Origin of the sequence: Streptomyces sp. NPDC092952, from assembly GCF_044754785.1 — a bacterium.
Classification (GTDB): domain Bacteria; phylum Actinomycetota; class Actinomycetes; order Streptomycetales; family Streptomycetaceae; genus Streptomyces.
In genome coordinates, this window is record NZ_JBIVPT010000015.1 from 115,344 (window position 1) to 164,137 (window position 48,794).

38 protein-coding genes, 1 tRNA gene and 1 pseudogene (1 of these 40 only partly in view) are annotated in these 48,794 nt (G+C 71.6%); 16 read left to right on the forward strand and 24 right to left on the reverse strand.

The window, feature by feature from the left end; all coding sequences use genetic code 11:
- The 4 genes from ACIQGQ_RS28700 to miaA form a co-directional block, all read right to left on the reverse strand.
- Nucleotides 1-2,028, reverse strand: the 5' portion of a protein-coding gene (locus ACIQGQ_RS28700; RefSeq protein WP_402400835.1) for a RelA/SpoT family protein. It extends 117 nt beyond the left edge of the window; the window shows 2,028 of its 2,145 coding nt (coding positions 1-2,028); the start codon lies at nt 2,026-2,028; its stop codon lies off the left edge, out of view.
- Between the two features lie 189 nt (nt 2,029-2,217).
- On the reverse strand, nt 2,218-3,090 hold the full coding sequence (gene dapF / locus ACIQGQ_RS28705) for a diaminopimelate epimerase (RefSeq protein WP_402400837.1): 873 nt from the start codon (nt 3,088-3,090) through the stop codon (nt 2,218-2,220).
- Nucleotides 3,091-3,155: 65 nt separating this feature from the next.
- Complete coding sequence (locus ACIQGQ_RS28710) at nt 3,156-3,593, reverse strand: hypothetical protein (RefSeq protein ID WP_402400840.1); 438 nt, start codon at nt 3,591-3,593, stop codon at nt 3,156-3,158.
- 107 nt (nt 3,594-3,700) lie between these two features.
- Nucleotides 3,701-4,639 (reverse strand): tRNA (adenosine(37)-N6)-dimethylallyltransferase MiaA, encoded by a 939-nt coding sequence (gene miaA, locus ACIQGQ_RS28715; protein ID WP_402400843.1) that lies wholly within the window; start codon nt 4,637-4,639, stop codon nt 3,701-3,703.
- Between the two features lie 179 nt (nt 4,640-4,818).
- Here miaA and ACIQGQ_RS28720 point away from each other — a divergent pair, with 179 nt between their 5' ends.
- Nucleotides 4,819-5,055 (forward strand): antitoxin, encoded by a 237-nt coding sequence (locus ACIQGQ_RS28720; protein ID WP_402400846.1) that lies wholly within the window; start codon nt 4,819-4,821, stop codon nt 5,053-5,055.
- An 84-nt stretch (nt 5,056-5,139) separates the two neighbouring features.
- Here the strand turns inward: ACIQGQ_RS28720 and ACIQGQ_RS28725 are convergent, their stop codons facing one another.
- Together ACIQGQ_RS28725 and miaB are read right to left on the reverse strand one after the other, a co-directional pair.
- Nucleotides 5,140-5,853: a class III extradiol dioxygenase subunit B-like domain-containing protein gene (locus ACIQGQ_RS28725; protein WP_402400849.1), complete on the reverse strand. Its 714-nt coding sequence runs from the start codon at nt 5,851-5,853 to the stop codon at nt 5,140-5,142.
- 52 nt (nt 5,854-5,905) lie between these two features.
- Nucleotides 5,906-7,396, reverse strand: coding sequence for a tRNA (N6-isopentenyl adenosine(37)-C2)-methylthiotransferase MiaB (gene miaB / locus ACIQGQ_RS28730; protein WP_402400939.1), 1,491 nt, complete (start codon nt 7,394-7,396; stop codon nt 5,906-5,908).
- A 130-nt stretch (nt 7,397-7,526) separates the two neighbouring features.
- Here miaB and ACIQGQ_RS28735 point away from each other — a divergent pair, with 130 nt between their 5' ends.
- On the forward strand, nt 7,527-8,525 hold the full coding sequence (locus tag ACIQGQ_RS28735) for a TAXI family TRAP transporter solute-binding subunit (RefSeq protein WP_402400852.1): 999 nt from the start codon (nt 7,527-7,529) through the stop codon (nt 8,523-8,525).
- A gap of 6 nt (nt 8,526-8,531) precedes the next feature.
- Here the strand turns inward: ACIQGQ_RS28735 and ACIQGQ_RS28740 are convergent, their stop codons facing one another.
- Together ACIQGQ_RS28740 and ACIQGQ_RS28745 are read right to left on the reverse strand one after the other, a co-directional pair.
- Nucleotides 8,532-9,932 (reverse strand): ATP-binding protein, encoded by a 1,401-nt coding sequence (locus ACIQGQ_RS28740; RefSeq protein ID WP_402400855.1) that lies wholly within the window; start codon nt 9,930-9,932, stop codon nt 8,532-8,534.
- Nucleotides 9,933-9,947: 15 nt separating this feature from the next.
- Nucleotides 9,948-10,640, reverse strand: a complete 693-nt coding sequence (locus ACIQGQ_RS28745) for a response regulator transcription factor (RefSeq protein ID WP_402400858.1) — start codon at nt 10,638-10,640, stop codon at nt 9,948-9,950.
- Between the two features lie 360 nt (nt 10,641-11,000).
- Between ACIQGQ_RS28745 and ACIQGQ_RS28750 the strand changes: the two genes are divergently transcribed.
- From ACIQGQ_RS28750 to ACIQGQ_RS28790, 9 genes are all read left to right on the forward strand, one after another.
- Nucleotides 11,001-11,786, forward strand: a complete 786-nt coding sequence (locus ACIQGQ_RS28750) for an amino acid ABC transporter ATP-binding protein (protein ID WP_402400861.1) — start codon at nt 11,001-11,003, stop codon at nt 11,784-11,786.
- A gap of 68 nt (nt 11,787-11,854) precedes the next feature.
- Nucleotides 11,855-12,688, forward strand: coding sequence for a glutamate ABC transporter substrate-binding protein (locus tag ACIQGQ_RS28755; protein ID WP_402400863.1), 834 nt, complete (start codon nt 11,855-11,857; stop codon nt 12,686-12,688).
- Nucleotides 12,689-12,763: 75 nt separating this feature from the next.
- The gene (locus tag ACIQGQ_RS28760) at nt 12,764-13,429 is read left to right on the forward strand and encodes an amino acid ABC transporter permease (protein WP_352279553.1); all 666 of its coding nucleotides are present in this window, start codon (nt 12,764-12,766) and stop codon (nt 13,427-13,429) included.
- On the forward strand, nt 13,426-14,325 hold the full coding sequence (locus ACIQGQ_RS28765; RefSeq protein ID WP_402400867.1) for an amino acid ABC transporter permease: 900 nt from the start codon (nt 13,426-13,428) through the stop codon (nt 14,323-14,325). The genes ACIQGQ_RS28760 and ACIQGQ_RS28765 overlap by 4 nt, the downstream gene beginning before the upstream one ends.
- A gap of 212 nt (nt 14,326-14,537) precedes the next feature.
- Complete coding sequence (locus ACIQGQ_RS28770) at nt 14,538-16,151, forward strand: FAD-dependent monooxygenase (RefSeq protein WP_402400870.1); 1,614 nt, start codon at nt 14,538-14,540, stop codon at nt 16,149-16,151.
- A 47-nt stretch (nt 16,152-16,198) separates the two neighbouring features.
- Complete coding sequence (locus ACIQGQ_RS28775; RefSeq protein WP_309544753.1) at nt 16,199-16,270, forward strand: putative leader peptide; 72 nt, start codon at nt 16,199-16,201, stop codon at nt 16,268-16,270.
- 108 nt (nt 16,271-16,378) lie between these two features.
- Complete coding sequence (locus ACIQGQ_RS28780) at nt 16,379-17,008, forward strand: cysteine dioxygenase (protein ID WP_402400873.1); 630 nt, start codon at nt 16,379-16,381, stop codon at nt 17,006-17,008.
- Entirely contained in the window at nt 17,005-17,433 is a 429-nt protein-coding gene (locus ACIQGQ_RS28785) for a rhodanese-like domain-containing protein (protein ID WP_402400876.1), read from the forward strand. The genes ACIQGQ_RS28780 and ACIQGQ_RS28785 overlap by 4 nt, the downstream gene beginning before the upstream one ends.
- 395 nt (nt 17,434-17,828) lie before the next feature.
- A complete protein-coding gene (locus ACIQGQ_RS28790) occupies nt 17,829-18,485 on the forward strand; it encodes a hypothetical protein (protein WP_402400878.1) in 657 nt (218 codons plus the stop codon).
- A gap of 141 nt (nt 18,486-18,626) precedes the next feature.
- Here ACIQGQ_RS28790 and recX read toward each other — a convergent pair whose 3' ends face one another.
- The 4 genes from recX to ACIQGQ_RS28810 all read right to left on the reverse strand — a co-directional run bounded on the left by recX (nt 18,627) and on the right by ACIQGQ_RS28810 (nt 22,270).
- Entirely contained in the window at nt 18,627-19,328 is a 702-nt protein-coding gene (gene recX / locus ACIQGQ_RS28795; RefSeq protein WP_402400881.1) for a recombination regulator RecX, read from the reverse strand.
- A gap of 10 nt (nt 19,329-19,338) precedes the next feature.
- A complete protein-coding gene (recA, locus tag ACIQGQ_RS28800) occupies nt 19,339-20,457 on the reverse strand; it encodes a recombinase RecA (protein ID WP_402400884.1) in 1,119 nt (372 codons plus the stop codon).
- A gap of 253 nt (nt 20,458-20,710) precedes the next feature.
- A complete protein-coding gene (locus tag ACIQGQ_RS28805) occupies nt 20,711-21,892 on the reverse strand; it encodes an AI-2E family transporter (protein ID WP_402400887.1) in 1,182 nt (393 codons plus the stop codon).
- A 183-nt stretch (nt 21,893-22,075) separates the two neighbouring features.
- Nucleotides 22,076-22,270 (reverse strand): DUF3046 domain-containing protein, encoded by a 195-nt coding sequence (locus ACIQGQ_RS28810; protein ID WP_352279566.1) that lies wholly within the window; start codon nt 22,268-22,270, stop codon nt 22,076-22,078.
- A 79-nt stretch (nt 22,271-22,349) separates the two neighbouring features.
- Between ACIQGQ_RS28810 and ACIQGQ_RS28815 the strand changes: the two genes are divergently transcribed.
- Nucleotides 22,350-23,264: a hypothetical protein gene (locus ACIQGQ_RS28815; protein WP_402400890.1), complete on the forward strand. Its 915-nt coding sequence runs from the start codon at nt 22,350-22,352 to the stop codon at nt 23,262-23,264.
- A gap of 65 nt (nt 23,265-23,329) precedes the next feature.
- On the opposite strand, the gene ACIQGQ_RS28820 is transcribed toward ACIQGQ_RS28815, so the two are convergent.
- Nucleotides 23,330-23,635: an AzlD domain-containing protein gene (locus ACIQGQ_RS28820; protein ID WP_402400892.1), complete on the reverse strand. Its 306-nt coding sequence runs from the start codon at nt 23,633-23,635 to the stop codon at nt 23,330-23,332.
- Nucleotides 23,632-24,423, reverse strand: a complete 792-nt coding sequence (locus ACIQGQ_RS28825; protein ID WP_402400895.1) for an AzlC family ABC transporter permease — start codon at nt 24,421-24,423, stop codon at nt 23,632-23,634. Before ACIQGQ_RS28825 ends, ACIQGQ_RS28820 begins: the two co-directional genes overlap by 4 nt.
- A gap of 86 nt (nt 24,424-24,509) precedes the next feature.
- Between ACIQGQ_RS28825 and ACIQGQ_RS28830 the strand changes: the two genes are divergently transcribed.
- Genes ACIQGQ_RS28830 through ACIQGQ_RS28840 form a run of 3 tightly spaced genes read left to right on the forward strand, consistent with a single transcriptional unit; the run spans nt 24,510 to nt 30,867 of the window.
- Nucleotides 24,510-29,165 carry a DEAD/DEAH box helicase gene (locus ACIQGQ_RS28830; protein ID WP_402400898.1) on the forward strand — a complete coding sequence of 1,552 codons (4,656 nt, stop codon included), beginning with the start codon at nt 24,510-24,512 and terminating at the stop codon, nt 29,163-29,165.
- Between the two features lie 46 nt (nt 29,166-29,211).
- The gene (locus ACIQGQ_RS28835) at nt 29,212-30,012 is read left to right on the forward strand and encodes a DNA-formamidopyrimidine glycosylase family protein (RefSeq protein WP_402400901.1); all 801 of its coding nucleotides are present in this window, start codon (nt 29,212-29,214) and stop codon (nt 30,010-30,012) included.
- Between the two features lie 36 nt (nt 30,013-30,048).
- Nucleotides 30,049-30,867, forward strand: coding sequence for an SDR family NAD(P)-dependent oxidoreductase (locus ACIQGQ_RS28840; RefSeq protein WP_402400904.1), 819 nt, complete (start codon nt 30,049-30,051; stop codon nt 30,865-30,867).
- A gap of 127 nt (nt 30,868-30,994) precedes the next feature.
- Here ACIQGQ_RS28840 and ACIQGQ_RS28845 read toward each other — a convergent pair.
- The 9 genes and pseudogenes from ACIQGQ_RS28845 to ACIQGQ_RS28885 form a co-directional block, all read right to left on the reverse strand.
- Nucleotides 30,995-31,243: pseudogene (locus ACIQGQ_RS28845) on the reverse strand (hypothetical protein); the annotation flags it as partial.
- A gap of 363 nt (nt 31,244-31,606) precedes the next feature.
- Nucleotides 31,607-31,990 (reverse strand): helix-turn-helix transcriptional regulator, encoded by a 384-nt coding sequence (locus tag ACIQGQ_RS28850; RefSeq protein ID WP_366296848.1) that lies wholly within the window; start codon nt 31,988-31,990, stop codon nt 31,607-31,609.
- 109 nt (nt 31,991-32,099) lie between these two features.
- On the reverse strand, nt 32,100-32,609 hold the full coding sequence (locus tag ACIQGQ_RS28855) for a CinA family protein (protein WP_366296849.1): 510 nt from the start codon (nt 32,607-32,609) through the stop codon (nt 32,100-32,102).
- Nucleotides 32,606-33,289 carry a CDP-diacylglycerol--glycerol-3-phosphate 3-phosphatidyltransferase gene (pgsA, locus tag ACIQGQ_RS28860; protein ID WP_366296850.1) on the reverse strand — a complete coding sequence of 228 codons (684 nt, stop codon included), beginning with the start codon at nt 33,287-33,289 and terminating at the stop codon, nt 32,606-32,608. Before pgsA ends, ACIQGQ_RS28855 begins: the two co-directional genes overlap by 4 nt.
- Entirely contained in the window at nt 33,286-34,755 is a 1,470-nt protein-coding gene (gene rimO / locus ACIQGQ_RS28865) for a 30S ribosomal protein S12 methylthiotransferase RimO (RefSeq protein WP_402400909.1), read from the reverse strand. The genes pgsA and rimO overlap by 4 nt, the downstream gene beginning before the upstream one ends.
- A 146-nt stretch (nt 34,756-34,901) precedes the next feature.
- Nucleotides 34,902-35,702 (reverse strand): RodZ domain-containing protein, encoded by an 801-nt coding sequence (locus ACIQGQ_RS28870; protein WP_366296852.1) that lies wholly within the window; start codon nt 35,700-35,702, stop codon nt 34,902-34,904.
- A gap of 248 nt (nt 35,703-35,950) precedes the next feature.
- The gene (locus tag ACIQGQ_RS28875; RefSeq protein ID WP_402400912.1) at nt 35,951-38,737 is read right to left on the reverse strand and encodes a DNA translocase FtsK; all 2,787 of its coding nucleotides are present in this window, start codon (nt 38,735-38,737) and stop codon (nt 35,951-35,953) included.
- Nucleotides 38,738-38,966: 229 nt separating this feature from the next.
- On the reverse strand, nt 38,967-39,641 hold the full coding sequence (locus tag ACIQGQ_RS28880; protein WP_402400915.1) for a two-component system response regulator: 675 nt from the start codon (nt 39,639-39,641) through the stop codon (nt 38,967-38,969).
- Between the two features lie 244 nt (nt 39,642-39,885).
- The gene (locus tag ACIQGQ_RS28885) at nt 39,886-45,300 is read right to left on the reverse strand and encodes a HAMP domain-containing protein (protein WP_402400918.1); all 5,415 of its coding nucleotides are present in this window, start codon (nt 45,298-45,300) and stop codon (nt 39,886-39,888) included.
- 399 nt (nt 45,301-45,699) lie between these two features.
- On the opposite strand from ACIQGQ_RS28885, the gene ACIQGQ_RS28890 reads away from it, so the two are divergent.
- Nucleotides 45,700-48,345 carry a SpoIIE family protein phosphatase gene (locus tag ACIQGQ_RS28890; RefSeq protein ID WP_402400920.1) on the forward strand — a complete coding sequence of 882 codons (2,646 nt, stop codon included), beginning with the start codon at nt 45,700-45,702 and terminating at the stop codon, nt 48,343-48,345.
- A 63-nt stretch (nt 48,346-48,408) separates the two neighbouring features.
- Here ACIQGQ_RS28890 and ACIQGQ_RS28895 read toward each other — a convergent pair.
- Nucleotides 48,409-48,481 (reverse strand) — tRNA-Thr (locus ACIQGQ_RS28895).
- Between the last annotated feature and the right edge of the window lie 313 nt (nt 48,482-48,794).

Consider the following 48,794-nt stretch of genomic DNA (forward strand, 5'->3'; position numbering starts at 1 on the left):
GCGGACCCGCTGTTCGCTGGGGGGCTCCACGGTGGCGGAGACGATGGCCGCCCCGGCGGTGGCGATCGCCTCGGTGAGGTCGGCGAGCAGCCGGGGGCGGCCGAAGGACTCGGCGACCAGAGTGACCCGGCAGTCGGTGGCCTCGCCCCAGCTCACCCCGACCGGCGTCCGCCCGGCGGACCGCATGCGGGTGACGGCGGAGCAGGCCTGCCGGTGGACGGTGACCGCGCCGCCGTGCACGACGAAGCCGGTGACGGCGTCGGGGGGCGCGGGGGTGCAGCAGCCCGCGATCCGTACGGAGGCGTCCGGCCGGTCGGTCACGGTGGGCGCGGCACCGGCGGGCTCGGCGAACGCGGTGGTCCGGGCGTGGCCCGTCGGCTGTCCGGCGCCGGTCCGCTCGGGACGGGAGCCGTGCGGGGCGCGGGTGTCCTCGGGGTGGGTGTCCAGCCAGCCGCTGATGGCGATGCGGGCGGCGGGGGTGCGGGCGTGGTCGAGCCAGTCAGGCGAGGGGGCCGACGCGGCGTCCTCGGCGAGGAGCGGCTGCACGGTGTCGCCGTCGTGGAGCACGGTGCCGAGGGTGGCCAGCCGGCCGTTGACCCGGGCGCCGATGCAGTGGTGGGCGGCGTCGCCGTACTGGGCGTAGGCGGCGTCGACGCAGCTGGCTCCGGCGGGGAGCCCGAGCGTGCCGCCGTCGGTCCGGAAGACGGTGATCTCGCGGTCCTGGGCCAGGTCGGCGCGGAGCGTGGTCCAGAAGGTGTCGGGGTCGGGGGCGGACTGCTGCCATTCGAGGAGGCGGGAGAGCCAGCCGGGGCGGGTGGGGTCGGCGCGCTCCCCGTCGGCGGGTTCGGCCCCCTGGGAGGCGGGGGCGCCGTCGGAGGCGTACGGATTGCCGAGGGCGATGACGCCGGCCTCGGCGACCGTGTGCATGCGGTGGGTGCGGATGAGGATCTCGGCGACCGCTCCGTCCGGACCGACGACGGCGGTGTGCAGGGACTGGTACAGGTTGAACTTGGGGGCGGCGACGAAGTCCTTGAACTCGGAGATCACCGGGGTGAAGCAGGTGTGCAGCTCGCCGAGGACCGCGTAGCAGTCGGCGTCCTCCCCGACGAGGACCAGGAGCCGGCCGAAGTCGGTGCCGCGCAGTTCGCCGCGCTTGGCCCCGACCCGGTGCACGGAGACGAAGTGACGCGGACGGATGAGGACTTCGGCCGGAATACCGGCCTCGCGCAGCACCGCCGTGACGTTCTCCGAGATGGCGGTGAGCGGATCCTGACGGTCCGTCGCGGAGCCGTCCCCGTGGGCCGCGGCGGCGATCAGTTCGCGGGTCCGCTCGTACTCCTCGGGGTGGAGGATCGCGAAGACCAGGTCCTCCAGCTCGGTCTTGAGGGCCTGCACCCCGAGCCGTTCGGCCAACGGGATCAGTACGTCCCGGGTGACCTTGGCGATCCTTGCCTGTTTCTCGGGGCGCATCACGCCGAGGGTGCGCATGTTGTGCAGCCGGTCGGCGAGCTTGATCGACATGACCCGGACGTCGTCCCCGGTGGCGACCAGCATCTTGCGGAAGGTCTCCGGCTCGGCGGCCGCCCCGTAGTCGACCTTCTCCAGCTTGGTGACACCGTCGACGAGGTAGCGGACCTCGTCGCCGAACTGCTCCTGGACCTGATCGAGGGTCACCTCGGTGTCCTCGACGGTGTCGTGGAGGAGCGAGGCGGTGAGCGTCGTGGTCTCGGCGCCGAGCTGGGCGAGGATCAGCGTGACCGCGAGCGGGTGCGTGATGTACGGCTCGCCGCTCTTGCGCGTCTGGCCCCGGTGCGAGGACTCGGCGAGTACGTAGGCCCGGTGCAGGATCGAGAGGTCGGCGTCCGGGTGGTGGGCCCGGTGGGTCTCCGCCACATGGCCGATGGCGTCGGGCAGCCGGTCGCGGGAGGTGGAGCCGCGCAGTGCGACCCGGCCCAGCCTGCGCAGGTCGATCCGGGGGCGAGCCCGTCTGCGGATGGGAGCACCTGGGCTGGCGGCCTCTGCACTCATGGGGGGGGCACCTCCGGCGACGTCGACCGGCGGCGGGAGGGCGCGGTCGCGTCTCCGGGCCGGTGCTTGATGCTATCGAGCCCACCACGTGGCGGAGTCCCGCTCTCGCCCAGCGTGAAACGGATCACCCATTCGAGCGAAGATCCAAAGCCCGTTGTTTGGTCCGGACCGGGCTCCCGCGCCCATCGGTCAGCCGGTCAGTGCCTCGTACCAGGCGGGGTCGAGGTGCCCCTCGGCGACGATCTCGGCCGGTCCGGTCATCTCGATCTCTCCGTCCGGCAGCTCGGTGATCACGAGCGTGCCGCCGGGGAGGTCGACGGTGTACGTGGCCGGGGTGCCGGTCAGCGCGGGGTCGGCGCCGTCCCTGCGGGCCGCGGCGACGGCCACGGCGCAGGCGCCCGTGCCGCAGGAGCGGGTCTCGCCGGAGCCGCGCTCGTGGACCCGCATGGCGACGTGGCGCGGCCCGCGGTCCACCACGAACTCGATGTTCACGCCCTCGGGGTAGACCGCCGCGGGGCTGTAGGGCGGCACGGAGAGCAGGTCGCCGGCGTGGGCCAGGTCCTCGACGAAGGCGACCGCGTGGGGGTTGCCCATGTTCACGTTGCGGGCGGGCCAGCTGCGGCCGCCGAGGGTGACGGTGACCCCGTCCCCGGGCAGCAGCGCGCGCCCCATGGAGACCGTGATGGCGCCGTCCTTGGCGATGTGGACCCGCTTGACGCCGCCCCGGGTCGCCACGGCGAGGTCGCCCGCCCCGGTGTGTCCGGCGCGCTGGAGGTAGTGGGCGAAGACCCGTACCCCGTTGCCGCACATCTCGGCGATCGAGCCGTCGGCGTTGCGGTAGTCCATGAACCACTCGGCCTCGTCCGCCATGCCCCGCGCCTCGGGGTGCGCGGCGGACCGTACGACGTGCAGCACCCCGTCGCCGCCGATTCCGGCGCGGCGGTCGCAGAGCCGGGCGACCGCGGCGGCGGGCAGGTCGATCCCGTTGTCCGGGTCGGGGATGATCACGAAGTCGTTCTCGGTGCCGTGACCCTTGAGGAAGGCGATCTGCGAGGTGCTCACGGGAGCAACTGTACGGAACGGGGGCGGGTGCCGGCCTCCCGGCCCTCGGGAGGCCGGGGCGCAGGTCAGCGCAGTCGGGCCACGCGCCAGACCGCCAGCGCGACCAGCGTGCCGCAGACGACCACGTACAGGGCGACCACCCGCCAGTCGGACCGCTCGCCGGAGCCGCGCTGCGCCAGCCCCGGCCAGGTGTACCCCACCCGGCGGGCGGCCATCATGCCCCAGCCCGCGGCGCAGCAGCTGATCAGGAGGCCGAGCATGGCCACGACCGCGCCGCCGTCGCCGAACTCGAAGGCCAGCGGGAAGGCGAACATCAGCGAGCCCACCGCGGCGAGCATCACGATCGGGGCCAGCTGCCAGATGCGCAGCCGGCGCGCGGGCCGCAGCTCGACCTCGACCTCGGGGGCCACCTCGAGCTCGTCCGGCCCGTCGGGGCTCAGACCCGCCGCTCCGTGCAGCGCGTCCGGTACGTCCTGTTCAGTGTCGTGAGGGCCGGCCTCCATCGCCACGCGCCCTCCCAACTCGGACTCCACTGGTCGATCGATGCTCGATGATGGCACGCTCCGGGGCACCGAAATGACGGCCAGGGCTTCCCGATGCCATCACGTGATCAGGCTGTAACCGCTCGTTCGACCAACGCCAGCGCCCGGTCCGGGAGTTCCCCGCGGTCCTCGGCCCCGCCGCCCAGCCAGTGGACCCGCGGGTCGCGGCGGAACCACGAATCCTGTCGGCGGGCGAACCGCTTGGTGGCGCGGACGGTCTCGGTCCGCGCCTCGTCCTCGGTGCACTCCCCGGCCAGCGCGGCGAGCACCTGCTGGTAGCCCAGGGCCCGGGAGGCGGTCCGCCCCTCGCGCAGCCCGCGGGCCTCCAGGGCCCGCACCTCGGCCACGAGTCCGGCCTCCCACATCCGGTCGACCCTGAGGGTGATCCGTTCGTCGAGTTCGGGGCGGGCGACGTCGACGCCGATCTGGACGGTGTCGTAGACCGGTTCCTCGCCGGGGAGGTTGGCGGTGAAGGGTTTGCCGGTGATCTCGATGACTTCGAGGGCCCGGACGATGCGGCGGCCGTTGCTCGGCAGGATGGCGCGGCCCGCCCCGGGGTCGGCGGCGGCGAGGCGGGCGTGCAGGGCGCCGGGGCCGCGCTCGGCCAGTTCGGCCTCCAGGGCGGCCCGGATCCCCGGATCCGTACCGGGGAACTCCAGGGCGTCGATGGCGCCCTTCACGTAGAGGCCGGAGCCGCCGACCAGGACGGGGGTGCGGCCGGCGGCGAGCAGCCGGTCGATCTCGGTACGGGCCAGCCGCTGGTACTCGGCGACGCTGGCGGCCTCGGTGACGTCCCAGATGTCCAGCAGGTGGTGCGGGACGGAGCCGCGCTCGGCGGGGGTCAGCTTCGCGGTGCCGATGTCCATGCCCCGGTAGAGCTGCATGGAGTCGGCGTTGACGACCTCGCCGTCGAGCTGCTGGGCGAGGAAGACGCCCAGGTCGGACTTTCCGGCGGCCGTGGGGCCGACGACGGTGATGACCCGCGGGGCGGGAGCTGAGCTTGTCACCGCCACAGTCTCGCAAACCTCCGACCGCATCCCGAACGAGTGCGCTCCGGTCGCTCGTCCCCGCAGCCCCGGACAACGCGCTCACCTGCGCACACCAGTAGAATGCGGATACGTATGGGTGTTTTTTCACAGTTCCGGAGAAGCACCCGGTCACAGTCCCCCAGCAGAGAAGGTGCCCGATGGGCTTCCTGGACAATTTGAAGGCGAAGCTGGGCCCCGCCAAGGAAAAGGTCGGCGAACTCGCGCAGCAGCACGGGGGCAGGATCGACCAGGGGCTCGAGAAGGCCGCGCGGACGGTCGACGAGAAGACCAAGGGCAAGTACAGCGACAAGATCGAGTCCGGCGCGCAGAAGGCCAAGGACGCGGTCGAGCGCCTGGCCCACAAGAACGAGGGCGGCACCCCGCCCGCCTCCTGAGCCGAGGACCCGACAGGACCGGCGGACGGCCCGGCGGCGGTGGCCCGCCCGGCCGTCCGCCGGTGTGTTCCCCGCCCTCCGGGCTCAGGACCAGGCGGCGACCAGGTAGCCCACGCCGTACGGTGCCTCCTCGCGCAGCAGCCGTCCCGTGAGGCCGGCCCCCCGCGCCGCGCCCGCGAGCACCTGCCAGGGGGCCCGGCCCGCCGCCTTGAGTTCGTGCGCCAGGGCCGCGTCCAGTGCGATCAGCGCCTCGGGGTCGGCCGCGCCCAGCGCACGGGCGGCGGCCGCGTCGAAGGGCTCGGCACGCTCGTCCAGGTAGCCGGGGGCCTTCAGCGTGCGGCTGGCACTGCCGTCGCCCATCACGAGCAGTGCGACCCGGTCCGCCCGGGCGGACAGCTCCCGCCCGGCGTCCACGCAGCGGCCGGTCTCCAGCCGCTCCTCCACCCCCAGGCCCTCGACCGGCCCGCCCGTCCACTCCGCCCGGGACAGCAGCCAGGCGCCGACCGCCAGGGACGGCGGGAGCGACGGGGACGCGCCCTCGCCCGCATCGCGTCCCAGCCGCACGCCCAGGTCGACGCCGAAGCCGCGGAAGCTGCCGGTGGTCCCTTCCGCGTGCGGGCCGCGCCCCGACGGGCCGGCGGGCCCGACCACGACCAGCAGGTCGGGGCGGGCGGCGGCGAGCACGCCGACGGCCTCGGCGCAGGCGTCCCGTACGGCATCGAGCTCGGGGGCGGCTCCGGCGGCGACCTCGGGCACCAGCAGGGGCGGGCAGGGGCAGACTGCGGCGGCGACAAGCATGGGGGGCAGCGTACTGCGTGGCCCCGGGGCTCCGCCGCCGCGTCCCTCCGGGTCAGTCGCAGCCGCAGCCGGGGGCCGCGGCGGGCAGCGGCGCGGGGGCCCCGATGCCCGGCAGCCCGAGCATCACTCCGGCGGGCTTGGCGGCCTCGGCGGCGTTGCGCTTCTCCCAGGCGTCCCCGGCGCGGGTGCGCCGCACGGCGGCCGGGGCGCCCTCGGCGAGCAGGTGGTGCGGGGCGGCGTAGGTGATCTCGACGGTCACCACGTCGCCGGGGCGCACCTCCTCGTCCGGCTTGGTGAAGTGGACCAGGCGGTTGTCGGGGGCACGGCCGGAGAGGCGGTGGGTGGCGCCGTCCTTGCGGCCCTCGCCCTCCGCGACCATGACCTCCAGGGTCCGGCCGATCTGCTTCTTGTTCTCCTCCCAGGAGATCTCCTCCTGGAGCGCCGACAGCCGCATGTAGCGCTCCTGCACGACCTCCTTGGGGATCTGGTCCGCCATCTCGGCGGCGGGCGTCCCGGGGCGCTTGGAGTACTGGAAGGTGAAGGCGTTGGCGAACCGCGCCTCGCGGACCGTGTGCATGGTCTGCTCGAAGTCCTCCTCGGTCTCGCCGGGGAAGCCCACGATGATGTCGGTGGAGATGGCGGCGTCCGGCATCGCGGCGCGCACCTTCTCGATGATGCCCAGGAAGCGTTCCTGCCGGTAGGAGCGGCGCATCGCCTTGAGGACGGTGTCGGAGCCCGACTGGAGCGGCATGTGGAGCTGCGGCATCACGTTCGGGGTCTCGGCCATCGCCGCGATCACGTCGTCCGTGAAGTCGCGGGGGTGCGGCGAGGTGAAGCGGACCCGCTCCAGCCCCTCGATCCGCCCGCAGGCGCGGAGCAGCTTGGAGAACGCCTCGCGGTCGCCGATGTCGGAGCCGTACGCGTTCACGTTCTGGCCGAGCAGGGTGATCTCCGAGACGCCCTCGGCGACCAGGGCCTCGATCTCGGCGAGGATGTCGCCGGTGCGGCGGTCCTTCTCCTTGCCGCGGAGCGCGGGGACGATACAGAAGGTGCAGGTGTTGTTGCAGCCGACGGAGATCGAGACCCACGCCGCGTACGCGGACTCGCGGCGGGTGGGGAGCGTGGAGGGGAACGCCTCCAGGGATTCGGCGATCTCGATCTGCGCCTCCTCCTGGATGCGGGCGCGCTCCAGCAGCACGGGCAGCTTGCCGATGTTGTGCGTGCCGAAGACGACGTCGACCCAGGGGGCCCGCTGGACGATGGTGTCGCGGTCCTTCTGCGCCAGGCAGCCGCCGACGGCGATCTGCATGCCGGGGCGCCTGGTCTTCATCGGAGCGAGGCGGCCGAGGTTCCCGTAGAGCTTGTTGTCGGCGTTCTCCCGGACCGCGCAGGTGTTGAAGACGACGACGTCGGCGTCGCCGTCCGAGCCCTCGGCGGCCCGTACGTACCCGGCGCCCTCCAGCAGCCCGGACAGCCGCTCGGAGTCGTGGACGTTCATCTGGCACCCGTAGGTGCGCACCTCGTACGTCTTCAAACCGTCCACTACTCCACCAGCCACGTCGTTGCCGCTCACCCGTCAAGGGTAAGGGCTGCGCCGACCGCCCCCGTGTGGGATACCCGGCCGCCGGGCGACGGCCCTGGTCATCGCGGGGACGGGCTGGCAGGATCGCGCCATGCTCCAGGCCCTCTCCCGCGTCGGCGGACGACGTGTTCTCCAGGCGTGCGCCGCCGTCGTCGTCGTGTCCGGGCTGCTGCTGTGGTGGCTGGCGCCGTTCGGGACGCCCGCGCCGACCGGCACGCTGACCTTCAGCACCGGTGTGCGCAGCGGCGTCTACCAGCGCTACGGCGAGCGTCTGATGGGGGACCTCGCCCGCGACCTGCCCAAGGTGTCGATAGAACTGCAGACCAGCGAGGGTTCGCAGCAGAACATCGCGCGGGTGGCGACCGGCCGGGCGGACTTCACCATCGCCACCGCCGACGCCCTCGCCACCTATCTGCGTGACGGCAAGCCCGGCGCCAACACGCTGCGGGGCTGTGTGCGGCTGTACGACGACTACATCCAGCTGGTCGTGCCGCGCGACTCCGATGTGCGCCGGGTCGCCGATCTGCGCGGCAAGCGGGTCGGGGTGGGGCAGGAGGGCTCGGGGGTCCGGCTGGTCGCCGACCGGCTGATGACGGCGGCGGGGCTCGACCCCGCGCACGACGTGACGCCGGTGCCCTCGGGCATCGACACCATGCCCGCGGAGCTGGAGAGCGGGCGGCTGGAGGCCTTCTTCTGGTCCGGCGGGCTGCCCACCACCGCCGTGCAGGAGCTGTCGAACAGGTACCGGATCCGGCTGGTGCCGCTGGAGGCCGCGCTGGTCAAGGAGCTCCAGGCGGCGGGCGGCTCCGCGCGCTACTACCGTTCGGCCACAATGCCCGCCGACGCGTACCGCAATGTCCAGCAGGGCCAGGCGGTGCCGACGGTCGCGGTCGCCAATGTGCTGGTGACCACGGAGCGTTCGAACGCGGCGCTGACCGAGGCGTTCACCCGGACCGTGATCGACAGCCGGGACCGGATCGGGCGCGAGGTGCACGCGGCGCAGCTGGTGGACCTGCGGACCGCGATCTACACCGATCCGCTGCCGCTGCACGAGGGTGCCAGCCGCTACTACCGCTCGGTCAAGCCCTGACCCGGCTCAGGACCTGTCGTTCGGGCCGTTGCGGGGCACCGTGACCGTCACGCGCAGCCCGTGCGGTGCGTTGGCCGCGTAGCCGACGGAGCCGCCGCCGGCCGCCAGGAGCGCCTGGGCGATGGAGAGGCCGAGACCGGAGCCCTGGATGTTCTGGTGCCGGGTGCTGCGCCAGAAGCGGTCGCCGATCCGGTCCATCTCCTGCGGGGTGAGGCCGGGGCCGTGGTCGGCGACGACGACCGTGACGGCGTCGGGGCCGGCCGCGACGGTGACGACGACCTCCTCCCTCGCCGGGGTGAACTTCAGGGCGTTGTCGACGATCGCGTCCAGGGCGCTGGAGAGCGCGATGGGGTCCGTCCAGGCGGTGACCGCGGCCGGGCCGTCCACCCGGAGCCGTACGCCCTTCTCCTCGGCGACCGGGCGCCAGGACGCGACCCGCTCCGCGGTGAGCGCGCCGATGTCCGTGAGCTGGAGGTCGGCCGCGGCGTGCTCGGCCAGGGCGAGGTCGAGCAGGTCGTCGAGGACCTGGCCCAGGCGCTTGCCCTCGGTGCGCACGGAGGCGATCTCCTCGTTGCCCTCGGGCAGTTCGAGCGCGAGGAGCTCGATCCGCAGCAGCAGCGCGGCGAGGGGGTTGCGCAACTGGTGCGAGGCGTCGGCGACGAAGGCGCGCTGCTGCTCCAGCACGGTCTCGACGTTGTCGGCCATCTCGTTGAACGACCGGGCCAGCCGTCTGAGTTCCGGCGGTCCGCCGGAGGACACCACCCGCGAGCGCATCCGCCCGCTGGCGATGTCGTGGGTGGCCGCGTCCAGGGTCCGCACCGGCAGCAGCACCCAGCCGGTGAGCCGTATCGCGGCGCCCACCGCCACCAGCATCGCGACCGCCTCGCCCGCCGCGATGAGCAGCCAGCCGCGCAGGGTGCGGGCGCGCAGCTCGTCGGTGGGCGAGTCGAGGACCACGACGGCGACGACGTCGCCGTCCCGTACGACGGGTGAGGCGACGACGACCCGGCCGTCCTGCCAGGGCCAGACCTGCGGCGGATCGTGGCTGCGCCGGCCGAGCAGGGCCTCCTTGAACGCCTCGCGCCCCTCCCCCTCGATCGGGAGCTGCCAGGCGGCGGGGGCCTTGGCCATGGCGGAGTCGTCGCGGTAGAAGACCCCGGCGCGGATGCCGTAGACCGCTGCGTAGATGTCGAGTTCGTTGCGCAGGGTGCGGCGGCGCTCGTCGTATCCGGCGCCGCGCTCGGTGATGAACTGCGCGAGCGCGGCGAACCGCGCCGTGTCGTCGATGCGGTCGATGACGACCCGCTGCTGCTGGGCCGCCGCCACGCTCACGGCCAGCGGGAAGCCGAGGGCGAGCAGCACGGCCGCCATGAGCACGATGAGCAGGGGAAGGAGCCGGGTGCGCACCTGGGACGTACGCCTCTACGCGGACGGGGCGACGAGCCGGTAGCCGACCCCGCGCACCGTCTCGATCAGCGCGGGCAACCGCAGCTTGGACCTCAGGGAGGCCACGTGCACTTCCAGCGTGCGCCCCGTCCCCTCCCAGCTGGTCCGCCACACCTCGCTGATGATCTGCTCCCGGCGGAACACCACGCCGGGCCGCTGGGCGAGCAGCGCGAGCAGGTCGAACTCCTTGCGGGTGAGCTGGACCTCGGCCCCGTCGACGCTGACCCGTCGGGTCGGCAGCTCGATCCGCACATGGCCCAGGAGCAGTGCGGCGACGGGCGTCGAGGCGGTGTCCTCGCCGCTGGTCTTGCGCCGGCTGACGGCGTGGATGCGGGCGAGGAGTTCGCCGGTGTCGTACGGCTTGACGACGTAGTCGTCGGCGCCGAGGTTGAGGCCGTGGATGCGCGAGCGCACGTCGGAGCGGGCGGTCACCATGATGACCGGGGTGGAGGTCCGCTTGCGGATCTTCCCGCACACCTCGTAGCCGTCCTGGTCGGGCAGGCCGAGGTCGAGGAGGACCACGCCGAACGGCTCCGTCTCGGGGGGCAGCAGCGCCTGGAGCGCCTCCTCGCCGCTGCGCGCGTGCACGACGCGGAAGCCGTGCCGGGCCAGGATGGCGGAGAGGGCCGCGGCGACGTGGTTGTCGTCCTCGACGAGCAGCAGTCTCACGGGCCTCCTCCTTCGGGTATGCCGATGCGCGGGGTGCCGGTGCGGGCCGGCGGACGATCGGTGCGGTCTCGGTACGTTCCCCGTCACTTCCCCGTACCGGGGTGTTCCACGTCAGGACGTACCAGGGCATCCACTCCGATGAGAGGCTGCCCCGTCAAGGCCCGCCCGCCGCTTCCGGCCATCTGTTATGCAGCCGGTACGCCGGGGAAGCGGCCGGGGGTCGCTCCTTCACGCCCCGTGTCCGTCCGCCCCCGGATCGTTGTCCTCATCGTTATCCTCAATTTCCGCTCAGATGTAATGACGGTGGTAGCACCGCCTCCCTATGGTCCTTCCAACCGAGGAGGACGGAGCAAGAGGCCGATGAGCGGAGATTCAGTCACGAAGGGCGCCGAGGACGCCACGCCCGCGGCGGACGACCTTGTCGTACTGAGCAACATCAACAAGCACTTCGGCGCGCTGCATGTGCTCCAGGACATCGATCTGACCATTGCCCGCGGCGAGGTCGTGGTCGTCATCGGGCCGTCCGGGTCCGGGAAGTCGACGCTGTGCCGCACGATCAACCGCCTGGAGACGGTCGACTCGGGCGCCATCACGATCGACGGCAAGCCGCTGCCCCAGGAGGGCAAGGAGCTGGCGAGGCTGCGTGCCGATGTCGGCATGGTCTTCCAGTCGTTCAATCTCTTCGCGCACAAGACGGTGCTCGAGAACGTGATGCTGGGCCAGATCAAGGTCCGCAGGACCGACAAGAAGGCCGCCGAGGAGAAGGCCCGTTCGCTCCTGGAGCGGGTGGGTGTGGCCACGCAGGCCGACAAGTACCCCGCCCAGCTCTCCGGCGGACAGCAGCAACGTGTGGCCATCGCGCGGGCGTTGGCGATGGACCCGAAGGTGATCCTCTTCGACGAGCCGACGTCGGCGCTCGACCCGGAGATGATCAACGAGGTGCTGGAGGTCATGCAGCAGCTCGCGCGGGACGGCATGACGATGGTCGTCGTCACCCATGAGATGGGCTTCGCGCGCTCGGCCGCGAACCGGGTCGTCTTCATGGCCGACGGAAAGATCGTCGAAGAGGCCACGCCCGACCAGTTCTTCAGCAACCCGCGCAGCGACCGGGCCAAGGACTTCCTGTCGAAGATCCTGCACCACTGATCGCTCCCGCGCCCACCGGCCCCGCACCGGCTGATCACTCACATCGCGTCAACCTAGGGAAATCCACCATGCAGCTTCGTAAGGTCACCGCCGCCTCGGCCGCCGTGCTCGCTCTCGCCGTCACCGCCACCGCCTGTGGTTCCGACAAGGACGGCGGCTCGGGCGACAGCAAAAAGATCACCATCGGCATCAAGATCGACCAGCCCGGCCTCGGCCTGAAGACCCCGGACGGCAAGTACACCGGTTTCGACGTCGACGTCGCCACGTACGTCGCCAAGGAGCTCGGCTACGACGCCAAGGACATCGTCTTCAAGGAGACCAAGAGCGCCGACCGCGAGACCGCGATCGACCGCGGTGACGTGAAGTTCATCGCCGCCTCCTACTCGATCAACGACGAGCGTCTGAAGAAGGTCGACTTCGCGGGCCCGTACCTCCTCGCCCACCAGGACATCCTGGTCCGCGCCGACGACGACTCGATCAAGTCGCCCGCCGACCTGAACAACAAGAAGCTGTGCTCGGTCACCGGCTCGACCTCCGCGCAGAACGTCCACGACAAGCTGGCGCCGAAGGCCCAGCTCCAGGAGTACGGCGGCTACTCGGAGTGCCTGACCGGCCTGGAGAACAAGGTCATCGACGCCCTGACGACCGATGACAGCATCCTGGCGGGCTACGCCTCGCAGAAGGAGTTCCAGGGCAAGTTCAAGCTGGCCGGCTTCAAGATGACCAACGAGAACTACGGCATCGGTCTGAAGAAGGGCGACGCCGACCTCAAGAAGAAGATCAACGACGCGCTCACCAAGATGGTCTCGGACGGTTCGTGGGACAAGGCCGTGAAGGACAACTTCGGCCCGGCGAACTACAAGAACGAGCCCGCCCCGAAGATCGGCAACATCGTCAAGTGATGCAGGGCTGACCGGGCGCGCCGTCCCTGAACGGCGGCGCGCCGTGCCCTCCGACACGCGGAAGCGCGGGAGATCGTGTTCGACTTTCTTGAAGGTTATGACCTGCTGGGGGCCTTCTGGGTGACGGTGCAGCTCACCGTCCTCTCCGCCCTCGGCGCCCTGATATGGGGAACGCTACTGGCCGGAATGAAGGTCAGCCCGGTCCCCCTGATGCGCGGCTTCGCCACCGCGTACGTGAACGTGGTCCGGAACATTCCGCTGACCGTGCTCATCGTGTTCTCGTCGCTCGGGCTGTACCAGACGCTGGCCATCTCGCTCGGTGCCGACACCGTCGACACCATCAACTTCCGGCTGGCCGTGCTCGCCCTGGTCGCCTACACGGCCGCCTTCGTCTGCGAGGCGCTGCGCTCCGGCATCAACACCGTGCCGGTCGGCCAGGCCGAGGCCGCGCGTGCGCTCGGGCTGAGCTTCACCCAGGTACTGCGGCTGATCATTCTTCCCCAGGCGTTCCGTGCGGTGGTCAATCCGTTGTCCAACGTACTGATCGCGCTGACGAAGAACACCACGGTCGCCTCCGCGATCGGCGTCGCCGAGGCCTCGTACCTGATGAAGGGCATGATCGAGAACGAGGCCCAGCTGATCCTTATCTCGCTGGTCTTCGCGTTCGGCTTCGTCGTCCTGACCCTCCCGACCGGCCTGATCCTCGGCTGGGTGAGCAAGAAGGTGGCGGTGAAGCGATGAGCTCCGTCCTCTACGACGCCCAGGGGCCGCGCGCCAAGCAGCGCAACATCCTCTACACGGTGCTGTTCGTGCTGGCCGCCGCAGCCGTGGTGTGGTGGGTCTACACCAGCCTGGACGAGAAGCACCAGCTCGACTGGATCAAGTGGAAGCCCTTCTTCACCAGCATCCAGCCGTGGGAGACGTACATCTGGCCGGGGCTCCAGAACACGCTCAAGGCGGCGTTCTTCGCCCTGCTCATCGCACTGCCGCTGGGTGCCCTGTTCGGTGTGGGCCGACTGTCGGACCACCGCTGGGTACGGGTTCCGGCCGGAATCGTCGTGGAGCTCTTCCGCGCCGTGCCGGTGCTGATCCTGATGATCGTGGCGAACGCGGTGTACGCGGAGTACACCACCATCGACACCGATGTGCGCCCGCTGTACGCCGTGGTGACCGGTCTGGTGCTGTACAACTTCTCGGTGCTCGCCGAGATCGTGCGGGCCGGGATCGAGACCCTGCCCAAGGGCCAGGCGGAGGCCGCCAAGGCCCTCGGCATGCGCAAGAGCCAGATCATGATGTCCGTGCTGCTTCCGCAGGCGGTGACGGCCATGCTGCCGGCGATCGTCAGCCAGCTCGTCGTCATCATGAAGGACACCGCGCTCGGCGGCGCCATGATGACCTTCAGTGAGCTGCTGGCCTCGGTCCGTCCGATGAGCGCGAACTACGGTGCCAACACCATCGCGTGCTTCACGATCGTCGCGGTGATCTTCGTACTGGTGAACTTCGCGCTCACCTCCTTCGCCGGCTGGCTGGAGCGGTGGCTCCGGCGCGCGAAGAAGAACAAGGGCACCGCGCCGGGGGGCGCGTCCCCGACTGTCGGCGAGCCGTCGCTCATCGCCGACGAAGGACACGCAGCCTGACGTTCCGTCGTGTGCTGTGCCCGAGGGGCGGTGGCCGGTCGGCCGCCGCCCCTCTGCGCCGTCCGGTGTCGCTTGACGCGGGAACCGGCAGTAGGTTGCATACGTTCTGTGATCGCGCCCCCCGCACCCGCCGCCACACGTCCGCCGCCGCCCGCCGACCCCGTTCCCCGCGCATTCCCGGCACCGTCCGTACGGATCCGAGGAGGCGCGCCGTGGAGCCGGTGATCGTCGTCGGCGCCGGGCCGGTCGGCCTCGCGCTGTCGCTGGCGCTCGCGGCGCAGGGGGTGCGCTGTGTGCTGCTCGACGAGGACGCGGGCAAGGACGAGACCCGGCCCGCGCGCACCGTGGTGCTGCGCGAGGACACCGCCGCACTGGTGGAGCGGCTGGGCTGCAAGGCGCTGGAGCAGGAGGGCCTGCGCTGGTCGGGGTGGCGGTCGATGCGCCGCAAGCAGCTGGTGCGCGAGCTGACGCTCGGCGAGGCCGCACCCGGGGAGGACAGGATCCCGGCCCCCGTCCATCTGCCGCAGCACGTCCTGACCCGCGGGCTGCGGGACGCGGTCACCGCGCAGGAGCTCGTGCAGGTGGTCCCGTACAGCCGGATCGACACGCTGGAGCAGGACGCGACCGGCGTCACGGTGCACACCAGGGAGCCCAACGCGACCTGGTGGCGCGGGAGTTACCTGGTGGGCTGCGACGGCTCCCGGTCCACCGTCCGCAAGCTCCTCGACATCCGGTTCCCCGGGCGCACGGCGGTGGAGCGGCATGCCGTCGCGGCACTGCGCACCGAACTTCCCTGGCCGGGGCAGGCCGTGCTGCACCGGCTGCCCCCGTGGCGCAGCGGCGGCGACGAGGTGACGGCGCGTCCGCTGCCGGACGGCGTCTGGCGGCTGGACTGGCTGCTTCCGCCGCGCGGCGGACTGGTCACGCCGGACGCCCTGATCACCCGGGTCCGGGACACCCTGGCGGGCTGGTGCGGCGAGACACCGCCGTACGAGTTGCTGGACACGGGCGTGTACACCCTGCACCACCGGCTGGCCCTGCGCTGGCGGGCCGGCCGGGCGTTCCTCGCCGGGGACGCCGCCCATCTGCTGGGCGCGCTGGGCACACAGGGGCTCGACGAGGGGCTGCGCGACGTCGAGAACCTGGCCTGGAAGCTGGCGGAGGCATGGCACCACGGCGCCGGTGACGTGCTGCTCGACAGCTATCAGGCCGAGCGCCGGACCGCGGTCGCCGCCCGGCTGCGCGCCGCGGACCAGTCACTGCCGATACTGCGCGGCGGCGGAGGGCTGCGGACGCTGGTTCCGGGCAGCTCCCGGGGACACGACTCGCTGCTCACCGACGGTCATCTGGGCTGCGGCCCGCTCGGCGCGCCCCCTTCGTACTCCTCTTCACCTCTCGCGCCCGCGCGTACGGAGGCGCACGTCTCCGTACGTACGCCCCCCGGTGCGCCGGTGACCGATGTGCGGGTCACCGCTCCCGACGGCACGACGGCGCGGCTGAGGGAGCGGCTGGGGCAGGGGCGGCTGCTGGTGGTGCTGGTGGCGCCCGGTACCGGAGTGTGGGACCGACGCCACTGGATGACGGCCGGAGTCATGCCCCGCCTGGTCGAGGCCGTAGACGCGCTGCCGATGAAGGGGGAGCTGCTGGTGACCGAGAGCTACCCCGGGGCGTCGGCCCACACCGTCCTGCTGGTGCGGCCGGACGGCCACCTGGTCACGTCGTTCGGCGGCGTGCGGCCGCAGGAGCTCTCCGCGGCGGCGGAGGCGGTACGCGGCGGAGCAATGGCCGACTCCGTACGCCCTGACCAGACTGCGAACATCAATTGACCGCCGCAGGCGCGCGTGGTGTACTCCGGAACGTGACCGACACCGATGTGCGCCTGTGGCGGAGGGTCCATATGGACCTGGTCCGCTATGCGGGCTGCGTGTGTCGTCCGTCCTGCTGAATCGCCTTTCCGCTGCCCCGCCGTGCGTGCTGCCCGCCGCGCGGACGGGCACCCTCGCGAACCTTCAGGACGGTCTCCGTGTCTTCCTCTTCGTCACCTTCCGTAACCATGCCCGCGTCCGGTTCGGCCCCCGCAGCCGCTTCTGCTTCTGCTGCGGCTTCTGTTCCTCCTGCGGCTTCCGCGGCCTCCGTGCCCCGGCCGGCGTCGGGTCCTGCCGCCGGGGGCGCCGACACCGCGACCGGTGCGGGCCCGACGGCTGCGGAGCTCCTCGATTTCGTCCGCCGCGTCGCCGCCGATCCCGCGACGGTGGCCTCGCTCCCCCTCGACCCCGAGGATCGGACCTGGGTCCGGCTCGACGGCCCCGGTGGCAGTGAGGCCTGGCTGATCGGCTGGCCGCCGGGGACCGGTACCGGCTGGCACGACCACGCCGACTCGGTCGGTGCCTTCACCACGGCGACGGGCACGCTCAGAGAACGCTCTCTGGCCGCGCGGCTGCCCACCGACGGCTGGAAGACCCTCGAACTGACCGAGGGAATCGACCGCTCACGGGAGCTGCCCACCGGCCGGGGCCGCGCGTTCGGCCGCCACCACGTCCATGAGGTGCTGAACGAGTCGGCCACGGAGCACGCCGTCTCCGTCCACGCGTACTACCCGCCGCTGCCGCGCATCCGGCGCTACAGCCGCACGGGTGATCTGCTCCGGCTGGAGCAGATCGAGCAGCCGGAGGACTGGCGATGAGCGACGGGGTGAGCGACGACGGCATCCGACGGGACGGTACGGAGCCGGTCGGTATCGACGAGCTGCTCGAACGGGTCCGGTCTCGGTTCGACAGGGTCGGTCCGCACGAGGCGGCGGCAGCCGCCTCCGACGGGGCGCTGCTCGTGGACATCCGGTACGCGGAGCTGCGGGAACGGGACGGGCTGATCCCGGGGGCACTGGTCGTCGAGCGCAACGAGCTGGAGTGGCGACTCGATCCGCAGGGCAGCCACCGGGCCCGGCAGGCCGTGAGCCACGATCTCCCGATCGTGGTCATCTGCAACGAGGGGTACGCGTCGAGCCTGGCAGCGGCGTCCCTGCACCAACTGGGTCTGCACCGGGCGACGGACCTGATCGGCGGCTTCCAGGCCTGGCGCGCGGCAGGCCTGCCCGTCGTCGGGACGTGAGAACCGGGACGTGAGGGTCGGGGCCCGGAAGCCGGTGCACGGGGGCCGAGGTCCGGCAGGCGGAGGCCGACAGGTGAGGGGCGGAAGGCCGGGGGGCTGGTACGCGGAGCGGTGCGGGTCGGGCCCTGGAGCCCGGCCCGTTCCGCATACGGACCCCTTCGAGGCCCTTCGGGTCCCTTCACCAACCTGGTCCGGTCCCGATATGCGCCCGGCTCGTCCATCCGTTCCCTGCCTCCTCCCCCTTCGTCGCCGTCGGGACTACCTCCATTTGCCGTCGGCCGTTCCCCCTTGGTCGCACCGACACACCCGAACGCCTCGCTCCGGTGGAGCGATCCCCTTCCCCGACCGACATTCACCTCGACGCCAAGGACCGACATGACGGAGACCACGCACCCATGCCGACCCCCGCCCCCGCTCTCCCCCTCACCCCCGACCAGCTGGACGCCCACGCGGCCCGCCTCCATGACACCGAGGCATGGCAGCAGATCGTCAACGGCTGGGGCATCACGGCCCCCGACCCCCTATGCCCGGACACCGCCCCTGGCCCCGGACCGTCCGCTTCCCCGGAACACCGGCCCGCCGACTGGCGGGATCTGCTGTCCGTTCCGGTCGAACGGCTCATCGCCGAATCCGTCCGCGCCCTGCCCGCTACCGCACCGCGCGAACGGCCGCTGCCCGGCCGTCTGGGTGCGGTCCTCCCCGACCGGCTCCACTCCTGGCGGCGCATCGGCCGACCGGATGTGCCGCCCTCCGTCCATCTCGCCCACGCACGGGAGATCCTCACCGAGTGGGGCTGGCAGAACACCCCGTACCGGCTCCGCAACGCCCGTGGCGCCCGGTGTGTCTGCGGCGCCCTGCTCACCGCGCACCGACTGGGCTACGGTTCCCTCGACACTGTGGACCGGGCCGGTGCCTGGCTCATCACCGAACTCCGCGCCCGGGGCTGGACCGGGCTGATCGGCCCCTGGAACCGCTACCCCGGCCGCACCGCCGCGGACGCGCTCGCCCTGATCGACGCCACCATCACCCGCGCCGCCCGCGCCGGGCAATGACCATCGCCGTTCCTCCCGTGCTCGGCCGCTCCCACGCCCCTCGGCCCGCGCGCTCTCCCCCTCGCACCACCTCACGGCCGGGCACGCATGATCAGGCCAGGTCGGGTCCAGCCCTGCCAGATCGGGTCCGACCCGGCCCGGTCAGAAAGGCTCGTCCAACCCCTCCGTGTCCTCCCCCTCCTCCTCAAGCGCCTGCCGCACCACGCGCAGGGCCATGCCCTCCCCGTACCCCTTGCGCGCGAGCATGCCCGCCAAACGGCGCAGTCGCTTGTCGCGCTCCAGGCCCCGGGTGGACCGGAGCTTCCGCGCGACCAGCTCCCGGGCGGTGGCCTCCTCCTGCTCGGAGTCCAGCTGCCCGAGGGCTTCGTCGATGACCGCCGCGTCCACCCCCTTGGTACGCAGCTCGCGGACGAGGGCCCGGCGGGCCAGGCCCCGGCCGTGGTGCCGGGACTCCACCCAGGCGTCCGCGAACGCCGCATCGTCGATCAGCCCGACATCCTCGAAGCGTGAGAGGACTTCCTCCGCCGCCTCGTCCGGGATCTCCCGCTTGCGCAGGGCGTCCGCGAGCTGCTTGCGGGTGCGCGGCGTCCCGGTGAGCAGCCGCAGGCAGATGTTGCGTGCCTGCTCGACCGGGTCTCGCGGCTCCCCCTTCTCGGCCCTCGACGAGGAAGGGGAGCCGCTGCTTCTGGTACGGGAGCGGGTGCTACGGCCCGCCCCCTCGCCGAACCCGGTCTCCGGCTCGTACGCGCCCCCGGACCCGGCCGTGTGCCCGGTGGGAAGACCCTGGCCGGGACCGGTGGACGGGTCGGTGGCATCGGCCGGCCACTCCGTACGACGTGTCACGGCACAGGCCCTAGCTCTTGGCCGCCGCTGTCTTGGCCGGCTTGGCCTTGCCGGCCGGGGCCGCCGCCTTCGCGCTGTCGGCCGGAGCAGCCGCACCGGCCGCCGGCTCCGCGCCGGACCCGGCCTCCTCGGGCCTGACACCGATGCCCAGCTTCACCAGGATCTTCTTCTCGATCTCGTTGGCGAGATCGGGGTTGTCCTTGAGGAAGTTGCGGGCGTTCTCCTTGCCCTGGCCGAGCTGGTCGCCCTCGTACGTGTACCAGGCTCCCGCCTTGCGGACGAAGCCGTGCTCCACGCCCATGTCGATCAGACCGCCCTCACGGCTGATGCCCTGGCCGTAGAGGATGTCGAACTCGGCCTGCTTGAAGGGCGGCGCGACCTTGTTCTTGACGATCTTGACGCGGGTGCGGTTGCCGACGGCGTCGGTGCCGTCCTTCAGCGTCTCGATGCGACGGATGTCCAGGCGGACCGAGGCGTAGAACTTGAGCGCGCGGCCACCGGTCGTGGTCTCCGGCGAGCCGAACATCACACCGATCTTCTCGCGGAGCTGGTTGATGAAGATCGCGGTGGTCTTGGACTGGTTGAGCGCGCTGGTGATCTTACGGAGCGCCTGGCTCATCAGACGGGCCTGGAGACCCACGTGCGAGTCACCCATCTCGCCCTCGATCTCGGCACGCGGCACGAGCGCCGCGACGGAGTCGATGACGATCAGGTCGAGGGCGCCGGAGCGGACCAGCATGTCCACGATCTCCAGGGCCTGCTCACCGTTGTCCGGCTGCGACAGGATGAGGCTGTCGATGTCGACACCGAGCTTCTTCGCGTACTCGGGGTCGAGGGCGTGCTCCGCGTCGATGAAGGCGACCGAGCCGCCCAGCTTCTGCGCGTTCGCCACCGCGTGCAGCGTCAGCGTCGTCTTGCCGGAGGACTCCGGCCCGTACACCTCCACCACACGGCCGCGCGGCAGGCCGCCGACCCCGAGGGCCACGTCGAGGGCGGTCGACCCGGTGGGGATCACTTCGATGGGCTCGTTCGGCCGCTCGCCGAGGCGCATCACCGCGCCCTTGCCGAATTGCCGTTCAATCTGTGCGAGTGCGGCGTCCAGCGCCTTCTCGCGGTCGGTTCCTGCCATGGGTTCCACCCGATTTGCTTGAGTCGATCGCTTCACGTCAAAGACGCTAACCCCTGCCACTGACAATGGGCCTCGACGTCCTCCCGGCCTGTGGATAACTCTGCGGCCGGGCCCGGGAAACCCCGGCCGGAATCCCATGAGAATAGATGTTCGATTTTAGTGTCAAGCGCACCACGCCGCCCCGGCCGTGCGAGGCCCCGGGTGCCGGGGGAGCAGCGGCCCCGCGCTCCTCCCGGCTCCACCGCGACGGGCCTCAGGCGCTCTCCGGCGCCTCCCGGCCTCCGGTACCGCTTCCACCGCCCGCCTCCCCGGTGCCCGTCTCCCCGTCCGGGGCCCGCCACGAACGGCGCAGCCGGGTGAGCAACGACTCTCCCCGGCGCCGGTTCGGACCGTGCATCCGCGGATCGTCCGTGACGTCGTAGCGCTTCACGTACGCGCCGAGGAAGGCCTGGAGCGTGGCGACGGCCGGAATCGCGATCAGCGCGCCCACGGCGCCCATCAGCGCCGTCCCCGCAATGACCGACCCGAAGGCGACCGCCGGATGGATGTCGACCGTCCTGGAGGTGAGCTTGGGCTGCAGGCCGTAGTTCTCGAACTGCTGGTAGATCACGACGAAGCCGAGCACCCACAGCGCGTACCAGGGGTCGACGGTGAACGCGATCAGCATGGGCAGGGCGCCCGCCAGGTACGTACCGATCGTGGGGACGAACTGGGAGACGAGCCCGACCCACACGGCCAGCGCGGGCGCGTAGGGGACCCCGAGGACCACCAGCAGGACGTAGTGCGCGATCCCCGAGATGAGGGCCATGAGACCGCGTGAGTAGAGGTACCCGCCGGTCTTGTCGACCGCGATCTCCCAGGCCCGCAGGACCTCCGCCTGCCGGGCGGGCGGCAGCACGGAGCACAGGGCCCGCCGCAGCCTGGGGCCGTCGGCCGCGAAGTAGAACGAGAACAGGGCGATCGTCAGCAGCCGGAACAGCCCGCCCAGCACGGTGGTGGATATGTCGAGCACTCCGGTCGCGCTGTTCTGGACGTACTTCTGCAGCCAGTCGGAGTGGAGCAGGCTGTCCTGGACCTCGACCCGGGAGAGGTCGGTGCGGAAGGTCTGGTTGACCCAGTTGATCACCGAGTCCAGGTACTTCGGGAACCCCTCGACCATGTCGACGATCTGGCCCGCGAGCATCGAGCCGAGCAGCACGACGAAGCCCACTCCGGCGATCATCACCACGAGGAAGACCAGGAAGGTGGCGAGGCCGCGGCGCATGCCGCGTGCCGACATCCGGCTCACCGCCGGCTCGATGGCGAGCGCCAGGAAGAACGAGATCAGGATGTTGATGAGCAACCCGATGAGCTGGTCGAAGGCCCAGCTGCCCAGCCGGTAGCAGGCGTAGAGCGCCAGGGCGAGCACCATGGCGCGCGGCAGCCACGCGGGCATGCGCGCCGTCGCGCCGCCGGCCGGCGCAGCAGATGGCGCGGCGGGCGGGACGGATGGGGTGGAGGTCGATCGGGTCTGTGCTGTCTCGTCTGTCGGTGCCACTCCACCAGTCTCACCCACCGCGGTGACGAACGACTGCCAGCCCCGGACAACGGCACGGGTCCGGCCGCCGGCCGGCCGGGGTCAGCGCTGGTCGGCGGGGATGCCGACCGCGGCGCAGACGCCGCGCCAGACGTCCTTGGTCTCCCATCCGGAGGCAAGTGCCTGGTGGACGGTCTGCCCGCCGAGCTCGGCCATCACATGATCGCGCGCGAAGGAGTCGGCGTACGCCGCGCCGAAGTGGTCTGCCATCCGTTCCCAGAAAATCGTCAACCGCATGACCTCAGTATCCCGCTCCTGAGAGTGCAGCCGGGCCGCTACGTCTTGTCGAGAGCGCTTACCGCCCTACGGTCGGTCCATGGCTGGAACAGGAACAAGTCCCCTCAACCGTGCCGAGCGGTTCATCTGGCTCACGGCCCGCGTCCTGGAGCAGCGGCGGTTCGCGCACCACTTCCTGGAAGGCGGTGCGGACGCCGTGGAGACCGCGCTCGCCGCCTATCTGAACGAGGACGGCGGGTACGGGCACGGGCTCGAACCCGATCTGCGCGGCCCCGTCAGTCAGCCGCTGCACACCGCGCACGCGCTCAATGTGCTGGATTCCATCGGGCGCTGCGACGGACTGCGGGTGGAGCGGGTCTGCCGGTTCCTCACCGAGGTGTCGACCAAGGAGGGGGCGCTTCCCGCCCTTCTGCCGGCGCAGCGCGGCTATCCCGCCGCCCCCTTCATCCCGATCGTCGACCACCCTCCGGCGGAGCTGCTGGCCACCGGCCCCGTCGTCGGGCTCCTGCACCGCAACGCGGTCTGGCACGCCTGGCTGTTCAGGGCCACCGACTTCTGCTGGGCCGCGGTGGAGGCCCTGGACCGCTCGCATCCGTACGAGATCGAGGCGGCACTCGCCTTCCTGGACGGCGCCCCGGACCGGGCGCGGGCCGAGGCCGCGGCCGACCGGCTCGGGCGCCTGGTGCGCGACCAGCGGCTCGTGGTGCTGGATCCGGAACGGCGCGCGGAGTACCCCGTGGCGGCCGGCTACGCGCCGGGTGAGCAGCACTTTCCGTACGACTACGCCCGTACTCCCGATTCCCTCGCCCGTCGCTGGTTCACCGACGAGGAGCTGTCCCGCTCGCTCGACCATCTCGCGGCCGAGCAGCAGGCCGACGGCGGCTGGCCGGTCAACTGGCGGCAGTGGGCCCCGGGGACCGCGCTGGAGGGGCGGCCCCTCGTGACCCTCCGGGCCCTCCTGACGCTGCGCGCCCACGGACGTGACCTCGGCTGAGCCGCCACCGGTTCCGCCCGGCCATGCATGGCCGGGCGGAACCTCTCGGTCCGCCGCATGCGGCCCTACCCGAGGGCGCGTACCCCGGCGGTGACGGCGACCGCGGCGCCCACGACCACCAGGAAGGGGGCGCGCAGGATCAGCGCGACCGCCGCCGCGGCGAGTCCGGCCGCCCTGGCGTCCAGGGTCAGGTGGTGCCCGTCCCCGAAGGTCTGCTGCGCGGTGAGGGCGGCCAGCAGGGCCACGGGCAGCAGCGCCGCGAGCCGCCGGGTGAGCGGGCGTTCGAGTACACCGGCGGGGACCAGCAGCCCGAGCAGTTTGGCGAGGTAGCAGCCCACTGCGGTCAGCGCGATGGCGATCCAGACGTTCACCGGTCCCCCTCCTCGGCGGCGGTTCCCGGGGTGCCGTTCCTCCGGCGCCCGTCCAGGAAGAGGACGACGGGTGCGGCGAGCGCGGCCAGCAGGACGGGGACGCCTGCCGGCAGGACGGGCAGCAGACCGAGCGCGAGGAGCACGGCGATCCCCGCGGTGACGCGTTCGGTGGTGGTCCTCAGCATCGGCGCGAGCAGGGCGAGGAAGACCGCGGGCGACGCCGCGTCCAGCCCCCACGCCTTGGTGTCGCCGAGCGCCTCCGCACCGAGCGCCCCCAGCAGCGTGGTCAGGTTCCACAGCACGTACAGGGTCAGCCCGGTGACGGCGAAGCCGATGCGGGCGGCCCTGCGGGTCGGCTGCGGCAGCGTCACGGCGGTCGTCTCGTCGATGACCCACTGGGCGGCGAACGGGCGGAGCGCCTTCGGGAGTGCCAGCAGCTGCGACAGCCGCAGTCCGTAGAACGAGTTGCGCACGCCGAGGAAGAACGCCCCGGCGGCGGCGGTGTACGGGTTGCCGCCCGCGGCGAGCGCGCCGACGAGCGCGAACTGGGAGGCGCCGGTGAAGACGGCGAGGCTGAGCGCGCAGGTCTGCCACAGGCTCAGTCCCGCCCCGGCCGAGGTCACACCGAAGGCGAAGCCGGAGAGTCCGACGGCGATGCCGACGCCGAGCGCGTCACGGACGACCGCGGCGTCCGGTTTCGCTTCGCCGGGGCCCGGTCCGGTTCCGGAGCCCGCCGTGCCGGGGTCCGGCGCACCGCCCCCGCCTGGAAGTATTGTCTGATCTGCCACGACGCGAACGTTACGTGGGCGGCGCTGGGCGGGGTCACCGAGGACGGTCGGGGCCGTTGTCAGTGGCGGGGTGCACGATGGGGGACATGGCCGGTTCCGCACTCGATTCGTTCTCCCCCGCGACCCGCGGCTGGTTCGCGGGGGCCTTCAGCGCGCCCACCGCCGCGCAGGAGGGCGCCTGGCGCGCGATCTCCGAGGGTTCGGACGTGCTGGTCGTCGCGCCGACCGGATCCGGCAAGACCCTCGCCGCGTTCCTCGCCTCGCTGGACGCGCTGGCGTCCGTACCGCCGCCGGCCGAGGCGAAGAAGCGCTGCCGGGTCCTGTACGTCTCGCCCCTCAAGGCGCTCGCGGTCGATGTCGAGCGCAATCTGCGTTCCCCGCTGACCGGTATCCGCCAGGAGTCGGTGCGGCTCGGGCTGCCCGAGCCGGAGGTGCGGGTGGGCATCCGCTCCGGGGACACCCCGTCCGCGGAGCGCCGCTCGATGGCGGCCCGTCCGCCGGACATCCTGATCACCACGCCCGAATCGCTGTTCCTGATGCTGACCTCCTCGGCCCGGGAGGCGCTGTCCGGGGTCGAGACGGTGATCCTCGACGAGGTGCACGCCGTGGCGGGCACGAAGCGCGGTGCCCATCTCGCGGTCTCCCTGGAGCGTCTCGATGAGCTGCTGCCGCGTCCCGCGCGGCGGATCGGCCTGTCGGCGACGGTCCGCCCGGTCGACGAGGTGGCGCGCTTCCTCTCGCCCCGGCGCAGGGTGGAGATCGTCCAGCCGCCGTCCACGAAACGGTTCGACCTGTCGGTGGTCGTGCCGGTCGAGGACCTGGGGGAGCTCGGCGGCTCCCCCGCCACCGGGCCAGACCAGGCGGCGCAGGCGGACAAGCCGTCGATCTGGCCCCATGTCGAGGAACGGATCGTCGATCTCGTCCAGAAGCACCGCTCCACCATCGTCTTCGCCAACTCCCGCCGCCTCGCCGAGCGGCTGTGCAACCGCCTCAACGAGATCGCGTACGAGCGGCTGACCGGCGAGCCGCTGGCCGAGTCCCACTCCCCCGCCGAGCTCATGGCCGAGTCCGGTGCGGCGAAGGGCGCCCCCGCGCTGCTCGCCCGCGCCCATCACGGCTCGGTCTCCAAGGAGCAGCGCGCCCAGGTCGAGGAGGACCTGAAGGCGGGCCGGCTGCCGGCCGTCGTCGCCACGTCGAGCCTGGAGCTGGGCATCGACATGGGGGCGGTCGACCTCGTGATCCAGGTGGAGTCGCCGCCGTCGGTCGCCTCCGGCCTGCAACGGGTGGGCCGGGCCGGGCATCAGGTCGGCGCGGTCTCCACCGGCGTGGTCTTCCCGAAGTACCGGGGCGACCTGGTGCAGTCGGCCGTGGTCACCGAGCGGATGCGCGAGGGGGCCATCGAGGCGCTCCGCGTCCCGGCCAACCCGCTGGACGTGCTGGCCCAGCAGCTGGTCGCCATGGTCGCCCTGGACAGCTGGCAGGTGGACGAGCTGCTGGCCACGGTCCGCCGCGCCGCGCCCTTCGCCTCGCTGCCCGAGTCCGCGTTCACCGCCGTGCTCGACATGCTGGCCGGCCGCTACCCGTCCGACGCCTTCGCCGAGCTGCGGCCGCGGGTGGTGTGGGACCGGGTGGCCGGTACGGTCACGGGGCGCCCCGGCGCGCAGCGGCTCGCCGTCACCTCCGGAGGGACCATTCCGGACCGGGGGCTCTTCGGGGTCTTCCTCGCCGGTGCCGACCCGAAGAAGGGCGGCGGCCGGGTCGGCGAGCTCGACGAGGAGATGGTCTACGAGTCCCGGGTCGGCGACGTCTTCACGCTCGGCACCACCTCATGGCGGATCGAGGACATCACCCGCGACCGGGTCCTGGTGTCGCCCGCTCCCGGTGTTCCCGGGCGGCTGCCGTTCTGGAAGGGCGACCAGCTGGGCCGTCCGCTGGAGCTGGGGCGCGCCCTGGGGGCGTTCCTCCGCGAGATCGGCGGGCTGCCGCCCGAGGAGGCGCGGGCGAGGCTGCTCGCCGCCGGTCTCGACTCCTGGGCCGCCGACAACACCCTCTCGTACCTCGACGAGCAGCGCCGGGCCTGCGGTCATGTGCCGGACGACCGGACCATCCTCGTCGAGCGTTTCCGTGACGAGCTGGGTGACTGGCGGGTCGTGGTCCATTCCCCGTTCGGCGCGCAGGTCCACGCCCCCTGGGCGCTCGCGCTGGGCGCCCGCCTCGCCGAGCGCTACGGTCTGGACGCGCAGGTGATGCACGCCGACGACGGCATCGTGCTCCGGCTGCCCGACGCCGACCTCATGGGGCTGGACCTCCTGGACCTCGATCCCCGGGATCCGGACCAGGGGGCGGCCGAGCCCCCGTCACCGGCCTTTTCGTTCGACAGCGACCAACCGCCCGTCGGCGCCGCCGATGTGACGTTCGACCAGGGCGACATCGAGCAGATCGTCACCGATCAGGTCGGCGGCTCGGCCCTGTTCGCCTCCCGGTTCCGCGAGTGCGCGGCCCGCGCCCTGCTGCTGCCGCGCCGCAGCCCCGGCAAGCGCACCCCGCTGTGGCAGCAGCGCCAGCGCGCCGCTCAACTGCTTCAGGTCGCTTCGGAGTTCGGCTCCTTCCCGATCGTCCTGGAAGCGGTCCGAGAATGCCTCCAGGACGTCTTCGACGTCCCCGGACTCACGGAGCTCATGGGCGACCTCGAAGCGCGCCGTGTCCGGCTGGTCGAGGTGACCACCCCGGAGCCCTCCCCCTTCGCCCGGTCGCTCCTGTTCGGCTACGTCGCCCAGTTCCTGTACGAGGGCGACTCGCCGCTGGCCGAGCGGCGGGCCGCCGCCCTCTCCCTGGACTCCCACCTCCTCGCCGAGCTCCTCGGCCGGGCGGAGCTGCGCGAATTGCTCGACACGGAGGTACTGACGGAGCTGGAGCGGGAGCTCCAGTGGCTGACCGAGGACCGCCGGATCAAGGACGCCGAGGGCGTCGCCGACCTGCTCCGGGTCCTCGGCCCGCTCACCGACCAGGAGCTGGCCGAGCGCGGCGCCCTGTCGTCGTGGGCCCCGGAGCTGGCCACGGCCCGCCGGGCGATCCGGGTCCGGATCGCCGGGGCGGACCACTGGGCCGCGATCGAGGACGCGGGCCGGCTGCGGGACGCCCTGGGGACCGCCCTCCCGGTCGGCGTCCCCGAAGCGTTCACCGAGCCCGTGAAGGACCCGTTGGGCGACCTCCTGTCCCGCTACGCCCGTACGCACGGCCCGTTCACGTCCACCGGCGCCGCCGCCCGCTTCGGTCTCGGCACCGCGGTCACCGACGGGGCGCTGCAACGGCTCGCCGGGACCGGCCGGGTCGTCCAGGGAGAGTTCCACCCCGCGGGGATCGGCCAGGAGTGGTGCGACGCCGACGTGCTGCGCCGGTTGCGCCGGCGTTCGCTCGCCGCGCTCCGGCACGAGCTGGAGCCGGTCCCGCCCGCCGCTCTCGCCGGGTTCCTTCCCCAGTGGCAGCATCTCGGCGGCAACAGCCTGCGCGGAATCGACGGGCTGGCCCGCGCCGTCGAGCAGTTGCAGGGTGCGGCGGTCCCGGCGTCGGCGCTGGAGAAGCTGGTCCTGCCGGGCCGGGTCAGGGACTACACCCCCGCGCTGCTCGACGAGCTGACCACCACGGGCGAGGTCGTCTGGGCCGGTGCGGGCGCCCTTCCCGGCAAGGACGGCTGGCTCGCCCTCTACCCGGCCGACAGCGCGCCGCTGCTCCTGCCGCCCCCGCACCCGCTGGAGCTCAGCGCGTTGCACGCGTCCGTCCTGACCGCCCTGAGCGGCGGATACGGCCTGTTCTTCCGGCAGATCGCCGACCAGGTCCGTGCAACCACCCACCCGGACTGCACCGATCCGCAACTGGCCGACGCCGTCTGGGAGCTGGCCTGGTCGGGCCGGCTCACCAATGACACGCTCGCCCCTCTGCGTTCCCTGCTGGGCTCCGGCCGGACAGCGGGGTCGACGGCTCACCGCGCCAGACGCAACGTCCCACGCGGCAGGTACGGTTCGCTCGCCTCCGCCCGGCCCGCCTCGCGCACCGGCCCGCCGACCGTCTCGGGCCGCTGGTCCCTGCTGCCCGCCGCCGAGCCCGAGCCCACGCACCGCGCCCACGCCCTGGCCCGCACCCTTCTCGACCGCCACGGCGTGGTGACCCGTGGCGCGGTCCAGGCCGAGGGGGTCGAGGGCGGCTTCTCCGCGATGTACCGCGTCCTGTCCGCCTTCGAGGACAACGGGCAGGCCCGGCGCGGCTACGTGGTCGAGGGGCTGGGGGCCGCGCAGTTCGCGATGGACGGCGCGGTGGACCGGCTGCGTGCCGCTTCCACCGCCCGCGACCGCCGGGAGCCGGACGCCGCCCCCCAGACCCTGGTGCTCGCCGCCGCCGACCCGGCCAACGCGTACGGGGCGGCGCTGCCCTGGCCGGAGCCGCCGGACGGCGCCTCGCACAAGCCCGGCCGCAAGGCGGGCGCCCTGGTGGTGCTGGTCGACGGCGAGCTGACCATGTACATGGAGCGCGGCGGCAGGACGTTGCTCGCCTGGCCCGCCGATCCGGACGACCCCGCCCTCCTCGCCGCCGCCGGGGCGCTGGCGGCGGCCGCCCGGTCCGGAGCCCTCGGCACGGTCACGGTGGAGCGCGCCAACGGCGTCCCCTCGCTGACCTCGCCGATCGGCCGCACCCTGGAGGCGGCCGGTTTTCTGGCCACACCGAGAGGGCTGCGCCTGCGCGCCTGATCCGTACAGAGGTCGCGGCCCTCCTCCCCGGCCGCATCATGGAGGCATGCCCGAAGGAGACACCGTCCTGCGGACGGCCGGACGTCTGCACGCCGCGCTCGCCGACCGGACACTCACCCGGTGCGACCTGCGCGTGCCCCGGTTCGCCACCGCCGACCTCACCGGCCGGACGGTGCTGGGCGTGGTCCCGCGCGGCAAGCACCTCCTCATGCGCGTCGAGGGCGGTCTCACCCTGCACAGCCACCTCCGGATGGACGGCGCCTGGCGCGTCTACGACCCGGGCGATCGGTGGCGCGGCGGCCCCGCCCACCAGATCCGCGCCGTTCTCGGGAACGCCGAGCACACCGCGGTCGGCTACCGGCTGCCCGTGCTCGAGCTGCTCCGCACCCGGGACGAGGAGAAGGCGGTCGGCCCGCTCGGCCCCGATCCGCTCGGCCCCGACTGGGACGCCGCGACCGCCCTGCGCAATCTGCTCGCCGAGCCCACCCGCCCGCTCGGCGAGGCCCTGCTGGACCAGCGCAATCTCGCCGGAATCGGCAACGTGTACAAGGCCGAGCTCTGCTTCCTGGCCCGCGTCACCCCCTGGCTCCCCGTCGGCGAGCTGCCCGCCCCCGTCGCCACCCGGCTGGTCACGACGGCCAGGCAGCTCCTCGACGCCAACCGCGACCGCCCCGTACGCGTCACCACCGCCCCGGCCCACCGCGGCCACGCCCCCGGGGAGCGGCTCTGGGTCTACGGCAGGACCGGCCGCCCCTGTCTGCGCTGCGGCACCCCCGTCCGCGTCGCGGACCAGAAAGGCCGCCCCACCTACTGGTGCCCCCGCTGCCAGTCGGGCCCCACCCCCTAGTTGACGCATCGTCAGGTCCAGTCGTACGGTCCGGTCATGCCCCCTCCCACACCCCCGCCCGCAGCCCGCTCCACGCCCCCTCCCCCGAGCCGCGCCGTGTACGACCTCACCGGCCGCTCCGCGTTCGTCACCGGCGCGGCGGGCGGCATCGGCCGGGCCTGCGCCGTCCTGCTGGCAGCCGCGGGTGCCGACGTGCACTGCGCGGACACCGACGAGAAGGGGCTGCGGGAGACCCAGCGGCTGATCACCGGGGCGGACGGCGCGGCACGGGCCCATGTCCATGTCCTCGATGTCACCGACCGCGACCAGGTCCGGGCGGCGGTGGCGTCGGCGGGCGCCGTCGACATCCTGGCGGCCGTCGCCGGGATCATGCACACGAGCAGCGTCCTGGAGACCTCGGACGAGGACCTCGACCGTGTCCTCGCGGTCAACTTCAAGGGCGTCCTGTACGCCTGCCAGGAAGTGGCCCGTTCCATGATCGAGCGTGATGCCCCCGGCTCACTGATCACGATGGCCTCAGGGGCCGTCGACTCCTCCGGTCCGGGCCTGCTCTGCTACAGCGTCGCCAAGGCGGCGGTCGTCCAGCTGACGAAGACCCTCGCCACCGAGCTGGGGCCGCACGCGATCCGGGTCAACACCGTCGCCCCGGGCTGGATCCGTACGCCCATGACCGCCCGCCACGACGCCGGGCAGCGACAGCGGGTGGAAGCGACGATGGCGCGGCTCTCACCACTCGGGCGGGTGGGCGAACCGGAGGACGTGGCCCACACCGTGCTCCACCTGGCATCCGACGCCTCGGCCTTCATGACCGGCCAGATCCTCCGCCCGAACGGCGGCGTAGCCATGCCCTGGTAGCCTTCAGCGCCCTGTCCGCACCCCGCAGCGCCCGGTCCGTCGCCCGCTCCCCGGCACCACTGCCCGCACTCTGCCGCCCCTCGACGGCCCCGTCCGGCCCTCGTACGTCCACGCCCCGCTCCGCACCCCGCCCCCGGGCGGCCCGCAGCGCCCACTCGGCACCCCGCAGCAGCCCGGCCCCCCACCGGCCGCCCGCTCCCGCCCGCGCGGGCCCGGCGGTCGCGGCCACGTGCACCGGCAGCAGGCTCAGCCCCCAGCCCCCCGCCACCACCGCGCCCTCGACGAGCCCCGCATCCGCCGGGTCCAGCACGAGCCGCAGCACGGCCCACCACCACACTCCGCCGCACACGAGCGCCGGCCCCCATCGCCGCACCATGGCTGCCTCCTCCGGCCGAGCCCGGGGCCCGTCGTCGCACCGCCGCCCGCCGGGCGACGTTCAGACCCTAGGACGGCAGGCCCACCCCACGGGAGGGCGCTCGGCGTCCCACCGGCGCGATCCGGGCGTATCCAGGGCCGACGCACGCCCGCCAGGGATGCCGGCTCGCCGGACCGCGGTCCTGCCGGGCCGGTGTTCCGCTCCCCGCAGTCTCACCCGGCAGCCCCCGTACCGCATCCAGAGCGGTTCCGTCCCGGAGGATCGGACGCATCCCGGGGAACACGGGCGCCCGTCGGACGCACGGAAGCCCCGGCCGTCCATCGGGGACGACCGGGGCTTCCACTGCCCACCGGACCGAAGAGGTCAGGCGGCGACGACATCCACCGCTTCCGCGGGCGCCTTGATGGTCACCCGCCCCGACGGCACACCGGCCACCGAGGTCACGGAGACGGAATTGAGCATGGGCCGCACCGGCACGGTGACCGGATCGCTGGCTGCTGCCGACTCGGCCAGTTCGGCCAGCGACAGCTCATCGCTCACTTCACGCATGAGCTCGGACATCCGTACGTCAAGCGCGTCGCAAATGGCGGAGAGCAGTTCGGAGGATGCCTCCTTCTGCCCCCGCTCCACCTCGGAGAGATAGCCGAGCGAGACTCGGGCGGACGAGGAGACTTCGCGCAGAGTACGGCCTTGGCGCTGGCGCTGCCGACGCAGCACGTCACCAAGCAGGCGACGGAGCAGAATCATCGGTGGCTCCCTCCTCGGACCGCGTAGCCGCATCCTTCACGCCCCACCGTACCGCCTCGCGCGGCGGCCGTGCGGGGAGCGATGTCGTGTTCACTCAGGGCTGCAAACATCAATTCCCCCCGTTCTCTTCCGTATCCTGTGCCCTTGCGTTCTTGCCGAGTTCCACCGAAAGCAGCGTGAGTGCGCTTCGCACACTCTCTCTACGAATGTCCGCCCGGCCGCCGTTCAACCGCAGCTCGGCGATATTCTCCGCGCCGCCCGGTCCGGCGACCGCCACGTACACCGTGCCCACGGCCTTGCCGTCCTGCGGATCGGGGCCCGCGACCCCCGTCGTCGCCACGCCCCAGTCCGCGCCCAGGACGCGCCGCACACCGGCCGCCATCTGTCGCGCCACCTCCGGGTCGACCGCACCGCGCTCCGCCAGCAGGGCTCCGTCCACCCCCAGGACGTCCCGCTTCAGCGGCGTCGCGTACGCCGTCACGGAGCCCCGGAAGGACTGCGAGGCACCCGGCACGGACGTCAGCTCCGCCGCGACCAGACCGCCGGTCAGCGACTCGGCGACGGCGAGGCTCTCGCCCCGCTCCCCGAGCAGCGCCAGCACCCCGGCGGCGGTCGTCACCGCTCGGACTCCGCCGGGGATCGGCCCTCGGCGGCCCGCTCGGCGGCGAGCCCCCTGCGGCGCAGGACGACCGCCTGGCGCACGTAGTCGAGCCCGGTGAGCACCGTCAGCAGGACGGCCACCGCCATCACCCAGAAGCGCAGTGTGGCGAGCGGTCCGGTCAGTGCCAGAACGTACATCCCGACGGCCGTCCCCTGAGCCAGGGTCTTCATCTTGCCGCCGCGGCTGGCCGGAATCACCCCGTGCCTGATCACCCAGAAACGCATCACCGTGATGCCGAGCTCGCGGAAGAGAATCACTCCCGTGACCCACCAGGGCAGGTCACCGAGGTAGGAGAGGCAGATCAGCGCCGCACCCATGATCGCCTTGTCGGCGATCGGATCGGCGATCTTGCCGAAGTCGGTGACCAGGTTGTACGTGCGCGCCAGATGGCCGTCGAACAGGTCGGTGATCATCGCTATGGCGAAGGCCGCCCAGGCGAAGGACCGCCAGACCGGGTCGTACCCGCCGTTGTGCAGCAGCAGCAGCACGAAGCCGGGGACCAGCACCAGCCGCACCATGGTGAGCAGGTTGGCGATGTTCCACAGACTGGCCTGATTGACGGCCGCAGCACCCAGTTTGCCGCCGCGGACCGGCTTCGCGCCGGAGCCGCCTGCCGCGGATGCCGGGACTCCCGTCATCTGGCCGCCTCCACCCGTCCGGAACATTCGGCCACCAGGTCCACTCCCTCGGCGCCCACGACCTTCGCCTCGACCATAAGGCCGGGGACCAGGCCCTCGCGTGTCGTGAACAGCACCTGGCCGTCCGTCTCGGGCGCCTGGTGCGCCGCACGGCCCACCGCGCCGTCCTCGTCGTCCACGGACTCCACGAGCACCTGGAGCGTCTCTCCGATGCGCTCCTCGGCGCGCTGCGAGGTCAGCTCCTCGGCCAGCTGTGAGATGTGCGCCAGCCGCTCGGCGACCACGTCCTCGTCCAGCTTGTTCTCGTAGCCGGCCGCCTCGGTGCCCTCCTCGTCGGAGTAGCCGAAGACGCCGATGGCGTCGAGCCGGGCGCCGGTGAGGAAGCGTTCCAGCTCCGCCACGTCGGCCTCGGTCTCACCGGGGAAGCCCACGATGAAGTTGGAGCGCGCACCGGCCTCGGGCGCCTTGCTCCGGATGGTGTCCAGCAGCTCCAGGAACCGGTCGGTGTCGCCGAAGCGGCGCATCGCGCGCAGCACCCCGGGGGCGGAGTGCTGGAAGGACAGGTCGAAGTAGGGCGCGACCTTCGGCGTCGAGGTCAGCACGTCGATCAGGCCGGGGCGCATCTCGGCCGGCTGGAGGTAGCTGACCCTGATCCGCTCGATGCCCTCGACGTCGGCGAGCTCCGGCAGCAGCGTCTCCAGCAGGCGGATGTCGCCGAGGTCCTTGCCGTACGAGGTGTTGTTCTCGGAGACGAGCATGACCTCCTTGACGCCCTGCTCGGCCAGCCAGCGGGTCTCCTGGAGCACGTCGGAGGGGCGCCGCGAGATGAAGGAGCCCCGGAAGGACGGGATGGCGCAGAAGGAGCAGCGGCGGTCGCAGCCGGAGGCGAGCTTCACCGAGGCGACCGGGCTGGTGCCCAGCCGCCGGCGCAGCGGCGCCCGCGGACCGGAGACCGGGGCCACGCCCTCGGGAAGGTCCTCGGGGGCGGGCGCGGCCTCCTGGGCGTGGCCGGGCAGGGCCACGGCGGCGTCCTGCCGCTCGGCCGGGCTGATCGGCAGCAGCTTGCGGCGGTCGCGCGGGGTGTGCGAGGCGTGGATGCCGCCGTTGAGGATGGTCTGGAGGCGGTCGGAGATGTCGGCGTAGTCGTCGAAGCCGAGGACGCCGTCCGCCTCGGGCAGGGCCTCGGCGAGGTCCTTCCCGTAGCGCTCGGCCATGCAGCCGACGGCGACCACGGCCTGGGTTCTGCCGTGGTCCTTCAGATCATTGGCTTCGAGGAGGGCGTCGACGGAGTCCTTTTTGGCGGCCTCGACGAATCCACAGGTGTTGACCACGGCGACATCCGCGTCGGCGGCGTCCTGGACGAGCTCCCAGCCGTCCGCTGCCAAGCGGCCTGCGAGCTCCTCCGAGTCCACCTCGTTACGGGCGCAGCCAAGAGTGACAAGGGCGACGGTACGGCGTTCGGGCATGGGCTCAAGACTACTTTGTCCCGGCACTCGACCTGCCGCGCAGGGTTCACCCGTCACACCGAGTGACGAACGCGGCGAGCGCCCGGCAGATTGCCGGGCGCTCGCCGTGACGTCGTCGCCGTGCGGGGAAACGCTGCGTGTACGGATCAGCCGACCGCCGGGTCGCCCTTGGTGTACGAGAGCCGCTCGACCTGGCCCGGCTGGAACTTGTCCTCGACCTTCTTGCCGTTCACGAAGAGCTCGATCGAGCCGGCGTCGCCGAGGACGAGGTCGACCCGCTCCTGGTCCTGGAAGGTCTTGGTCTGGCCCTGGAGCAGCAGCCCGTCGAAGAGCAGCCGGCCGTTGTGGTCCTTGGCCGAGATCCAGCTCTTGCCCTGGGTGGCGTCGAGCCGCACCGTGACCTTGTCCCGGGGCGCGGCGGCGATGGCGCTGTCGGACGGGGCCGGCTTCGGGTCGGCGGGCTTGTGGGTCTTGGGCGCGGGGGTCTTCGTGTTGGGCGTCGACCCTTCGGCGAGCTGGGTGGACGAAGGGGTGTCGTCGCCTCCCTTCAGGGCGGTGAAGCCGACGAATCCGACGACGGCGACGATCGCGGCGACCATGGCCGCCGTCCAGTTCGGCCGACGGGGTTCGGAGCGGATGCGTTCGGCCTCGAACAGCGGGGCCGCGGGCGTGGGCGCGGGACGGCCGCCGTGCTCCGCGTCGTACTGCGCGACCAGCTGGTCCGCGTCGAGGCCGACGGCGCGCGCCAGGGTACGGACATGGCCGCGGGCGTACACGTCGCCGCCGCAGCGGGAGAAGTCGTCCTCCTCGATCGCGTGCACGATGGGGATGCGCACCCGGGTGGACGAGCTGATCTCTTCGACCGTGAGACCTGCGGCGATACGAGCCTGCTGGAGCGCTCGACCGATCGAAGGCCGGTCGTCTTCGGGGGAGTTGCCGATGGACACGGGGGCGCCTTTCGAGCGTGAGCCACCTGCTGGGTGTTCAGTCTAGGGGGGTTGCGAAAGGGTGGGGCAACCGGGAGGAGGCACTTTGCCCTCCATTGGAATCGAACGTCGTCCGATTCCCCGGGCCGTTCCGGGAGGGACAATTCTGCCGCCCCTCCCCCCAGGTTGACGTACGACCCGGCCAAAGGGTTGCCCGTACTTCACCTGAGAGGTGGCCTGTGATCCCGTCGGGAATCACGGAGCACCCCTTACGGAGCGGATTCCCCGCGGATGACCGCCAACACCCCGTCCAGCTCGTCGGGTTTCACGAGGACGTCGCGGGCCTTCGAACCTTCGCTCGGTCCGACGATGTTGCGCGACTCCATCAGGTCCATCAGCCGGCCGGCCTTCGCGAAGCCGACGCGGAGTTTGCGCTGGAGCATCGAGGTCGATCCGAACTGCGTGGAGACGACCAGCTCGGCGGCCTGGCAGAGCAGGTCCAGGTCGTCGCCGATCTCCTCGTCGATCTCCTTCTTCTTGGCGGTGCCGACCACCACGTCCTCACGGAAGACCGGTGCCATCTGGTCCTTGCAGTGCTGGACGATGGCGGCGACCTCCTCCTCGGTGACGAAGGCGCCCTGCATACGGGTGGGCTTGTTCGCCCCCATCGGCAGGAACAGGCCGTCGCCCTTCCCGATGAGCTTCTCGGCGCCGGGCTGGTCGAGGATGACCCGGCTGTCGGCCAGCGAGGAGGTCGCGAAGGCCAGCCGGGAGGGCACGTTCGCCTTGATCAGGCCGGTGACGACGTCGACCGAGGGGCGCTGGGTCGCCAGCACCAGGTGGATACCGGCGGCGCGGGCCAGTTGGGTGATCCGCACGATGGCGTCCTCCACGTCGCGCGGGGCCACCATCATCAGGTCGGCGAGCTCGTCGACGATCACCAGCAGGTACGGATACGGGGAGAGCTCGCGCTCGCTGCCCTCGGGCGGCTTGACCTTGCCCTTGCGGACGGCCTGGTTGAAGTCGTCGATGTGCCGGTACCCGAACGCGGCGAGGTCGTCGTACCGCAGGTCCATCTCGCGCACGACCCACTGGAGCGCCTCGGCGGCACGCTTGGGGTTGGTGATGATCGGCGTGATCAGGTGCGGGATGCCCTCGTACGCGGTGAGCTCGACGCGCTTCGGGTCGACCAGCACCATCCGGACGTCCTCCGGGGTCGCCCGCACCATGATCGAGGTGATCAGGCAGTTGATGCAGGACGACTTGCCGGAGCCGGTCGCACCGGCCACCAGAACGTGCGGCATCTTCGCCAGGTTGGCCATCACATAGCCGCCCTCGACGTCCTTGCCGAGCGCCACCAGCATCGGGTGGTCGTCCTCCGCCGCGTCCGCGAGGCGCAGCACGTCACCGAGGTTGACCATCTCCCGGTCCGTGTTGGGGATCTCGATGCCGACCGCGGACTTCCCGGGGATCGGGGAGATGATCCGTACGTCGGGGCTGGCCACGGCGTAGGCGATGTTCTTGGCGAGCGCGGTGATCCGCTCGACCTTCACGGCGGGGCCGAGCTCGACCTCGTAGCGCGTGACCGTCGGGCCGCGGGTGAAGCCGGTGACGGCGGCGTCGACCTTGAACTCGGTGAAGACGTTGGTCAGCGCGGCGACGATGGTGTCGTTGGCGGCGCTGCGGGTCTTCCCGGGGCCGCCGCGCTCCAGCAGGTCGAGCGAGGGCAGCGCGTAGGTGATGTCCCCGGAGAGCTGGAGCTGCTCGGCGCGGGCGGGCAGCGGCTGGGACTGCGAGTCCGGCACGGTCTTGGTCAGGTCGGGCACGCTGCCCGAGGGCGCCGCCGCCTTCCCGGCCCGGTCGCCCTGGCCGGGGCCCGTGCCGGGCTCGGCCTCCCTGGCGCCCGGCAGAGGCGTGGCCCGGCGCTCGCGCTCGACGGCGACACCCTGGGTGAGGTCGGCGACGATCGGCGAGGGCGGCATGCCGTTGAGCACCGCCCCGTCGAGGGCGGCCGCCGCGGCCGCCGCCACGTCCACCGCGTCCATGGTGCGGTTGGCCACCGGCTGCGCGGCGGGCCTGCGCGGTCGGCGGCGCTTGGAGAGCGCCTCGGCCTCGGCCTGCTCGGGGTCGTACTCGGCGGGCGCCTCGGAGCGGCGCGCCGGGGAGCGGCGGGAGCGGGCGGGCAGCGCCTCGCGCCACTGCTCCTCGTAGCGCTCGTCGTCGCTCTCCTCGTCCGCCTCGGGGTCGTGCTCCGGATGGATGAGGCCGAGCTTCGTGCCGAGCAGCCGCAGCCGCTGCGGGATCGCGTTGACCGGCGTCGCGGTGACGACGAGCAGCCCGAAGACGGTGAGCAGCAGCAGCAGCGGTACGGCGAGGACCTCGCCCATCGTGTGGACCAGCGGCTTGGAGGCCGCCCAGCCGATGAGCCCGCCCGCGTTCTGCATCGCCGTGGTGCCGTCCTCCCGGCCGGGCGACCCGCACGCGATGTGGACCTGGCCGAGCACCCCGACGACCAGCGCGGAGAGCCCGATCACGATGCGGCCGTTGGCCTCCGGCCTCTCGGGGTGGCGGATCAGCCGTACGGCGATGATGCCGAGCAGTATCGGTACGAGGAGGTCGAGCCGGCCGAAGGCCCCGGTGACGAGCATCTCCACAAGGTCGCCCACGGGCCCCCGCAGATTCGACCAGGTGCCCGCGGCGACGATCAGCGCGAGGCCGAGGAGCAGCAGTGCGAGGCCGTCCTTGCGGTGCGCCGGGTCGAGCCCCTTGGCGCCGCGCCCTATGCCGCGGAACATCGCGCCGACGGCGTGGGCGGTGCCGAGCCAGACGGCACGGGCCATGCGGTAGACGCCGCTGGTGGGTGACGGGGCGGGTGGGGGCGGGGCCGCCTTCTTCGCCGCCGTCTTCTTGGCGGGGGCCTTCTTCGCGGGCGCGGTCTTCTTCGCCGCAGCCTTCTTCGCGGGCGCGGCTTTCTTGGCCGGCCCCGCGCCACGGCCGGCGCTCTTCGCGGTGCCCGCCGTGCCCTGGGAACCCTTGCCGGACGTACGTGAGGCCATGGTGCCGAGGTTACCGGTGTTGATGGCCGTTAACACGTGCGACCACCGCTTCACCCGTTCGTGTCGCCGCGCGGAGGACGCGAACTGACGCCCGTTCACCGCAGGATGCCGGATCGCCGATCCGTCGAACAGTCGCGGGTCAGGGGAAGTTGGGCCGGGGCCGGGCAATCGTCCCGCCCTCGGCCGGAAATCGCGCGGCCGCAACGGCCGCCGACCCCATGACGGCCCGTTACGAGGGCAGCGCCGCCGCGCTGCTGCCGGTGCCGGGCTCCAGGGCGTCGAGCGCCCGGCGCAGCCCGGTCAGTTTGCGCTCCAGGTGGGCGGCGGTCGCCACCGCGGCGGCGTCCGCCGACTCGTCGTCGAGCTGTTTGGAGAGCGCCTCGGCCTGCTCCTCCACGGCCGCGAGCCGTGCCGAGAGCTCGGCGAGCAGCCCCGTGGGCTCCTTCTCCCGGCCCGGATCGCCTCCGTCGCCCTCCAGCTGGAGCCGGAGCAGCGCCGCCTGCTCACGCAGCTGGCAGTTCTTCATGTACAGCTCAACGAAGACCGAGACCTTGGCCCGCAGCACCCATGGGTCGAACGGCTTCGAGATGTAGTCCACCGCGCCGGCCGCGTAGCCCCGGAAGGTGTGGTGCGGGCCATGGTTGATCGCGGTGAGGAAGATGATCGGGATGTCCCGGGTCCGTTCCCGCCGCTTGATGTGCGCGGCAGTCTCGAAACCGTCCATGCCCGGCATCTGCACGTCCAGCAGAATGACCGCGAAATCGTCCGTGAGCAGCGCTTTGAGCGCCTCCTCCCCTGACGATGCCCGGACCAGGGTCTGATCGAGCGCGGAGAGAATGGCCTCCAGCGCCAGCAGATTCTCCGGTCGGTCATCGACCAGGAGGATCTTGGCCTTCTGCACCATGGCCCGTCCTCCTCGCCCCGGAAATGCACCGGGCGCCGCCCCAGGGGACGACTCCGTTGCGCCGTCCGTCCTTGTGCCGGTCATGGTAGCCGCACCCCGCCCGTCGCCACACCCTGTCACCGCGATGTCACTGTGCACACAGCAGAAACGCGGTGGGGGACCAGAAGGTTCCCCGTACAGCGCCTTCCCACACCCGTGCGGGCACAGTCGATCAGCAACTCATCGTGATTCGTCCAATAAATGATCACTTCCCATGCATCCACTGCTCCATTACAGAAAGAAGGTGATCAGGGTCGACGGGCTTGGTGACATAGTCGGAGGCGCCGGATTCGATCGCCTTCTCCCGGTCACCCTTCATCGCCTTCGCCGTCAACGCGACGATCGGCAACCCGGCGAACTGCGGCATCCGGCGGATCGCCGTCGTCGTGGCATAGCCGTCCATCTCCGGCATCATGATGTCCATCAGGACCACCGCCACGTCGTCGTGCTGCTCCAGGACCTCGATCCCCACCCGCCCGTTCTCCGCGTAGAGCACCGTGAGGCCGTGCTGTTCGAGCACGCTGGTGAGCGCGAAGACGTTGCGGATGTCGTCGTCGACGATGAGCACCTTCTCGCTGCGGAACCCGAACGTCCGGCGCGCCTCGGGCTCCTCCTGCGGGGCGAGCTCCCAGGGCTCCTGCGGTGCCGACGGCGCCGCTCCCCTCGACGGTGACGGCAGGGCCGGCCGACGCTCCGCGCTCTCCAGGCTCTTGCGACGGCGCCGCATCAGCCCGGAGACACCGGCCGCGCCCGAACCGGAGGACGGGGCCGCCGGCTCGATCGCCACGCCGGACTCCGGCGGCAGCCCTTCCCCGGCCGTCTCACCGGGCTGCGGGTAGCCCGGCTGCGGCAACTCCCGCGGATGCAGCGGCAGATACAGCGTGAACGTCGAGCCGCGGCCCGGTTCGCTCGCGGCGTGGATCTCGCCGCCCAGCAGCCGGGCGATCTCCCGGCTGATGGACAGCCCGAGCCCCGTGCCCCCGTACTTGCGGCTGGTCGTGCCGTCCGCCTGCTTGAACGCCTCGAAGATCACCAGCATCTTGCTGGACGCGATCCCGATACCGGTGTCGGTGACCGAGAACGCCATCAGATCGGCACTCGCGTCCTGCAGCGAACCGGCCTCCAGGAGCTGCTCCCGGATGGCGTGCGGCACGTCCTCGTTGGCGAGCCGGATCACCAGCTCCACCGTCCCGCTGTCGGTGAATTTCACCGCGTTGGAGAGCAGGTTCCTCAGCACCTGCAAGAGCCGCTGTTCATCCGTGCGCAGCGTCGCGGGCAGTTCCGGCGACACCCGGACGGAGAAGTCGAGCCCCTTCTCCGCGGTCAGCGGCCGGAATGTCGCCTCCACGTAGTCCACCAGCTGGACCAGCGCGATCCGGGTCAGGCTGACGTCCATCTTGCCCGCCTCGACCTTCGTCAGATCGAGAATGTCGTTGATCAGCTGGAGCAGATCGGAACCGGCCCCGTGGATCGTCTCGGCGAATTCCACCTGCTTCGGCGAGAGATTTCCCTCGGCGTTGTCCGCGAGCAGCTTGGCCAGGATGAGCAGCGAGTTCAGCGGCGTACGCAGCTCGTGCGACATATTTGCCAGGAACTCGGACTTGTAGCGCATCGAGACCGCGAGCTGCTCGGCGCGCTCCTCCAGGATCTGCCGGGCCTCCTCGATCTCGGTGTTCTTGACCTCGATGTCGCGGTTCTGCCTGGCCAGCAGTTCGGCCTTGTCCTCCAGTTCCGCGTTGGACGCCTGCAACGCCTTCTGCCGGTTCTCCAACTCCTGGGAGCGGTCCCGCAATTGCACGGCCAGTTCCTGCGACTGTTCGAGGAGTTTCTCGGTCTTCGTATTGACGCTGATGGTGTTGACGCTCGTCGCGATCATTTCGGCGAGCTGGTTGAGGAAATCGCGCTGGATGTGGGTGAACGGCTGGAACGACGCCAGCTCGATCACGCCCAGCACCTTCCCCTCGAAGAGGACCGGCAGCACGATCACGTGTGCGGGCGGCGCCTCCCCCAGTCCGGAGGCGATCTTCAGGTACCCCGGCGGCACGTTGTCCACCTGGATGGTCCGCTTCTCCTCGGCGGCCGTCCCGATGAGCGTCTCGCCGGGCCGGAACGAGGTGGGCATCGAGCCCGCCGAATAGCCGTAGCTGCCCCGCATCCGGAGCTCGTACGAGCCCTCCTCCTCGCTGTCCGCGCCCACCGCGGTGTCCCCGGTCGGCATGGCCAGGAAGAACGCGCCGTGCTGGGCGGAGACGACCGGCGTCAGCTCGCTCATGATCAGCGAGGCCACGTCGTCCAGATCGCGGCGGCCCTGCATCAGACCGGAGATCCGGGCGAGGTTGCCCTTGAGCCAGTCCTGTTCCTTGTTGGTCGCCGTGGTGTCGCGGAGGTTGGCGATCATGGTGTTGATGTTGTCCTGGAGGGCCTGGATCTCACCCGCCGAGTCCACGTCGATCTTCAGATTGAGATCGCCCCGGGTCACGGCGGTGGCCACCGCCGCGATGGCCCGCACCTGACGGGTGAGGTTCCCGGCCATCTCGTTCACCGACTCGGTGAGATCGCGCCAGGTGCCGTCGACGTCCCTGACCCGCGCCTGACCGCCCAGCTGTCCCTCCGTGCCCACCTCGCGGGCGACCCGGGTGACCTGGTCCGCGAAGCTCGACAGCTGGTCGACCATCGTGTTGATGGTGTTCTTCAGCTCCAGGATCTCGCCCCGGGCATCGATGTCGATCTTCTTCGTGAGGTCGCCCTTGGCGATGGCGGTGGTGACCGTGGCGATCTGGCGCACCTGTCCGGTCAGGTTGGACGCCATCGAGTTCACCGACTCGGTGAGGTCCTTCCAGGTCCCGGAGACCCCGGGCACCCGCGCCTGGCCGCCCAGCTCGCCCTCCGTACCCACCTCGCGGGCGACCCGCGTCACCTCGTCCGCGAACGACGACAGCGTCGTGACCATCGTGTTGACGGTGTCCGCGAGCTCGGCGACCTCGCCGCGCGCCTTGACCGTGACCTTCTTCCGCAGATCGCCGTTGGCGACCGCCGAGGAGACCCGGGAGATGTTCCGCACCTGACTGGTCAGGTTGCTGGCCATCAGGTTGACGTTGTCGCTCAGGTCCTTCCAGATACCGGTCGCCCCCGGCACCCGCGCCTGGCCCCCGAGGATGCCCTCCGTACCCACCTCGCGTGCCACGCGCGTCACTTCGTCGGCGAAGTTGAGCAGTTGGTCGACCATCGTGTTGACGGTCGTGACCAGTTCGAGGATCTCGCCCCGGGCGTCGACGGTGATCTTCTTGGAGAGGTCGCCGTTGGCGACCGCGGTGGTGACCTCGGCGATGTTGCGGACCTGGATGGTCAGGTTGTTCGCCATCCGGTTGACGGACTGGGTCAGGTCCTTCCACGTACCGGACACCCCCTGCACCTCGGCCTGACCACCGAGCATGCCCTCCGTGCCCACCTCACGGGCGACCCGCGTCACCTGCTCGGCAAAGTTCGACAGCTGGTCGACCATCGTGTTGATGGTGTTCTTCAGCTCCAGGATCTCGCCCCGGGCATCCACATCGATCTTCTGCGACAGATCACCGCGTGCCACCGCCGTGGCAACCTGCGCGATGTTACGGACCTGAGCGGTCAGGTTCCCCGCCATACCGTTCACCGAATCGGTCAGGTCACGCCACACCCCGGCCACACCCGGTACCTGAGCCTGGCCGCCCAGCCGTCCGTCGGTGCCGACCTCGCGGGCGACCCTCGTCACCTGCTCGGCGAAGGCGGAGAGCTGGTCGACCATCGTGTTGATGGTGTTCTTCAGCTCCAGGATCTCCCCGCGCGCGTCCACATCGATCTTCTGCGACAGGTCGCCCTGCGCCACCGCCGTGGTCACCTGGGCGATCTGGCGGACCTGGGAGGTGAGGTTCCCGGCCATGAAGTTGACGGAGTCGGTGAGCTCGCGCCAGGTGCCCGAGACCCCCTCCACCTGGGCCTGACCGCCGAGCCGCCCCTCCGTACCCACGTCCCGCGCCATCCGCGTCACCTGGTCGGCGAAGCTCGACAGCTGCGCCACCATGGTGTTGACGGTGTTCTTCAGCTCCAGCATCTCGCCCGCGACGTCCACGGTGACCTTCTGCGACAGATCACCATTGGCCACCGCGGTCGTCACCTGCGCGATGTCCCGCACCTGCCCCGTGAGGTTGCGGAACGCCGCGTTCACCGAGTCGGTCAGGTCCTTCCACGTTCCCGCCGCCCCCGGCACCTCGGCCTGACCGCCCAGCCGGCCCTCGACACCGACCTCGCGGGCCACCCGGGTCACTTCCGAACCGAACGCCTGGAGCTGGGCCACCATCGTGTTCACGGTGTTCTTCAGCGAGAGCATCTCGCCCGCGACGTCCACGGTGACCTTCTGCGACAGGTCACCATTGGCCACCGCCGTGGTCACCTGCGCGATGTCCCGCACCTGCGTCGTCAGGTTCCGGAAGACCGTGTTCACCGAGTCGGTCAGGTCCTTCCAGGTCCCCGCCGCCCCCGGCACCTTCGCCTGACCGCCCAGCCGGCCCTGGCCGCCGACCTCGCTGGCCACCCGGGTCACCTCGTCGGCGAAGAGCCGAAGCGTGGCGGTCATCTGGTTGATGGTCTCGGCGAGCTGCGCGACCTCGCCTCGGGCGCTCACCGTGACCTTCTGGGAGAGGTCCCCGTTGGCGACCGCCGTCGTCACCTCCGCGATCCCGCGCACCTGGGAGGTGAGGTTGCCCGCCATCGTGTTGACGGAGTCGGTCAGGTCCTTCCAGACCCCGGCCACGCCCGGCACCTCGGCCTGCCCGCCGAGCTCGCCCTCCGTACCCACCTCACGGGCGACGCGGGTCACCTCGGAGGAGAACGACGACAGCTGGTCGACCATCGTGTTCACGGTGTTCTTGAGCTGGAGCATCTCACCGGCCACATCGACGGTGACCTTCCGCGACAGGTCGCCCTTGGCCACCGCCGTGGTGACCAGCGCGATGTCCCGCACCTGCAGGGTCAGCCGGTGCGCCATGGTGTTCACGGAGTCCGTGAGGTCCTTCCAGGACCCGGACATCCCGCGCACCTGGGCCTGGCCGCCCAGCTTCCCCTCGGTGCCCACCTCGACCGCGACCCGGGTCACCTGCTCGGTGAACGCGGACAGCTGGTCGACGAGGCTGTTGACCGTACGGGCGACCTTCAGGAACTCGCCGCGCAACGGCCGTACCGTTTCGTCGGAGGTGTGCGACCTCAGCTCCATCCGCTGTTCGAGATCGCCGTCGGCCACCGCCGACAGCACCCGTCCGACCTCCGAGACCGGGCGGGCCAGATCGTCGACCAGCTCGTTGGAGGCGTCGATCGCGGCGGCCCAGGAGCCCTCGCAGGCACCCGGCTCCAGCCGCTCGGTCAGCTTGCCCTCGCGCCCGACCACCCGCCGCACCCTGGCCAGCTCACCGGTGAGGTGCAGATTACGGTCCGCGACCTCGTTGAAGACCGCGGCGATCTCCGCCATCACGCCGTCGCCCGAGACGGTCAGACGCCTGCGGAAGTTCCCGTCGCGCATCGCCACCAGACCGGCCAGCAGTCTGTTGAGCGCCGCCACGTCGACGTCGATGGTTCCATGGCGCTGTTTCCTCACGGACTGTCCGCCTTTTGTGCGCGTGTTCCTGCCCCGCGCCGCCGTGCCAGACTCCACCGTGTCCCTCCCGCAGGGGTTGACCGTATCGCTCGGGCCGTAACTGGGAGCTTGCCCAGTTCTGTTTTGGCTCACCGCCACAGCCCACCGTCGACGGGTGACCATGGGGACGTCAAATCGTTGAAACGTACCAGGCGCGCCTCCGCAGGGGTGCGACCTCCGGACGTCGCCCCGCACCGCTCCACCAGGAAGCCCACACTTGTCCGGTCAGCGGCCCGTTCCGTTCGCTCCTGTCCGAACTCGCCCCTCGTGTACCCGGTACCGGGAACGAGCGTCTAGCCTGGCAGGCGTATCGAAGCGGCGAGAAACGGGCACAGGACTCGGGGAAGCGACGAGACACCAATGGGGAGTGCTGTGATCACCGCGCGTGCGGCCGCCACCTTCGACCCGGTCGGACGCTCTGTCGCGACCGCCCGCGCCTTCGTGCGCGACACCCTCCAGGGGTGGGGCTACACGGACGTCGTCGACGACGCGGTCGTCCTCACCAGCGAGCTGGTCACCAATGCCGTGATCCACGCGGGCACCGCCGCGGACGTCCTCTGCCTGCGCACCGAGGACGGTGTGCGCATCGAGGTCTCCGACCACTATCCGGAACGTGAGATCCCGCTCCAGGGCGCCGGTCCGGAATTCGGCAGCCCGGACCGCGAAGGCGGTCGCGGGCTGCTGCTCTGCGCGGCGCTCGCCACCCGCTGGGGCGTCGAGTACTCACCCGCCCGCAAGCACGTCTGGTTCCAGCTCGACCTGCCGGAACGCCCGGTCGGCATCCGCTCGGCCGGCCCGCTGCTCCCCGTGGGGCTGCTGCCGGTCGCCGACGAGCGGGTCCGGGTGGCGGTCGTCCAGATCGACGGCACCGGCGCCATCGCCTCCTGGAACGAGGATGCGGCGTACCTTTTCGGCCATACCGCCGAACAGGTCGGCGGAAAACAGTTCACGGACTTCACCGCTTGGCCCCAGACCCCCGGCACCAGCACCGGTATCGCCGACGCCCTCCAGCTCTCGCGCTGGGAGGGAAGTTACGGGATCCGTGATGTCGACGGCCGGGTCGTCCCCGTCTACGCCTCGCACCTCAGGATCCGTGACACGAACGGCGAGCCGTCGACGGTCTGCCTGCTCGTCCGCGACTACGAACGCGCCGTGCTCCAGTCGCCGCCCCGCGCCCCGGTCTCCGACACAGCAGCCGAGAGCGGCAAGACCGACCCGTTCGAGATCTTCATCGGCTCCCCGGCCCCCGACGACCTCGACGGCCTGCTCCAGCGCACGGTCGAGCGCGCCCGCGACATGCTCGACGCCGACGCCGCCTTCCTCCTGCTGGCCACGGACGACGAGACGGAGCTGGAGGTACGGGCCACCACGGGCCTGCCCTCCGCCCGTCAGCGCTTCGCCCGGGTGCCGGTGGAGGCCGGCACCGGACGGTACGGCTCCGCCCGGATGCCCGCCGTCCACGAGGACCTCGACAACGTTCCGGGCGCCGTTCCGCTCCTCGCGGGCACCGGCATGCGTTCCGTCGTCACCGTCCCGCTGAAGGTCGAGGGCCGGCTCACGGGCTCGCTCGGGGTGGCCGCAGAGGCGGCCGGCCGGTACACGAACGAGGAGGCCCTGCGCCTCCAGTTCGCCGCCGACCGGATCGCGCTGGCCGTCGAGTCGGCCCGCCTCGGCGAGCTGGAGCGGCTCCGCCGCGGTTCGCTGTCGTTCCTGGTGGAAGCCTCCGATCTGCTCGCCGGAACCCTCGACCGGGACCAGACGCTGGCGCTGATGGCCCAGATGACGGTGCCGACCCTGGCCACCTGGTGCGCCGTCTACACGATCGCCGACCAGGTCTCCGAGCCGGACCTCTCCTACGTTCTCCACGAGGACGAGGACCGCATCGACGGCCTCAAGGCCCTGCTCTCCCGTATCCCGCCGCCGGAGCCCGTACCGACGCCCGGCGTCCGGGTCTGGACCGCCCCGTCCGAAGCCGCGCACCAGGCGGCGCTGCGCGGTTCGATGCGCACACTCGGCCTCGCCGAGAACAGTCGGCTCGGCGAACCGGGCAGGCTCGGCCCCGATGTCCGTACGACGCTGGCCACCGCGGCCGCCGTGGGCGGTGAGACGGTCGTGCTGCCGCTGGTGGCCCGTAACCGCGTCATCGGCATGCTCACGCTCGGCAAACCGTCCGACGACCATTTCCGCCAGGAGATCCTGGAGCTGGCCGAGGATCTCTCCCGCCGTGCCGCACTGGCGCTGGACAACGCCCGCCTCTACTCGGAGCGCATGGCGATCAGCCAGTCCCTCCAGCGCAGTCTGCTGCCGCCGGGACTGCCGGAGATCCCCAATGTCGAGATCGAGGTCATCTACCGGGCGGCCGGCGAGGGCAACGAGGTCGGCGGTGACTTCTACGACGTCTTCCCGATCCGTGACGGCGCCTACGGCTTCGCCATCGGCGACGTATGCGGTACAGGTCCGCAGGCCGCGGCCGTCACAGGCCTCGCCCGGCATGCGCTGCGTCTGCTGGCCCGCGAGGGCTTCGGCGGCCCCGCCGTCCTGGAGCGTCTCAACGCGGCCATCCTCGACGAGGGCTCCCGCAGCCGCTTCCTGACTCTGCTGTACGGCGAGCTGTGGCCCCAGGAGGACGGCAGCGCCCTGCTGAAGGTGGTCTGTGCGGGGCACCCGCTCCCGCTGCGTCTGCGCCAGGACGGCTCGGTCGAGGCGGCGGCCGAGCCCCAGCCCCTCCTCGGCGTCATCGACGACCTCGAACTGTACGAGCAGACGGTCACCCTCGCCCCCGGCGACGTGCTCCTCTGTGTCACCGACGGCATCACAGAACGGCGTGAGGGCTCCCGCATGCTGGGCGACGACGGCCTGGCGGACGTTCTGGCGACCTGCACCGGCCTTACAGCGGGTGCGGTGGCCGCGCGCATTCTGCGGGCGGTGGAGCGCTTCGCCGCCGAGCCCGCCTCGGACGACATGGCCATCCTCGCCATGCGTGTGCCGGAACCGCCTGCCGCATAGCCCGGTCCGGATACCAACGAGAAAGGCCCCCGCCAACTGGCGGGGGCCTTTCCTCTTCTTCTGAGCCCCAATGCGGAATCGAACCGCAGACCTTCTCCTTACCATGGAGACGCTCTACCGACTGAGCTATTGGGGCCTTGCTGCCCTGCGGCAACGAGCTAAAGCATACCCTGAACTCAGGGATGGTCAAAATCGCTGTCCGAGGGAGACTCTGACGGGCCCTCATGGCTCTCACGGCCTCGGTAGGTGCCGCGCTGCCCTGGTCGGAGCCGCACCAACCGGCCGGCGCCCCGCCGGTCGGCCCGGCATCGATCCACGCCGACACGGAACCGGGACCCGACCGCCACAACTCCCGGGGAAGTGGTGGGTAAACGCAGAAAAGCCCCGTGTCCACAAGAGACACGGGGCTTTCCCGTAAAAGAAGTTCGGCGGCGTCCTACTCTCCCACA

Excerpts from the sequence above, each read along its gene's own strand:
- ACIQGQ_RS28710 (WP_402400840.1), bottom strand. The coding sequence starts at position 3,593 with ATGGAGGCCGGCCCTCACGACACTGAACAGGACGTACCGGACGCGCTG.
- ACIQGQ_RS28720 (WP_402400846.1), top strand. The coding sequence starts at position 4,819 with ATGGGCTTCCTGGACAATTTGAAGGCGAAGCTGGGCCCCGCCAAGGAA.
- ACIQGQ_RS28725 (WP_402400849.1), bottom strand. The coding sequence starts at position 5,853 with ATGCTTGTCGCCGCCGCAGTCTGCCCCTGCCCGCCCCTGCTGGTGCCC.
- ACIQGQ_RS28735 (WP_402400852.1), top strand. The coding sequence starts at position 7,527 with ATGCTCCAGGCCCTCTCCCGCGTCGGCGGACGACGTGTTCTCCAGGCG.
- ACIQGQ_RS28750 (WP_402400861.1), top strand. The coding sequence starts at position 11,001 with ATGAGCGGAGATTCAGTCACGAAGGGCGCCGAGGACGCCACGCCCGCG.
- ACIQGQ_RS28755 (WP_402400863.1), top strand. The coding sequence starts at position 11,855 with ATGCAGCTTCGTAAGGTCACCGCCGCCTCGGCCGCCGTGCTCGCTCTC.
- ACIQGQ_RS28765 (WP_402400867.1), top strand. The coding sequence starts at position 13,426 with ATGAGCTCCGTCCTCTACGACGCCCAGGGGCCGCGCGCCAAGCAGCGC.
- ACIQGQ_RS28780 (WP_402400873.1), top strand. The coding sequence starts at position 16,379 with ATGCCCGCGTCCGGTTCGGCCCCCGCAGCCGCTTCTGCTTCTGCTGCG.
- ACIQGQ_RS28785 (WP_402400876.1), top strand. The coding sequence starts at position 17,005 with ATGAGCGACGGGGTGAGCGACGACGGCATCCGACGGGACGGTACGGAG.
- ACIQGQ_RS28790 (WP_402400878.1), top strand. The coding sequence starts at position 17,829 with ATGCCGACCCCCGCCCCCGCTCTCCCCCTCACCCCCGACCAGCTGGAC.
- recA (WP_402400884.1), bottom strand. The coding sequence starts at position 20,457 with ATGGCAGGAACCGACCGCGAGAAGGCGCTGGACGCCGCACTCGCACAG.
- ACIQGQ_RS28805 (WP_402400887.1), bottom strand. The coding sequence starts at position 21,892 with ATGCCCGCGTGGCTGCCGCGCGCCATGGTGCTCGCCCTGGCGCTCTAC.
- ACIQGQ_RS28810 (WP_352279566.1), bottom strand. The coding sequence starts at position 22,270 with ATGCGGTTGACGATTTTCTGGGAACGGATGGCAGACCACTTCGGCGCG.
- ACIQGQ_RS28815 (WP_402400890.1), top strand. The coding sequence starts at position 22,350 with ATGGCTGGAACAGGAACAAGTCCCCTCAACCGTGCCGAGCGGTTCATC.
- ACIQGQ_RS28830 (WP_402400898.1), top strand. The coding sequence starts at position 24,510 with ATGGCCGGTTCCGCACTCGATTCGTTCTCCCCCGCGACCCGCGGCTGG.
- ACIQGQ_RS28835 (WP_402400901.1), top strand. The coding sequence starts at position 29,212 with ATGCCCGAAGGAGACACCGTCCTGCGGACGGCCGGACGTCTGCACGCC.
- ACIQGQ_RS28840 (WP_402400904.1), top strand. The coding sequence starts at position 30,049 with ATGCCCCCTCCCACACCCCCGCCCGCAGCCCGCTCCACGCCCCCTCCC.
- ACIQGQ_RS28850 (WP_366296848.1), bottom strand. The coding sequence starts at position 31,990 with ATGATTCTGCTCCGTCGCCTGCTTGGTGACGTGCTGCGTCGGCAGCGC.
- pgsA (WP_366296850.1), bottom strand. The coding sequence starts at position 33,289 with ATGACGGGAGTCCCGGCATCCGCGGCAGGCGGCTCCGGCGCGAAGCCG.
- rimO (WP_402400909.1), bottom strand. The coding sequence starts at position 34,755 with ATGCCCGAACGCCGTACCGTCGCCCTTGTCACTCTTGGCTGCGCCCGT.
- ACIQGQ_RS28875 (WP_402400912.1), bottom strand. The coding sequence starts at position 38,737 with ATGGCCTCACGTACGTCCGGCAAGGGTTCCCAGGGCACGGCGGGCACC.
- ACIQGQ_RS28880 (WP_402400915.1), bottom strand. The coding sequence starts at position 39,641 with ATGGTGCAGAAGGCCAAGATCCTCCTGGTCGATGACCGACCGGAGAAT.
- ACIQGQ_RS28890 (WP_402400920.1), top strand. The coding sequence starts at position 45,700 with ATGGGGAGTGCTGTGATCACCGCGCGTGCGGCCGCCACCTTCGACCCG.